The sequence below is a fragment of the Thermoactinospora rubra genome, from assembly GCF_002093975.1.
GTDB lineage: Bacteria > Actinomycetota > Actinomycetes > Streptosporangiales > Streptosporangiaceae > Nonomuraea > Nonomuraea rubra_A.
In genome coordinates, this window is sequence record NZ_KZ084336.1 from 57,436 (window position 1) to 103,397 (window position 45,962).

General features: G+C 71.1%; 42 protein-coding genes. 18 read left to right on the plus strand and 24 right to left on the minus strand.

The genetic code is table 11. The features are described 5' to 3' along the window. Positions 1-105 precede the first annotated feature (105 nt). From recA to rny, 4 genes are all read left to right on the plus strand, one after another. Positions 106-1,203, plus strand: coding sequence for a recombinase RecA (gene recA / locus BSB02_RS15310; RefSeq protein WP_084959467.1), 1,098 nt, complete (start codon positions 106-108; stop codon positions 1,201-1,203). A gap of 1,267 nt (positions 1,204-2,470) precedes the next feature. After that, a complete protein-coding gene (gene recX / locus BSB02_RS15320; RefSeq protein ID WP_084959469.1) occupies positions 2,471-3,220 on the plus strand; it encodes a recombination regulator RecX in 750 nt (249 codons plus the stop codon). Between the two features lie 319 nt (positions 3,221-3,539). Then, positions 3,540-4,403: a CPBP family intramembrane glutamic endopeptidase gene (locus BSB02_RS15325; RefSeq protein ID WP_084959470.1), complete on the plus strand. Its 864-nt coding sequence runs from the start codon at positions 3,540-3,542 to the stop codon at positions 4,401-4,403. Between the two features lie 378 nt (positions 4,404-4,781). Beyond that, complete coding sequence (gene rny, locus BSB02_RS15330) at positions 4,782-6,392, plus strand: ribonuclease Y (protein WP_084959471.1); 1,611 nt, start codon at positions 4,782-4,784, stop codon at positions 6,390-6,392. 40 nt (positions 6,393-6,432) lie between these two features. On the opposite strand, the gene BSB02_RS15335 is transcribed toward rny, so the two are convergent. The 5 genes from BSB02_RS15335 to BSB02_RS15355 form a co-directional block, all read right to left on the minus strand. Next, on the minus strand, positions 6,433-8,319 hold the full coding sequence (locus tag BSB02_RS15335) for a S9 family peptidase (protein ID WP_084959472.1): 1,887 nt from the start codon (positions 8,317-8,319) through the stop codon (positions 6,433-6,435). A 121-nt stretch (positions 8,320-8,440) separates the two neighbouring features. Then, complete coding sequence (locus tag BSB02_RS15340) at positions 8,441-9,349, minus strand: amino acid ABC transporter permease (RefSeq protein WP_084959473.1); 909 nt, start codon at positions 9,347-9,349, stop codon at positions 8,441-8,443. Next, positions 9,346-10,014 carry an amino acid ABC transporter permease gene (locus BSB02_RS15345; protein ID WP_084959474.1) on the minus strand — a complete coding sequence of 223 codons (669 nt, stop codon included), beginning with the start codon at positions 10,012-10,014 and terminating at the stop codon, positions 9,346-9,348. Before BSB02_RS15345 ends, BSB02_RS15340 begins: the two co-directional genes overlap by 4 nt. Positions 10,015-10,074: 60 nt before the next feature. Then, on the minus strand, positions 10,075-10,944 hold the full coding sequence (locus tag BSB02_RS15350) for a glutamate ABC transporter substrate-binding protein (protein ID WP_084959475.1): 870 nt from the start codon (positions 10,942-10,944) through the stop codon (positions 10,075-10,077). A 20-nt stretch (positions 10,945-10,964) separates the two neighbouring features. Next, positions 10,965-11,720 carry an amino acid ABC transporter ATP-binding protein gene (locus tag BSB02_RS15355; protein ID WP_084959476.1) on the minus strand — a complete coding sequence of 252 codons (756 nt, stop codon included), beginning with the start codon at positions 11,718-11,720 and terminating at the stop codon, positions 10,965-10,967. Between the two features lie 214 nt (positions 11,721-11,934). On the opposite strand from BSB02_RS15355, the gene miaB reads away from it, so the two are divergent. Then, positions 11,935-13,407 (plus strand): tRNA (N6-isopentenyl adenosine(37)-C2)-methylthiotransferase MiaB, encoded by a 1,473-nt coding sequence (gene miaB, locus BSB02_RS15360; protein ID WP_084959477.1) that lies wholly within the window; start codon positions 11,935-11,937, stop codon positions 13,405-13,407. Between the two features lie 83 nt (positions 13,408-13,490). Here miaB and BSB02_RS15365 read toward each other — a convergent pair whose 3' ends face one another. Then, positions 13,491-14,996: an AAA family ATPase gene (locus tag BSB02_RS15365; protein WP_084959478.1), complete on the minus strand. Its 1,506-nt coding sequence runs from the start codon at positions 14,994-14,996 to the stop codon at positions 13,491-13,493. 138 nt (positions 14,997-15,134) lie between these two features. Here BSB02_RS15365 and BSB02_RS15370 point away from each other — a divergent pair, with 138 nt between their 5' ends. Beyond that, the gene (locus BSB02_RS15370; RefSeq protein ID WP_084959479.1) at positions 15,135-15,917 is read left to right on the plus strand and encodes a UTRA domain-containing protein; all 783 of its coding nucleotides are present in this window, start codon (positions 15,135-15,137) and stop codon (positions 15,915-15,917) included. 154 nt (positions 15,918-16,071) lie between these two features. On the opposite strand, the gene BSB02_RS40575 is transcribed toward BSB02_RS15370, so the two are convergent. Further along, positions 16,072-16,215 carry a hypothetical protein gene (locus BSB02_RS40575; RefSeq protein WP_158088634.1) on the minus strand — a complete coding sequence of 48 codons (144 nt, stop codon included), beginning with the start codon at positions 16,213-16,215 and terminating at the stop codon, positions 16,072-16,074. Positions 16,216-16,716: 501 nt separating this feature from the next. Between BSB02_RS40575 and BSB02_RS15380 the strand changes: the two genes are divergently transcribed. From BSB02_RS15380 to BSB02_RS41455, 3 genes are all read left to right on the plus strand, one after another. Next, positions 16,717-17,244 carry a hypothetical protein gene (locus tag BSB02_RS15380; RefSeq protein WP_084959481.1) on the plus strand — a complete coding sequence of 176 codons (528 nt, stop codon included), beginning with the start codon at positions 16,717-16,719 and terminating at the stop codon, positions 17,242-17,244. A gap of 107 nt (positions 17,245-17,351) precedes the next feature. Continuing rightward, positions 17,352-18,098: an isocitrate lyase/PEP mutase family protein gene (locus BSB02_RS15385; protein ID WP_084959482.1), complete on the plus strand. Its 747-nt coding sequence runs from the start codon at positions 17,352-17,354 to the stop codon at positions 18,096-18,098. Positions 18,099-18,266: 168 nt separating this feature from the next. Further along, positions 18,267-19,148 carry a class III extradiol ring-cleavage dioxygenase family protein gene (locus BSB02_RS41455; RefSeq protein WP_206184704.1) on the plus strand — a complete coding sequence of 294 codons (882 nt, stop codon included), beginning with the start codon at positions 18,267-18,269 and terminating at the stop codon, positions 19,146-19,148. Here BSB02_RS41455 and BSB02_RS15395 read toward each other — a convergent pair. The 3 genes from BSB02_RS15395 to BSB02_RS15400 all read right to left on the minus strand — a co-directional run bounded on the left by BSB02_RS15395 (position 19,097) and on the right by BSB02_RS15400 (position 21,102). Then, the gene (locus BSB02_RS15395; RefSeq protein ID WP_240506442.1) at positions 19,097-19,927 is read right to left on the minus strand and encodes a ribonuclease Z; all 831 of its coding nucleotides are present in this window, start codon (positions 19,925-19,927) and stop codon (positions 19,097-19,099) included. The genes BSB02_RS41455 and BSB02_RS15395 overlap by 52 nt on opposite strands. A gap of 732 nt (positions 19,928-20,659) precedes the next feature. Then, complete coding sequence (locus BSB02_RS40580; protein ID WP_158088635.1) at positions 20,660-20,830, minus strand: hypothetical protein; 171 nt, start codon at positions 20,828-20,830, stop codon at positions 20,660-20,662. Continuing rightward, positions 20,830-21,102, minus strand: a complete 273-nt coding sequence (locus BSB02_RS15400) for a hypothetical protein (protein ID WP_143590702.1) — start codon at positions 21,100-21,102, stop codon at positions 20,830-20,832. The genes BSB02_RS40580 and BSB02_RS15400 overlap by 1 nt, the downstream gene beginning before the upstream one ends. 264 nt (positions 21,103-21,366) lie before the next feature. Here BSB02_RS15400 and BSB02_RS15405 point away from each other — a divergent pair, with 264 nt between their 5' ends. Both BSB02_RS15405 and BSB02_RS15410 read left to right on the plus strand, forming a co-directional pair. Continuing rightward, a complete protein-coding gene (locus BSB02_RS15405) occupies positions 21,367-22,599 on the plus strand; it encodes a helix-turn-helix domain-containing protein (RefSeq protein ID WP_158088636.1) in 1,233 nt (410 codons plus the stop codon). 2 nt (positions 22,600-22,601) lie between these two features. Next, entirely contained in the window at positions 22,602-22,793 is a 192-nt protein-coding gene (locus BSB02_RS15410) for a hypothetical protein (RefSeq protein ID WP_084959485.1), read from the plus strand. Here BSB02_RS15410 and BSB02_RS15415 read toward each other — a convergent pair. Next, positions 22,760-24,172, minus strand: a complete 1,413-nt coding sequence (locus tag BSB02_RS15415) for a replication initiator (protein ID WP_084959486.1) — start codon at positions 24,170-24,172, stop codon at positions 22,760-22,762. The two genes, BSB02_RS15410 and BSB02_RS15415, sit on opposite strands and share 34 nt — an antisense overlap. Before the next feature lie 520 nt (positions 24,173-24,692). Continuing rightward, positions 24,693-26,210 carry a recombinase family protein gene (locus tag BSB02_RS15420; protein WP_084959487.1) on the minus strand — a complete coding sequence of 506 codons (1,518 nt, stop codon included), beginning with the start codon at positions 26,208-26,210 and terminating at the stop codon, positions 24,693-24,695. Positions 26,211-26,324: 114 nt separating this feature from the next. Here BSB02_RS15420 and BSB02_RS15425 point away from each other — a divergent pair, with 114 nt between their 5' ends. Continuing rightward, a complete protein-coding gene (locus BSB02_RS15425) occupies positions 26,325-26,813 on the plus strand; it encodes a methylated-DNA--[protein]-cysteine S-methyltransferase (protein ID WP_276206331.1) in 489 nt (162 codons plus the stop codon). On the opposite strand, the gene BSB02_RS15430 is transcribed toward BSB02_RS15425, so the two are convergent. After that, on the minus strand, positions 26,810-27,025 hold the full coding sequence (locus BSB02_RS15430) for an antitoxin (protein ID WP_084959489.1): 216 nt from the start codon (positions 27,023-27,025) through the stop codon (positions 26,810-26,812). The two genes, BSB02_RS15425 and BSB02_RS15430, sit on opposite strands and share 4 nt — an antisense overlap. 82 nt (positions 27,026-27,107) lie before the next feature. Here BSB02_RS15430 and miaA point away from each other — a divergent pair, with 82 nt between their 5' ends. The 5 genes from miaA (at position 27,108) to BSB02_RS15460 (ending at position 33,510) form a co-directional block, all read left to right on the plus strand. Continuing rightward, on the plus strand, positions 27,108-28,010 hold the full coding sequence (miaA, locus tag BSB02_RS15435; protein WP_240506437.1) for a tRNA (adenosine(37)-N6)-dimethylallyltransferase MiaA: 903 nt from the start codon (positions 27,108-27,110) through the stop codon (positions 28,008-28,010). Next, a complete protein-coding gene (dapF, locus tag BSB02_RS15440; protein ID WP_084959491.1) occupies positions 27,982-28,788 on the plus strand; it encodes a diaminopimelate epimerase in 807 nt (268 codons plus the stop codon). Before miaA ends, dapF begins: the two co-directional genes overlap by 29 nt. Before the next feature lie 63 nt (positions 28,789-28,851). Further along, on the plus strand, positions 28,852-29,607 hold the full coding sequence (locus BSB02_RS15445; RefSeq protein ID WP_240506438.1) for an SCO6745 family protein: 756 nt from the start codon (positions 28,852-28,854) through the stop codon (positions 29,605-29,607). A 2,357-nt stretch (positions 29,608-31,964) separates the two neighbouring features. Then, on the plus strand, positions 31,965-32,723 hold the full coding sequence (locus tag BSB02_RS15455) for an SDR family NAD(P)-dependent oxidoreductase (protein ID WP_084959493.1): 759 nt from the start codon (positions 31,965-31,967) through the stop codon (positions 32,721-32,723). Positions 32,724-32,820: 97 nt separating this feature from the next. Next, the gene (locus BSB02_RS15460) at positions 32,821-33,510 is read left to right on the plus strand and encodes an HNH endonuclease family protein (RefSeq protein WP_240506439.1); all 690 of its coding nucleotides are present in this window, start codon (positions 32,821-32,823) and stop codon (positions 33,508-33,510) included. 38 nt (positions 33,511-33,548) lie between these two features. Here BSB02_RS15460 and BSB02_RS15465 read toward each other — a convergent pair whose 3' ends face one another. The 6 genes from BSB02_RS15465 to BSB02_RS15490 form a co-directional block, all read right to left on the minus strand. Then, the gene (locus tag BSB02_RS15465; protein ID WP_084959494.1) at positions 33,549-34,607 is read right to left on the minus strand and encodes a CU044_5270 family protein; all 1,059 of its coding nucleotides are present in this window, start codon (positions 34,605-34,607) and stop codon (positions 33,549-33,551) included. Beyond that, positions 34,604-35,173, minus strand: a complete 570-nt coding sequence (locus BSB02_RS15470) for an RNA polymerase sigma factor (protein WP_240506440.1) — start codon at positions 35,171-35,173, stop codon at positions 34,604-34,606. The genes BSB02_RS15465 and BSB02_RS15470 overlap by 4 nt, the downstream gene beginning before the upstream one ends. 151 nt (positions 35,174-35,324) lie before the next feature. Beyond that, positions 35,325-35,654 carry a MerR family transcriptional regulator gene (locus BSB02_RS15475; RefSeq protein ID WP_143590706.1) on the minus strand — a complete coding sequence of 110 codons (330 nt, stop codon included), beginning with the start codon at positions 35,652-35,654 and terminating at the stop codon, positions 35,325-35,327. A 67-nt stretch (positions 35,655-35,721) separates the two neighbouring features. Further along, entirely contained in the window at positions 35,722-36,153 is a 432-nt protein-coding gene (locus BSB02_RS15480) for an Hsp20/alpha crystallin family protein (protein ID WP_084959497.1), read from the minus strand. Between the two features lie 95 nt (positions 36,154-36,248). Next, positions 36,249-38,159 carry a hypothetical protein gene (locus tag BSB02_RS15485; RefSeq protein WP_143590708.1) on the minus strand — a complete coding sequence of 637 codons (1,911 nt, stop codon included), beginning with the start codon at positions 38,157-38,159 and terminating at the stop codon, positions 36,249-36,251. A 49-nt stretch (positions 38,160-38,208) separates the two neighbouring features. Beyond that, positions 38,209-38,421: a DUF2277 domain-containing protein gene (locus BSB02_RS15490; protein ID WP_084959499.1), complete on the minus strand. Its 213-nt coding sequence runs from the start codon at positions 38,419-38,421 to the stop codon at positions 38,209-38,211. A gap of 29 nt (positions 38,422-38,450) precedes the next feature. On the opposite strand from BSB02_RS15490, the gene BSB02_RS15495 reads away from it, so the two are divergent. Then, positions 38,451-39,389: an SPFH domain-containing protein gene (locus BSB02_RS15495; RefSeq protein ID WP_084959500.1), complete on the plus strand. Its 939-nt coding sequence runs from the start codon at positions 38,451-38,453 to the stop codon at positions 39,387-39,389. Here the strand turns inward: BSB02_RS15495 and BSB02_RS15500 are convergent. The 5 genes from BSB02_RS15500 to aceB form a co-directional block, all read right to left on the minus strand. Further along, a complete protein-coding gene (locus BSB02_RS15500) occupies positions 39,367-40,101 on the minus strand; it encodes an IclR family transcriptional regulator (RefSeq protein WP_420855858.1) in 735 nt (244 codons plus the stop codon). The two genes, BSB02_RS15495 and BSB02_RS15500, sit on opposite strands and share 23 nt — an antisense overlap. A gap of 158 nt (positions 40,102-40,259) precedes the next feature. Next, a complete protein-coding gene (locus tag BSB02_RS15505; RefSeq protein WP_084959502.1) occupies positions 40,260-41,483 on the minus strand; it encodes a (Fe-S)-binding protein in 1,224 nt (407 codons plus the stop codon). Between the two features lies 1 nt (position 41,484). Then, entirely contained in the window at positions 41,485-42,768 is a 1,284-nt protein-coding gene (locus BSB02_RS15510; RefSeq protein WP_084959503.1) for an FAD-binding oxidoreductase, read from the minus strand. Continuing rightward, on the minus strand, positions 42,768-44,210 hold the full coding sequence (locus tag BSB02_RS15515) for an FAD-binding oxidoreductase (RefSeq protein ID WP_084959504.1): 1,443 nt from the start codon (positions 44,208-44,210) through the stop codon (positions 42,768-42,770). The genes BSB02_RS15510 and BSB02_RS15515 overlap by 1 nt, the downstream gene beginning before the upstream one ends. A gap of 9 nt (positions 44,211-44,219) precedes the next feature. After that, positions 44,220-45,797 (minus strand): malate synthase A, encoded by a 1,578-nt coding sequence (gene aceB, locus BSB02_RS15520; protein WP_084959505.1) that lies wholly within the window; start codon positions 45,795-45,797, stop codon positions 44,220-44,222. Between the last annotated feature and the right edge of the window lie 165 nt (positions 45,798-45,962).

Consider the following 45,962-nt stretch of genomic DNA (forward strand, 5'->3'; position numbering starts at 1 on the left):
ACGATGGAGGGAAGCCGGACCGTGGTTCGGCGGGAAATTGTCGGTCGCAGGCCGTAGCTTTCTCACGACTGACTCGACCACGACGATCCTCCAAGGGGAGATCCCATGGCTATCAACGACCGCGAGAAGGCCCTTGAGACTGCCCTCGCACAGATCGAGCGCCAGTTCGGCAAGGGCTCCGTCATGCGCCTGGGCGACGACGCCAGGGCCCCCATCGAGGTGATCCCGACGGGATCCATCGCCCTGGATGTGGCGCTGGGCATCGGCGGCTTCCCCCGGGGCAGGATCGTCGAGGTCTACGGTCCGGAGTCCTCCGGCAAGACCACGGTGGCGCTCCACGCGGTGGCCAACGCCCAGCGGGCCGGCGGCATCGCCGCGTTCATCGACGCCGAGCACGCGCTCGACCCGGAGTATGCCAAGAAGCTCGGCGTCGACACCGACGCCCTCCTTGTCTCCCAGCCCGACACCGGCGAGCAGGCCCTCGAGATCGCCGACATGCTGATCCGGTCCGGCGCCGTCGACATCATCGTCATCGACTCCGTCGCGGCCCTGGTGCCCAAGGCCGAGATCGAGGGCGAGATGGGCGACAGCCACGTCGGCCTCCAGGCCCGCCTGATGTCGCAGGCGCTGCGCAAGATCGCGGGCGCCCTCAGCAGCACCGGCACCACCGCCATCTTCATCAACCAGCTCCGCGAGAAGATCGGCGTCATGTTCGGCTCGCCCGAGACCACGACCGGCGGCAAGGCGCTGAAGTTCTACGCCTCGGTCCGGCTCGACATCCGCCGCATCGAGACGCTGAAGGACGGCACCGAGGCGGTCGGCAACCGCACCAGGGTCAAGGTCGTCAAGAACAAGATGGCCCCGCCCTTCCGCCAGGCCGACTTCGACATCCTGTACGGCGTGGGCATCTCCCGCGAGGGCGGCCTCATCGACATGGGCGTCGAGCACGGCTTCGTCCGCAAGGCCGGCGCCTGGTACACCTACGAGGGCGAGCAGCTCGGCCAGGGCAAGGAAAACGCGCGCAACTTCCTCAAGAACCACCCCGACGTGGCCAACGAGATCGAGAAGAAGATCAAGGAGAAGCTGGGCGTCGGGCCTCGCCTCGACGCTCCGGCCGAGCCGGCCGCCGACGCCGCCGTCGCGGCGCCCGCCCCGGCGCGTGGCGCCAAGGCTCCCGCCGCCCCCAAGCCCGGCGACGTCTGACCGGTCGCGGTCTCGCGCGGGTCGCCCGGCTCCCGACGAGTGCGGAGCCGGGCCCCGGAAGCGGCGGTCCCCGCTTGGCCTGGCACGGGGCCGGTCCGGCTGGAGGATGAGGAGGTGACCTGGGATGGACGCGGATGCGCCTCGCGATCCTGCAGGCCAGGGGGAATCCGCTGCCGAGGCGTCCTCCGGCGCGGCGCCGGGTGGGCATGAGCCCTCGCTGATCCAGCCCGCGCATCCTCGCGACTGGGGAGCCTGGCCGGAGCCGCCGGGGCGGCGTGCCTCGACGCCGCAGGAGCCGAGGCAGGAAGAGCGTCGGCATCCTTTCTTCGAGTCCGGCTCGGAGGAGGACGACGGTGGTGGCCATCCGTTCTTCGGGCTGTCCTCCGGGGACGACGGGAGCGGGCCGCTGGCCGGCCTTGCTTCCGGGGACGATGGAAGCGGGCCGCTGATCGGGCTCGCATCCGGGGACGACGGGTCCCGGCCGGCCAGGCGTGGGCGCGGCCGCGGCCGTGGCCGCCGCAGGCGTGCCGAGCAGACGGCCGAGGGGCATGGCGGGCGTTCCGGAGGGCCTGGGGCGGATGCGCCGGGCTCGCCGGGCTGGTGGCCGGAGCCGGGTCGATCGGGTGCGCGCCGGCGCGGGGGCGAATCGGGTGGTTGGCCCGAGCAGGAGGCGTTCTGGCGCTCTCGTGCTGATCAAGGGACTGCGTGGCGGCAGGGTGAGGGTGGCGGACCAGGGGAGCGTGGCGATTTCGAGCATGCTCCTGCTGGGGACGGCGCCTCCGCGCCCGTGGATCGCGAGCACGGCGATCGCGAGCGCCGAGCTTGGGGCGGAGACGGCGGGCCCGGTGACGCGGCCGAGGCCGTAGCGGATCGCCGGACGGGCGACGGTTCCGGCAGGGCAGCGTCTCCGCCTGCGGGACCTGGGGAAGGGACCGGTGGGGAGGCGTCTCCAGGGGCTGTATCCGGGGCGCAGGTCTCCGGAACAGAGCCGTCCACTGTGGGTTCCGTGGAGGGTGTCGGCGGGGAAGAGACTCCGGCGGCAGCATCCGAGACGCCGGTTGGCGGGAGAGCGTCGCCAGCGGCGGGACCCGAGGAGGAGACCGGCGAGGACACGCCCCCCGTGGCAGGACCCCGTGAAGCGAGGAGTGAGGAGGGGGAACACCAGGTCAAGGGCCGGGGCCGGGGATACCGGCAGCGGTGGGGGCGCGGATCGGGGAGCCGCGCGCCGGACGGGCGTACGTCGGCTGGCCAGGCGTCGGACGAAGGCATGTCGGACGGCCGTCCATCGGGTGGTCGTGCGCCGGGTGTCCGAGTGTCCGACGGTCGTACGTCGGGTGGCGGAGTGTTCGACGATCGTACGTCGGCTGACCTTACGTCGGACGGAGGCATGTCCGATGGCCGTGCGCCGGGTGGGAGTGCCTCGGGTAGGCGTGGGTCGAGTGGGCGTGGGTCGAGTGGGCGCGGGCGGGGGAGTCGTCTGCCGGACGGGCCGGACGAGGGGTCCCTCGCCAGCCAGGGGCCGGACGCCGACCCCGAGACGGTGGCGCGCAACATCTGCCTGCGCCTGCTGTCGATGGCGCCCAAGACCAGGGCCCAACTCGCCGAGGCGATGCGTAAGCGCAACGTGCCCGACGGCGTGGCCCAGGCGGTTCTGGATCGCTTCACGGAGCTCGGATTCATCAACGACGAGGCGTTCGCCGAAGCGTGGGTGGAGTCGCGGCACCACGGCCGGGGGCTGGCGAGGCGCGCGCTCGCCGCCGAGCTCCGGCACCGAGGCGTGGACCAGGACACGGTGCGGGACGCCGTCGAGCGTCTAGACCCCGAGCAAGAGCTGGAGACCGCCAGGCGGCTCGTGGAGCGCAAGCTGCCGTCCACGCGAGGGCTGGAGGCCCAGGCGCGGATCAGGCGGCTGGCGGGGATGCTCGCCAGGAAGGGCTATTCGCCGGGGCTGGCGTACCGGGTCGTGCGGGAGGCGCTGGAGCAGGAGGGCGTCGAGGTGGAGGACGACTTCTGCTGACGCTCCGCACCGTCGGACCTCCCACGGTCTGCCACGACAGCCTCGTCCACCCTCCCTCGTCCCGACGCGACAGTCCCGTCCGACCTTTCGCGTCCCAACGCGACAGTCCCGTCCGGCCTCCCACGTTCTGACGCGACAGCCCTGTCCAACCTTCCTCATCTCGGCGAGACAGCCCCGCCCACCCTCCATCGTCCGACGCATCGCCCCTTCACCCACCCGCATGGACGGCGCGTGGCGAGCCTGTGTACAACCATCGGCCGATATCCACAGTCAGCCCTCAGAGGGAAGCCGGCCCCGACCGCCGTGAAATGATCAAGGCATGCCATCGACCCCCGTTCTCAGCACGTCGGCGGCGCGGGTCCTGACCGGTGCGGGCCTGGCCGCGTACGGGCTCGCCTACGCCTGGCTCCTGCTCACCGGCCACACCCGGATCAGCCCCTCTCTCGATCCCAGCGCGCCGGGCCTGCCGCTGTGGGGCGCGATCCTGCCGCCGCTCGCCGCCATCGTGCTGGCCAGGCTCGTGCCGCCCCGCAGGGACGTGCCGGTACCGCTGACCGGCCTCCCGCCAGACCGGCTGCGCAAGGAAGCCTGGACACTCGCCGGGCTCGCCCTGCTGGTGGCCGCCGTGGTGCCGTTCGCCGAGGGCCTGCTGTATCCCCTGGTGAAGGTGCTGCTGCTCCTCGTCGTCCCACTCGTCGTCCTCAGGGTGACGAGAGGCGACGGCCCCCGGGCGGCCGCGATCCCGGCCCCGGTCACGTGGGTGGCGCCGCTGCCCGCCGTGGCGGCGTGGTTCCTGCTCTCCCAGGTGGGCCCGTTCGCCATGCCGTTGCCCGAGCAGCTGCCCGATCCCGTCACGCTCGTCGTCGGGTCGCTGATCACGCTGCTGACCGCGAGCGTGCTGGAGGAGATCTTCTACCGCTGCTGGCTGCAGACCAGGCTGGAGGCCCTGTACGGCAGGTGGCCCGCGATCATGGTCTCCTCGCTGCTCTTCGCCCTGATGCACACCACCCGCATCTCTCCCGACGCCGTGGTCCTGGGATTTGCCACGATCGTGGCCTTCCAGGGCGTGTTCGGGCTGATGGTGGGCTACCTGTGGTCGCGGTACCGCAACGTCTGGGTGATCCTCTTCATCCACATCACGGTGAACCTGGTGTTCGTCCCGATGCTGATCGCCAGACTGTAGTCCGGAACATCCCACAGAGGTTAAATGGTGATATATCGGTAGGAGTCGATATATCGGGTAAAACATCGCAGTGTATGTGCTCGGACACGCTAGCAAAGTCAGCTTTGCTTGCTCGTTACCTCTTCGACGCATAACCTCGACGGCAGTGAGGAGTTACTCCGCGATGTGCGGATCGCCATACGGTGAACTACCAACCAGCGAGTTTGACTGACCGAGACGCGGACGGTGCCGGCTCACCGGGTCGGTGCCTGCTTCGTCTTGGCTTGATGACGGTCGCCTTGCTATCGGTCCTGGTGGCGACGCCGATCGGGCCGTCCGCGCCGCGCTTGTGACCCCTCCCGTTTTCAGGCCGCGAGAGAGCAGGAGGGCGGGGCACCCATGGGGACGCTGGTCGTGGTGCTGACAGTGGTGGTGCTCCTGCTTGCCCTCGTGACGATCGCCACGCTGATCCTGGTCATCCGCCGTACGGCGACGCCGCGCGGGACCAAGCCGACCCCCGAGCAGCTGGCGGAGGCGCACGACGAGATCACGCGGGCCAAGCTGGAGGCCGGCAAGATCCGCGACAAGGCCGAGTCCGACGCCGAGGAGATCCTGCGCCGCTCCGAGGCCGCCGCCGAAAGCGCCCTGCAGATGCGCCGGGAGGTCGAGGAGGAGAGCCGGATCCTCCGGGACGAGCTCAAGGAGCTCCGCGCCGACCTCGAACGCCGGGAGAAGCGGCTCGCCGAGCGCGAGCGGCGGCTCGATGAGGAGGCCAAGCGCCAGGGGGAGCGCGAGCGCAAGCTCGCCGAGACCGAGACGGAGCTGGCGGATCGGCGCGAGGAGCTGCTGCAGCTGGAGGACGAGCGCCGAGCCGTACTCGAAAGGGTGGCCGGGCTCACGGCCGACCAGGCCAAGGCGGAGCTGATCAAGGAGATCGAGAACCAGGCCAAGCGCGAGGCGGCGCTGATCGTCCGGGAGATCGAGAGCGAGGCGCGCAAGGAGGGCGAGAAGCGCGCCACGAAGATCGTGACGCTGGCCGTCCAGCGGATCGCCGCCGAGCAGACGGCGGAGTCGGTCGTCAGCGTGCTGCACCTGCCCGGGGAGGAGATGAAGGGCCGCATCATCGGCCGGGAGGGGCGCAACATCCGGGCGTTCGAGTCGACCACCGGGGTGAACCTGATCATCGACGACACGCCGGAGGCGGTGCTGCTGTCCTGCTTCGACCCGGTGCGGCGGGAGACGGGACGGCTCACGCTGGAGAAGCTCATCCTCGACGGGCGCATCCACCCGCAGCGCATCGAGGAGGCCTACGAGCGCAGCAAGGCCGAGGTGCGCGACCTGTGTGCCAGGGCGGGCGAGGACGCGCTGGTGGAGCTGGGGATCACCGACATGCACCCGGAGCTGACGCTGCTGCTCGGGCAGTTGCGCTATCGCACCTCCTACGGGCAGAACGTCCTCAAGCACCTCATCGAGTCCGCGCACATCGCCGGGATCATGGCGGCCGAGCTCAAGCTGGACCGGGCGCTGCTGAAGCGCTGCGCGTTGCTGCACGACATCGGCAAGGCGCTGACGCACGAGGTCGAAGGGTCGCACGCGCTGATCGGGGCGGAGATCGCCCGGCGCTACGGCGAGTCGGAGGACGTCGTCCACGCGATCGAGGCGCACCACAACGAGGTGGAGGTGCGGACGGTCGAAGCGGTGCTGACCCAGGCGGCCGACGCGATCAGCGGGAGCCGTCCGGGTGCCCGGCGGGAGTCGCTGGAGGCGTACGTCAAGCGGCTGGAACGGCTGGAGCAGATCGCGGCGTCGTTCGAGGGCGTGGAGAAGGTCTTCGCCATGCAGGCGGGCCGGGAGATCCGCATCATGGTGAAGCCGGACTCCGTGGACGACATCCAGGCGCAGGTCATCGCCCGCGACATGGCCAAGCAGGTCGAGGAGGAGCTGACCTACCCCGGGCAGATCCGGATCACCGTGGTGCGGGAGTCCCGGGCGACCGAGTTCGCGCGGTGACGGCGACCGGCGCGGGCACGCGGACGAGCACGCCGGACGGTCAGCCGAAGATCTGCTGGTAGAAGGCCAGCTCGGCGGCGAGGGCGGCCGAGCGGGTCTCGGCGCGGCGGAAGCCGTGCGACTCGCCCTCGAAGGTCAGGTACGTGCACGGCACCCCACGCTCGGCCAGCGCGTCCGCGAAGGCGCTGGACTGCTCCGGAGGCACCACCGGATCGTCGAGCCCCTGGAGCAGCAGCATCGGGCACCGGACCCCGTCGACCAGGGCGAGCGGTTCCCTCGTCGCGTAGAGCGCCGGGTCGTCCGGTCCCACCAGCCACTCGACGTACCGCGACTCGAAGTCGTGCGTGTGCTCGTTCAACGGCCCCAGGGCGCTGACCCCGTAGTAGGACACCCCTCCGGCGAAGACGTCGGACCGGCAGCACGCCGCCATGACGGTCCAGCCGCCCGCGCTGCCCCCGCGGATCGCGATGCGCCGCGGATCCGCCCGCCCGGAGGAGACGAGCCATTCGGCCGCCGCGACGGCGTCCTCGACGTCGACCACGCCCCACTGGCCGCGCAGCCGTTCCCGGTAGGCTCTGCCGTACCCGGTGGACCCGCTGAAGTTCACGTCGATCACGCCGATGCCGCGCGAGGTGAAGAACGCCTTCTCCAGGTCCAGGGCGGTCACCGCGTGCCCGGTGGGCCCGCCGTGGACGGAGACGACGTACGGCGGTGCTTCCCCGGCTTCCCCGGCTTCCCCGGCCCCCTCAGGCTGCTCCTCGGGCGACATGTCGGGATTCGTCGGCGGGTAGACGATGGCGTGCACCCGCCGCCCGAACCGCCCGGTGAACTCCACCTTCTCCGGCTTGGGCAGATACGCCACGTCGGGCAGCTCCTCGACGGCCCGCCGCAGCCCCTCCACCCGCCCGGTGGCCAGGTCCACGCGCACGATCGAGGTGGGCACCGCCGGGCCGTACCCCACCCCGACCAGCGTCCCGCCGTCGGCGGCCAGCGCCGGGAGCCACCCCGAGTAGGGCACCTCCAGGTCGGTCAGCGTCCCGGAGTCGGGGTCGAGTAGCCCGAGCCGCATGTCGCCCTGCCCGTGCAGGACGGCGAGGCGCCCGTCGCCGAGGATCGCGTACGGCTGGCCGCCCAGGTTCCACAGCGGCCAGGCGAACTCCTCCTCGGCCGGGAACAGCGCCTGGGAGGAGGTGCCGTAGATGCCGATCCGGTAGAGGTTCCACCAGCCCGACCAGTCCGAGATCAGGCAAAGGTGCGAGTCGTCGAGGAACTGGGGGGCGAGCACCGACTCGCTGGTCCCGCCCTTGACGGTCCACGAGCTGCCGTCCGCCAGCCGGGTCAGCCGCAGCTCGGTGCCGTTCCACGGCATGCGCGGATGGTTCCAGCAGATGTAGGCCAGCAGCTCCCCGTCGGGGGACAGGGTGGGCGAGGCGTAGAAGTCGTTCCCGGTGACGCGCTCGACCGGCTCGCCGGAGTCGAGCGGGATCGACACGATCGCCCGGACCACCTTGCCGTCGTCGTCATGCCGTTCCTGCACGGCCCAGATCTGGCCGTCACGCACCGACATGTCGGCGTACCGGCAGCCGTCGTCCGGCGTCAGCGCCCGCGGCCCGTCGTCCTCGACGACGTACAGCCGCTGGTCCTCGAGGTTGGCGAAGACCACGCGGCCGTCGTCGGTCACCGTGTAGGGCCGCCCGCCGTACTCGTGCACGCGCGTCCGGGCGTTCCACGGCGCGGGCAGCAGCTCCGTGCGGACGCCGTCGGCGGCCCGGCGCATGATCGTCGTCCGCCCGCCCTCCTCGGGCCGGTCCTCGGCCCACCACACCTGCTCACCGCGTACGGCGGGCCAGCCGAGGCCCCGGCCGGAGCGGGCGACGTCGGAGGTGGCGATGGGTGAGGGCCATGGGATGTACGGCACGGCGGGCATAGCGGAATCCTGCCCGAAAAACCTCGGCCCTCGCCTCCCGTTTGCGGGCGTTCGAGAACGGCTCTTCGAGGCTTCGAGAAGCGCGCTTTCCGCGCGCTGCTCGAAGCCTCGCGCGCTCCTGTTACTCCATTCCCTCCAGAGCTGTCCTGCCCGGCGTGGCCGGGCCCATGGGCACCGCGGCGGGGCCGGGCGGGGCCACGGGCGGCGCCGCCGTCTTGCGGCTGCGGCGGCTGCGCTTCTCCAGCCAGGTCGCGAAGGCGCTGAGCGCCATGTTGAGCGCCACGTAGATGACGCCGATGACGATCGCGGCGGGGATCAGCGAGCCGAAGAACGCCGCCGGCAGGATCTTGAACCCGGTGTTGAGCAGGTCCACGTAGGCGATGATGTAGCCCAGCGCCGTGTCCTTCAGCAGCACCACCAGCTGGCTGACGATCGCGGGCATCATCGCCGTGACGGCCTGCGGAAGCAGGACCAGGCGCATGACCTGGTTCTTGCGCATGCCGACCGCGTAGGCCGCCTCCGACTGCCCCTTGGGCACAGACAGCACGCCGGCCCTGACCACCTCGGCGAGCACCGACCCGTTGTACAGCGTCAGGCCCAGGACCACCGCGATGAAGGCGTAGTCGCCGCCGCCCATCACGGTCGGGAGCAGGTAGAAGATGAAGAAGATCAGCAGCAGCAGGGGGATGGCGCGGAAGACCTCGACCACCAGCCCGGCGGGGACGCGGATCCAGGCGTGGTCCGACAGCCGGGCCAGGCCGAAGACCGCGCCGAACACCAGGGCCAGCACGGCGGCCACGGCCGCCGCCCGCAGGGTGCCGATCAAGCCGGGGATGATGTAGACGTCCCAGGTCTCCCACCGGATGAACGGCTCCCAGATCCGGCCTTCCCACTGCCCCTTGGCGTCGAAGCCGCGGTAGATCCCGTACAGCACCGCGCCCACGGCGATGATGCTGACGACCGTGAGCAGGCCGTTGCGCACCCGCGCACGCGGGCCGGGCGCGTCGAACAGGACGGAGGTGGTGCTCATCGGACCACCGCCAGCCGCCGGGCCAGCCAGCCGGTGAAGTAGCCGACGGGCAGGGTCACCGCCATGAACGCCAGGACGATCCCGAGGAAGATCGGGATCGAGGCGCCCGTGGTGTCGAAGACCTCCTTCATGTTGGCCGCCGCGTCGGCCAGGTAGCCGCCGGCGGTGGCCACCGTGGTGTTCTTGATCATCGCGATCATGACGCTGCCCAGGGGCGCGATGACCGAGCGGAACGCCTGCGGCAGGATGATCAGCGTCAGCGATTGCATGAAGGTCAGGCCGATCGAGCGGGCCGCCTCCGCCTGCCCCAGCGGCACCGTGTTGATGCCCGAGCGCAGCGCCTCGCAGACGAAGGCCGAGGTGTAGGCGGCCAGGCCCAGACCCACGACCCAGAAGGAGTTGACCCGCGGCACGGTGGAGAAGGTCAACCCGAGCGTGTCGCTGAGGCCGAGCGCCGAGAAGGCCAGCACGAGCGTCAGCGGCGTGTTGCGCACGACGTTGACGTAGATCGTGCCCGCCGCGCGCAGCACCGGCGTGGGGGAGACCCGCATCGAGACGAGGACCGTCCCGAAGATCAGGGAGATGACCCCGGCGACCAGAGCGAGCTTGATGTTCTCCAGGAAGCCCTCGGCGAGGAAGGGGCCGTATTGAATGAGTTCGTCCATCGTGCTCCACTGCAGGGGACGGCGGCGGCCGGACGGCCCGGCCGCCGCGTCACATGCCGGCTACGCGCAGCCCTCGGCGGGAGGCGCGGACTCGGTCAGCTTCAGGCCCTGGATGCCGCCGAACCACTTCTCCTGAAGCTGCTTCATGGTGCCGTTGTCCCACAGCTTCTTGATCGCGGCGTTGACGGCCTCGCAGGTCTTGGTGTCGCCCTTCTTCAGGCCGACGCCGTACTTCTCGTCGGTGAACGGCTGGCCCAGGACCTTGAACTGGCCGCCCGACGCCGCGGCCTGCTTGGCGAAGCCCGCCAGAATCAGGTCGTCGGTGGTGACGGCGTCCAGGTTGTTGCCCTGGAGCTTCTGCACGCACTCGGAGTAGTTCGCGGCGTCGACCAGCTGGGCGTCCAGGTCGAGCTGGCCGTCCGGCGGCGGGTCGGTGATGCGCTTGTAGGAGTTGGATCCGGCGGCCTTGCAGATCCGCTTGCCCTTGAGGTCCTGCGGCGTGCTGATGCTCGTGTCGTTCCCGCGGACCATCACGTCCTGGTGGGCGACGACGTACGGCCCGCCGAAGGTGACCTTCTGCTTGCGCGCCTCGGTGATGGAGTAGGTGGCGAAGATGATGTCCACGGTGCCGTTCTGGAGGAAGGGCTCACGGTTGGAGGAGGCCGACTCCTTCCACGTGATCTGGACGTCCTTCCCGCCGTTCATCTCCTTGAGGACGGCCTTGGCGACGTCCACGTCGAAGCCCTCGGGCTCGGCGCCCTTCTTCAGGCCCAGGCTGGGCTGGTCCCACTTGGTCCCGACCACGACGGTGCCGCCGTCCTGCACCTTCTCCAGCACGGTCGCATACGTTTTGTCTCCGCCGCAGGCCGCCAGGCCCGCTACCAGCAGGCCCGCGGCGCCGACGGCGGCGCTGAGTCGACGGAAGCGCATTAGGGGATACCTCGGCTTTCTCAATGCGTAAGGATCTTCGACAGGAAGTCTTTGGCCCGGTCGGTCTTGGGGTTGGTGAAGAACTCGTCGGGCGTCGTCTCCTCCACGATCTGACCGTCGGCCATGAACACCACCCGGTTGGCGGCCCGGCGTGCGAACCCCATCTCGTGGGTCACGACGACCATGGTCATGCCGTCGCGCGCCAGCCCGATCATGACATCGAGCACCTCCTGGACCATCTCCGGGTCCAGAGCCGAGGTCGGCTCGTCGAACAGGACCATCTTCGGGTCCATGGCGAGCGCCCGCGCGATCGCCGCGCGCTGCTGCTGGCCGCCGGACAGCTGGGCGGGGTACTTGTCCGCCTGGTTGGCGATGCCCACCCGCTCCAGCAGCTCCATGGCCCGCTTGTCGGCCTGCTCCTTGGGGGTCTTGCGCACCTTGGTCGGCCCGAGCGTCACGTTCTCCCGGATCGTCTTGTGCGCGAAGAGGTTGAACTGCTGGAAGACCATGCCGACCTCGGAGCGCAGCGCGGCCAGCGCCCTGCCCTCGGCCGGCAGTTCCCGCCCGTCGAAGATGATCTTCCCGCTGTCGATGGTCTCCAGCCGGTTCATCGTCCGGCACAGCGTCGACTTGCCGCCGCCGGACGGACCGATCACCACGAGCACCTCGCCACGGGAGACGGTCAGGTTGATGTCCTTCAGAACATGGAGCGTCCCGAAGTATTTGTTGACGTTCTCCAACTCGATCAGCGGAGCGCCGTCACCGTTGTCCGTCATGGGTCACAACGTAGAGGCAGTAAAGACGCTGGTCACTAACCGACTGGTACCGATCCGATCACGGCAGGTCAAACGACCGTCAAGCGTGCCGCTGCGGACGGCGATCTGGATGCTCGCACCAAAGCGTCATACCTGCCGACCTCAAAGGCACATAGGTGCTCGTCCCAAAGGTCCGTACGGCAAGGCCCCGGGAACGCCTACCCTTGATAGTGCGATGAGGACCTACGAGGTGCGCACCTACGGGTGCCAGATGAACGTGCACGACTCCGAGCGCCTGTCGGGCCTGCTGGAGGAGGCCGGTTACGTCCCCGTGCCCGAAGGCGAGACGGCCGACGTCGTGGTGTTCAACACCTGCGCCGTGCGCGAGAACGCCGACAACCGGCTCTACGGCAACCTCGGCCACCTGCGCCCGGCCAAGCAGAGGAACCCCGGCATGCAGATCGCCGTGGGCGGCTGCCTGGCGCAGAAGGACCAGGGCGAGATCGTACGGCGGGCGCCCTGGGTCGACGTGGTCTTCGGCACCCACAACATCGGCTCGCTGCCGGCGTTGCTGGAGCGCGCCCGCATCGCGGGCGAGGCGCAGGTGGAGCTGAAGGAGTCGCTGGAGGTCTTCCCCTCGACGCTGCCCACCAAGCGCGAGTCCGCCTACGCCGCCTGGGTGGCGATCTCGGTGGGTTGCAACAACACGTGCACGTTCTGCATCGTCCCGTCGCTGCGCGGCAAGGAGAAGGACCGCCGCCCCGGCGACATCCTGGCCGAGATCGAGGCGCTGGTCGCCCAGGGCGTGCTGGAGGTCACGCTGCTGGGCCAGAACGTCAACACCTACGGCGTGGAGTTCGGCGACCGGCTGGCGTTCGGCAAGCTGCTGCGCGCCTGCGGCGGCGTGGAGGGCCTGGAGCGCGTCCGCTTCACCTCGCCGCACCCGGCGGCCTTCACCGACGACGTGATCGCCGCCATGGCCGAGACGCCCAACGTGATGCACCAGCTCCACATGCCGCTGCAGTCGGGCTCCGACCGGATCCTCAAGGCCATGCGCCGCTCCTACCGGGCCGAGCGCTACCTGGGCATCATCGAGCGGGTGCGCGCCGCCATGCCCGACGCGGCCATCTCCACCGACATCATCGTGGGCTTCCCCGGCGAGACCGAGGAGGACTTCCAGGCGACCTTGGACGTCGTACGGCACAGCCGCTTCGCCCAGGCCTTCACCTTCCAGTACTCCATCCGCCCCGGCACCCCGGCGGCCACCATGGACGGCCAGGTCCCCAAGGAGGTCGTCCAGGAGCGCTACGAGCGGCTGGTGGCGCTGCAGGAGGAGATCTCCTGGGAGGAGAACAAGAAGCAGGTGGGCCGCGTGCTGGAGGTCCTGGTCGCCGAGGGGGAGGGGCGCAAGGACGAGGCCACGCGCCGCATGTCGGGCCGCGCCCCCGACAACCGGCTGGTGCACTTCGCCGTGGGCGAGGGCGAGCGGCCCCGGCCCGGCGACATGGTCACGGTCGAGGTCACCTACGCCGCGCCGCACCACCTCGTGGCCGACGGCGCGATCAGGTCGCTGCGCCGTACCAGAGCGGGCGACGCCTGGGAGGCGCGCCAGGGCGGGTCGCCGGGGCCGAAGGGCGTCATGCTCGGCATGCCGTCGATCGGCCGCCCTGCTCCGTTGCCGGCCACCACCGGCTGCGCCGCACGATAGGGCCGGTTAAGGCGAGAGGGCCGGTCAAGCCCTTCGACATCCCCCTGCCCCGCCCGCCTGCCCCCGGTCCACCTCGGAACGTCCTAGGACCTGGGAAACATCTCCTCCAGGCTCACCAGCACCAGATCGCCTCGGTTGCGCATGGCCATGAGGTCCGGGTGGAATCCGGTGCGGCTAAAGAGAGCCAGATGGGCATTCTGGGCGCGCGGGCCGAGGAGGTCACGGATGTGTTCCAGGCGTGCCACGTCGCGCGGGTCGCGCGGACGGTTGGTGCACTTCGCCTCGCCCAAGAGCACGATGCGGGCGGAGCCGGTGCGCGGCATGTCGCCGAGGGCGAGGCTGACGACGTCGATCTCATGGCTGACGGAGTGTTCGCGGCAGGCGACGGAGGTGGTTCCGGTCCATCCGATCTCCAGGCCTGTCCGATCGGCGAGCGAAGTTATCGTCCACTCCCGTGCCAGATGCTCGAAATGCGGGCCGAGGATCTGGGCGGTGAACGTCCGCTGGGCCTGGGCCCATGCCCGTGCGGCCTGGCCGCGGCGCTGGAAGAACTGCAGCCTGGGCAGCGTGATGGTGTGGTGGAAGCGCATGATCGGGTCAGCGATGGCGATCACAGGCTTGCGGTGGTGGAGGAGATCCTCGTCGTAGAAGATGAATCCGGAGCGTTTGAGCACGTTGAGCGGATAGGACATCGTTCGTGCGTCGCGTTCCAGCCGGGAGGCGATTCTCGCCGGAGTCGACTCGCCGTTGGCGATCGCCGTGAGGATGGCGTAGTACATCGCCCGGTCGCGGACGCCCGGCTCCTGGCTGAAGAGGAGGTCAACCTCGTCGAACATGGCGTGGGCCGGGTTGAACACGGTGTGGATCAGCCACTCGTCCAGCTCGTGGACGGACCGTGGGCTCGGCAGCGCGGCCGTCAGCGCGCGGTAGCCCGGAACGCCGCCGATGATCGAGTGGAGCCTGAAGGCGGTTTCCGGGTCGTCGATCTTCCAGAATTCCGCGGTGGTGACGTGGTCGAAGGCGTCGAGGCAGATGCTGAGCATTGCTCTGCCGTACAGGGCCTTGCTCTCGCTGAGCAGGTCCGACATGACGGACAGGGCGGAGCCGCAGAGGATGAGCCGGACGGGTGGTCGTCCGCCGCCGCGCATGGGCCCGTAGGCGTCATAAAGCCACTGCAGGACGCCGGGCAGTTCAGGAGAATGGGTCATCAGGAACGGCAGCTCGTCGATGACGATGAGCTGAGGGCTGCCTGACCGGCGCGCCTTGTCGCCGGCGATGGTGACGGCTGTCTCCAGGGCGCCTTCCCAACTGGTGAAGCCGAGTCCGGTGGGCAGTCCCGCCCAGGCGGCCAGCTCGTCGGCGAACCGCTGCAGGGCCATCGGCCTGGCATGCTGTTCCAAGGCGAGGGTGTAGAGGCCGCCCGTAGCGTCGCAGAGTTGCTGAAGGATCTCCGACTTGCCCTGGCGGCGGCGGCCGTAGACGACGCCCAGCCGGAGGCTGTCGGGGCCGCCCGGCGCCATGAAGGTCGTCAGCTCCCCCCATTCGGCCGCGCGGTCGAACAGATCGGACGGCTTCGGGAGATAGGGCATACGTACTCCATTACGTTGTAATGTATTACGTCTATCTTAGGGCGAGGAAGGGTCCGTCGAGCACTTGGGACGTGAGCGGCTCGCCTGGTTTAGGGGACCTACAATCGCTTGAGGCCCTGTCGAGGAGGCGCCGCCGGGATGGATCTGAAGACGCTGAGGGAGGTCGCGGAGATCGGCGACCCCCTGGAGCGAGCCCGCGTCCTCAGCCGGCTCATGGCCGAGCAGCAGGGCCTGGCCACCGAGGCGGCCAGGATGCGCCGCCAGGCCATCGCCGAGGCCCGCGAGGCCGGGATGAGCCTGGAGGAGATCGCCCGGCGGCTCGGCGTCTCACCCGGGCGCGTCTCCCAGATGCGGGAGGGGCCGGCCGCGCCGGCGCCCCGGGTCCTGGTGCGGCGGGCCCTGCCCACCGAACCCGCCGTCCGGGGCTCCAAGTCACTGTTCCTGGCCGAGGCGGAGCGCCAGGGGCTCAGGGCCGGCCGCCGGATGCTCTACGTCGGGCCGGAGCCCGCCAGTGATCACGTGGCGGCCTGCCTGCGGGTGGACCCCGGGACCGAGGTCATCGCCCGGCGGAAGACGATGACCGCGAACGACGTGCCCGTGCGCATCGCGACCAGCTACTTGCGCGCCGACCTGTTCGGCGGCACCCGGCTGGCCGAACCGGGGTTCGTGCGCCCCTCGCTCCAATCGGCGCTGACCGCCCTGGGGTACGCCTTCGGCCACGCGGAGGAGACCCTGACCGCCCGTCCGCCCACCGCCTTCGAGCGCGAGACGCTGGAGCTGGATCCGGGGGAGTGGGTGGTCCAGGTGCTGCGGGCGAGCTACTCGACAGAGGGCACGCCGGTCCATGTGCTGGAGACGATCTGCGCCGCCACCAGGCATGTCTTCACCATCGGGCAGGTCTCCGGGCACGACGAGTTCTGAGCGACCACCCAGGTGGCCGCCTGGATGGCACTGCCCCATGCCGGGTTCGGGCGGATTGCCGACCGCCGGGCGAACCGGCGGCCGGTCGAGGACCTGCCGCCGGGGTCGAGCGCGCCTGCGAGTCGGCTGCCGTCGGCCGTACCGCCCGGCTGCGCTATCGGGGTCGGGTGAGCCGGCCGAGCAGTTGATGGCAGTAGTCGCGGCGGAAGTCGCGGAAGGTGGCGCAGGGGTCGGGGACCAGCGGGCGTGCCGCCGTGTCGGCTGCGTCGTCCGAGCGGGCGTCCGGGCGGGTGTCCATATCCGGTGCCATATCCGGTGCCGTGTCCGGTGCCGTGTCCGGTGCCGTGCCGGGTGTCGTGCCCGCCCTCATGGTCGCCTCCGTGCCGGGCCTGCGGGAGGATGTTCCGTCCGTGCCGGCGGGGTCCGTCACGCCGGGTACGGCGATGCGCGGGGCGGGAGCGGGGACGCGCCGGACCCATCTCCGGGGAGGCGCGGCGACCGGCTCGGCCCACAGGATGACGGTCGGCGAGGGAGAAGGCGGCCGGAAACGATCATTGATAGCACCGCTTTCCCGATCAAGAATGGCGAACGGGATTCCCAGGCCCGCCCCTGCGACCGCTGAGATCGTTCCAATGATCGCCGCCGTCCTGGGCCGCCGAGCTGGTGATATGTCGTTTATGAGCGACAAGTCGTGATTCCTTTGTGATTGCAGCGCGAGCATTGCATCAATGCGGCTAGTGTGGACCCTCACCCTCGAAAGCCGATGCGCTTTCCCGAATCGAGTGCAGGAGCTGTTCACATGGAAGGGCAGGTGCCCGAGCGCCTGGAGGTCCTGACGGGCCCGGCCGAGGACCGCAGGCCGGACAGGCGCAAGAAGAATGCCAAAACGATCGTGATCGCCGCGTCCGCCCTGGTGGCGGTGCTTGCGGCGGGTGGCGTGGGGTTCGCCTTGTCCCGAGCGGGCGACACCCCGGCGGCGGGATCGACGACCCAGGAGGCGGGCCGGCCGCAACAGGCCGAGCCGCGGGATCCCGACGCCGTCGAGGAGCCGCAGGACGCCGCTCCCGCCGAGGAGTCCCAGGACGGTGGCCAGGCCGACGGCGGCGACACCCCGCAGGACGCGGCGCCGTACAACCCGGCTCCCCAGGACGGGTCCCAAGGCAAGCCCGCGGCGCGGAACGACCAGGACGGCGACCGCGGGTCCGCGGGCAGCAAGCCGACCACCAAGCCGACCACCAAGCCGTCGGGCGCGCCCGCCGAGGACAGCCCGGCCGACGGCCCGGCGGGCCTGGTCTCCGGCCAGTGCGCCAAGAGCGGCTGCGGCTGACCTGTCCCGGCCGGATTGCGATCCGGCCGGGCTCCGGCCGAGTGGCTTGCCGGTTTCCCCGGCCATTGGATCTCGGACAAGTCCACTCGCCTTCGTAAGGTCGCGGCATGACGACAGAGCATGCCGCGACCCTTCGTTCTCTCCACGTGCCGGGAACCCCGCTGATCCTGCCCAACGTCTGGGACGCCGCCTCGGCCCGGGCGGTCCAGGACGCCGGGTTCGCGGCGATCGCCACCGGCAGCGCGGCGGTGGCCCAGGTGCTGGGGTACGAGGACGGCGAGCACACCCCGCCCGCCGAGATGTTCGCCGCCGTCGCGCGGATCGCCCGGGTGGCGCGCGTGCCGGTGACGGCGGACGTCGAGCGGGGCTACGGGCTCAAGCCGCGCGAGCTGGCCGAGGCGCTGGCCGCCGCCGGAGCCGTCGGCTGCAACCTGGAAGACTCCGACCCGCGCACCGAGACCATGGTCGATCCCGGCGCGCAGGCGGCCTTCCTCGCGGAGGTGCGCGCCGCCGACCCCAACCTGGTGATCAACGCACGGGTCGACACCTACCTGTACGGCTCCCGCACCCGGCAGGAGGCCGTGCAGCGCGCCCGCGCCTACCTGGAGGCGGGCGCCGACTGCGTGTACCCCATCGGCCTGGCCGACGCCGAGGAGATCCGGGCGTTCGTCGCCGAGGTGGGCGGCCCGGTGAACATCCTCTTCCGGCCCGGCGCGCCCTCCCTGGCCGACCTGGCGGGGCTCGGCGTGGCCAGGATCAGCTACGGCCACGGCCTCCACCGGGCCGTCCACGCCTACACGGTGAAGCTGATCGGCGCCGTGCGCGAGGGCCGCGACCCGTATCGGGAAGGCTGAGGCTGTAGCGGGCCGCCTCGGGTCGGGATCACTTCCGGCCGGGACTGCCTCGGACCGGTCGGGGCCGTGCGGGAGGAGGTCCTCGCGCCCTGACCGCAAAGGAGCGCGAGGTCCTGCACGGGCTGCTCCGCCGCCTCCATGCCGGGCTCGGCCGGTAACCTGGCGTCCGTGCTTGTCGCCGCGGCCGTCTGTCCCCACCCTCCGCTGCTCGTCCCGGAGCTGGCCGGCGCCGCCGCGCCCGAGCTCGACGGGCTCCGCGCCGCGTGCCTGGCCGCCGTCGAGGCGCTCTGGAGCGCCGGCCCCGAGGTGCTGCTGGTGGTGGGCGCGGGCCCGCGGACCGAGTCGTACGGCCGGCATGCGGCGGGGTCGCTGAAGCCCTGGGGCGTGGACGTCAGGGTGGGCGAGGGCGATCCGGTGCTTCCGCTGTCGCTGACCATCGGCCGCTGGCTGCTCCACCAGGCCGCAGACCGCCGCCAGGACCCCGCACACCGCCCCGGCAGAGCTGCCGAGGATCACGCCGGCAGGGTCGCCGAGGGCGGTCCTAGCAGGGCTGTCGAAGGCCACGTCGGCAGGGCCGCCGAGGGCGGCGAAGACGGTCCCGGCGCCCTGACCGGCAGCCTCCTGGCCCGCCGCACCGCGCCCGCCGCGGACGGCTTCCAGGCCGTCGCCGCCGACGCGCCCCGCGGCGAGTGCCTGGCCCTGGGCGCGCGCCTGGCCGCGGGCGAACGCCGGGTGGGCCTGCTCGTGATGGCCGACGGCTCGGCCCGCCTGACCGAGAAGGCGCCCGGCTACCTCGACCCGGCGGCCCAGCCGTACAACGAGCTCATCGTGCGCGCGCTGGCTGGCGCGGAACCGGCCGCGCTCGCCCGGCTCGACCCCGCCGAGGCCGCCCGGCTGTGGGTCGGGGGCCGCCCGGCGCTCCAGGTCCTGGCGGGGGCGGCGGGCGATGACGGGTTCGAGGGCCGTCTGCTCGCCGACGAGGCCCCCTACGGCGTGGGCTACTTCGCGGCCTTCTGGCGGCGCGGCACCGGGACGCGCATCAGGTCCTGAGCCAGGATCACCTCGCCGTCGTAGGCGCGCCGCACCTCCTCCAGGAACAGCGGCTCCTCCGCCGCGCCGTACCGCTCGGAGAAGTGCGTCAGCACCAGCCGCCGCACCCCGCACCGCGCGGCCACCAGGCCAGCCTCCAGCGCGGTCAGGTGCCCGTACTCCCGCGCCAGCGCCGCCTCCGCCGACAGGAACGTCGACTCGATCACCAGCAGGTCTGCCCCGTCGGCCAGCGCGAACACCGCGTCGCACAGCCGGGTGTCCATGACGAAGGCCATGCTCTGGCCGGGGCGAGGCGCGCTGCACTGCTCCAGGCGCACACCCCGCACCGAGCCGGTGCGTTGCAGCTCGCCGATCTCCGGGCCGCGGATGCCGTACTCCTCCAGCTTGTCCGGCAGCATGCGGCGGCCGGAGGGCTCCTGGAGGCGGTAGCCGTAGGACTCGACGGGATGGGACAGGCGCATCGCGGTCACGGGCGGGATCTGGGCCACCTCGCCCGAGATGGGGTATTCGACCAGCACGTCGGTGTCGGCGAAGGCGCTGGCGTGGCGCAGCCGCCGCCAGTAGTGCTCGCCGGAGGCGGGGAAGACCGCGTGCACCGGGTGGGGGACGCCGTCGCGGGCGATGCGCTGGATGACGCCGGGCAGGCCCAGGCAGTGGTCGCCGTGGAAGTGCGTGACGAAGATCCAGTCGATGTCGTGCGCGCTGACCCCCGCCAGGGACATCTGCCGCTGGGTGCCCTCGCCCGGGTCGAACAGGACGCCCTGGCCGTCCCATCGCAGAAGGTAGCCTTAGTTGTTGTCTAAATGCAAGATGTGCGCGCGGATTTGTTGGGGTCCCCGGATAGCTACCTTGTACGGCTGACCTCGTCTTTCAGGGCATGGGACGCTCATGCGCTGGTGTGCCGATGCATGATCGGCGAGAAGTTTCTCTACAGGGTCAAGGGCTCGCTTCGCTCGCCGCAGGCCGCTCGCCCGCGCAGCGGCCAGGCGGGCTTGCGCATGCGGCCCTGGGGGGCCGTACGCGCCCGCCGCCGCACGCGGGCGACGGCCCCGCGAGCAGCACCCGCCCAGAGGAAACACGCGATCAACGGACACCGGCGATGATCTTGCCCTGAGAGCGTGTCAGCGTGCGGGTTGCTGTCCGTACCCCGCCCCCGCGCGCCCATTGTTCGTGTCCCTCGGTCGGCGTCAACTCCGGCTGTGCGGCTCGGGGGTGTGGCCGCGTGGAAGCCGGACGGGGGACCGGCGTCGGAAGCCGGAGTTGACCCCTCGGTCGGGACACACAATCGGGCGGCTGTGCGGGGGCGGGGGAGGAGTGGGCCGTGGGATGATCCGGCCCACGCATGGGGGTACGGCAGCGCGGGATGCGGCGTTGGTCCAGCCACCCGGAAGGCTGGACGATCCCCGCGCTGCCGTCCCGCTGCGGGCGCGACGGGACGGGGACGGGGCATCCTCACGACCGCGCCGACCCGAGGATGTGCCGTCCCATCGCGCCCCGTATCGCGCCCCGTCTCAGGGGTCGAGGTCGTCAGGCGGGGCCAGGTAGCGGGCGATCACCGCGCGGCCGTCCGGACTGGCCACGGCGTTCTCCCAGGAGCCGAAGAAGGCGATCAGGCAGTCACGGACGTACTCCGGGCTCGGAGAGCCGCCGGAGTGCGGGAGGCGCATCGGAACCGAGTACATCAGCGCTCCCCTCCGTTCGCCGCGTGCGGCCGGGGCTGATCGGCGCGCAGGGTGCGATAGCGGAGGGCGATACGGTGAGCGGCCCGCTCCGGCTCGCAGGCGGGGTGCCAGGCGTAGACCGTCCGCTGACGCCGGTCATCCCAGCCCGACCGCCACCAGAACCGTTCACCGTCGCACCACACAACCAGGCCCACCCAGACGGACACCAGCGCGAGCCCGTACCCGTCGTGAACGTCGGCGCGGATGTGGTGCTTCTCAAGCGCCAGCCGCAACAGCTCCGCCGACGCACACGGACCAACGGCGACCAACGCGGGAGCGCCCGGCATCTCTACCCTCCGATCAGTCCTCTTCTGATCGGTCGCGAGAGTGCCCAGCCCCTCTCGTGCGCGCCCGGCACCCCTCAGCCACCGAACCGCGCTATACGGGAGTCACCCCCGCGACCTGGTAATTAGCATTGGCGTTGGTAACTCTGGGGTCACCGTTGCGGAGTTGCCGCAACGTAAGTGCGGCAACCTCACCGGGAAGGACACGAGCACGTGACGACCGGCCAGGATCTACGGGCACTCAGGGAGGCCCGGGGAGTCAGTCTTGACGATCTCGCCCGGGAGACGCGCATGTCGAAGGGGCATCTGAGCCGGGTCGAGCGAGGCCAGCGGCCCGTGACCCCGGCCTTGGTGCGCGCTTACGAAATCACTCTGGGCGTGCCCGTTGCCGCAACGTCAGCTACTAACAGTGACGACCCCGATGCCGATACCTTCGAGGATGTGAAGCGGAGGAGTCTGCTCAGCTCCATCGCGGCGGCATCGGTTGGAGCCGCAGCTCTGGAGCCGCTTGCCCGTCTGTTCGACGGGTTCACCGAGAGCCCACCGGCCTACGTGGGGCTGACCGAGGTCGAAGCCGTCGAGAGGGCCACCGATCTTTATATGAGCGTCGACTTGGCCCGGCACGGGGCGATGGCAGCAGCGATGGCACGCGGTGCGCTCCGTTGGGCCGTGAGCCTCACCGAGCGTCGCATGGCCCCGGATCTCCGCGAGCGCCTGTTCTCAGCGACGGGGCTTCTTGCCGACCGGCTCGGATGGGCGACATTCGACGCAGGCACCCCACCGAGGGCCATGCAGCTCTTGACGTTCGCCCTGGACAGCGCCGCACGCGGCCCAGACCGTGACCTGAGAGCGCACATCATGCTCGATCTGTCTACGGTGCTCACCGACATGGGCAGACCCTCAGACGGCGTCGAGATCCTTCGCATGGCTCTGGGCGACGAGCGGATCAGTTCCGCCGAGCAAGCCAACCTCCATGCCGTAGCCGCTCGACACTGCGCCGCCGCCGGCGACCGTGCGGCCGGGCTACGCCACGTCGAGCGAGCCGAGGCCGCGCTGTCACGGGGAACACCAGCGCTCGCCCCGGCATGGGCACGTCACATCACCGTCTCACCAGGCCACCACGACAGCGCCCTGGGGCTTGCCCTCTTCGCCCTGGGCGAGGACGACCGTGCCCGTGAACGCCTGACCGCAGCCATGAGCACACTCGACCCGGAACGGACCCGTACCGGGCTCCGATGCCTCACCCGTCTGGCCATCCTGGACATCCGTGCTGGCAACTACGACGAAGGCGAGGCGAAGGCGCGACGGGCAGCCGCCGAGGCGTCCGGCGTCACGTCGGCACGTATCTCCGCTGATCTTCGCATGCTCGTCCGCACCGCCGAGCAGTACGGCAAGCATGATCTTGCAGCCGAGTTGACCTCAGCGTCGAGTGCCAGCAGGGTTTGAGCATGCGCTACACACTGCAACAGGTCGCCGAGGAGATCGGCGTGTCCGTCGAAGACGTGACGGTGGTCGCGCAGATCGAGCTTGGCGGTCCACCGCTGTACGAACCCGGCGTCGAGGATGACTTGGTTTCCGAAGAAGGACGCCGCCGCCTCCTGGTCCACTACAGCGGTGGATCCGACCCGGACGCTTCCTGACTGCTCTCGCGTCCGATCCTGCGAGCCGTCACGATGCGTTGCCGAACGGTCTCGGCCCAGAACTGTTCGCCGTCGAGCAGGCCGCTACCCGCATAGCGCCACTCGGAGAGGGTGAGGGTTTCCCGATCATCGAACTCGGGAAGTCCCGAGATCGCGCGGGTCCGTGCGGCGCGGTGTTCCGCACGGGCCAGGCGCAGCGCCCCCAGGGTCGTTGAGTAGTGACGGCTCTTGGTGGAGAAGTGGCCGCGATACCCGAGCATGTGCGCCCACTGCCGCAAGGGTATGTCCCGGTAGGCAGGCAGCCGACTCAGCGCGAAGCAGGTATAGATCATGCGCCGCGCGTGCTCGGTGACCTGAAGCGAGGAGACATCCCCCGCGCTCTTGACGGGCCGGTCCACCGTGCCAGCCGACTCCGCGCCCTTGGTGGCGTACTTGGCCACGTAGGCAGCCACACGCTGATCACTCACGCCGTCGAGATCGGCCGCGACGTAGACGGGCAGCACCTTCACCTGATCACCCCAACGCAGCGCCCCGCACGACTCGGGAACCGGAATGGCGATCTGCCGAGTGGCGGCATGGATGGCTTGATCAAGGACAGTCACAGTCGCCCAGGGCGGGGGATCATCGGTCGGCCCGCCCGGTCCGTCCAGGCGGATCACGGCGTGAAAGTGGATCAGTCCGCGCGCTTGGTACTCGGCGACCTTGGCATAGGAGACGCGCAGCACCCGGCGCAGGTCGGCCCGGCTCATGCCCACGAGTTCGGCGAGGACGGCGGGAAGGCGTTGGGCGAAGCGCCGCCACAGCTCGCCAGCATGGGCGTTCCACAGCACCGCGCCCCGGTAGTCATAGCAGTCGGCGCACAGCGGTTGCCCGAGCTGTGGGTCGTCTTCGGCGTGCCGTACGCCGCAGCTCTCCGGGCGGCCGTGCGGGCACAGCGGATGATCGCGCCGGGGACGGCAGGGGCGGACCTTCCCGCCCTCTTCACGACGGGCATGCACCGCACCGAAGGACGGAGCGGTGAGGGTGGCGAATACGCGCGGATGCGCGCTGACTCCCTCGGGCACACCTTTGCCACCGCGCAGGCCGGAGATGATCAGATGGAAGGTGTCGTCTTTGTAGGTGGCCGAGCAGGCGGGACAGCGGGAGGCCCGGCGGTTGCCGCAGGCGGTGAGCAGGAAACCGGTCGGCTCGTCGGCAGTGCGGTACATGTCGAGGATTTCGCCCGTCCGGGCGTCGAGGGTGATCCGTTCGCCCCGGAGCCGGATGGGCTGCGCACAGCCACCCGTCGCGTAGACCATGCGCAGCCAGCGGGCGAAGTCGGGCGCGGATGCGCGCTGGAGTGCGGCCCTCATGTCCTCGGGAAGATCGGGGAGCGTCATGCGGCCCGTCCCTCATCCTCCGCTGGGAGATCACCGCTGATCTCGATGCCCAGGATGAGCCCGATGCGCCGCCACTTCTCGTCAGACCATCGGGGCCGCTGTGCAGCGATCTTCTTGCCCCATGCGCGGGCTTCCGCGCTCGGTTCATTGCCCAAACTCCACTCCTTCCTCTCGGCGGAAGGAGGCACGCCAGTGGTACGACAACGGGAGAGCGTCAGACCGCTGGATCAGCCGCCTGAGGCTCGGACGAGTCGTCTTCGAGAGTTTTGGAGTTTGAGCTATCTGTTTCGGCTATCTTGCGGGAACCCCGCTGGCGCCACCCGTGCCGGGAGCTCACCCCGGCTCACTTTTGTTGTTTTATGAGGCTTTCAGTGTCAGCTGTTCCCGAGCCCTCTGGCTCGATGGGCGCTACCCGTGGCCGGGAGCCTACCCCGACCGCACGACTCGTGGTGCCCGTAGTCTCTTGCGTGTCTCCGTGTGATCTATAACTACCCGACACCACTGACAGTTCCCGCTTGAGTCAATCTTCCCGCCAGATCGGTTCCAGAAGATCGGGGTCAAAGTCGCGCCGACCGCGTACGGCGGGGCGAACGATGATCGCGTGGAATGCCTCTCGCAGGTATGCGCGCTTGGTGGAGATCGGCAGCCCGCCCTCTTCCTCGGGGATGTACCAGCGACGCCGCAGGTCTTCCACGTCCAGAGCAGCCCGGACGCGCGCCCGCTCGATCGACGCCTGATGCTTGTCCCGTTCGGCGCGCAGCCGGGCGATCTTCTTTTCGAGCTGGGGAGCCAGCTTGAAGAACAGCTCATTGCTGATCTTGTCTTCGTCCCACTGCGCGGACAGTTCGTCCAGGCGCTTCTTCGCTGCGTTCAGTTCCTTTTCTCCTGCCCACGCGGCAGGCCGCTCCTTCCGCCGCCGGAGTTCCTTCTCTTCCAGACTCGCCAGCAGCGCTTCCGAGATGAACTCGTCGATCTTGTCGCCGCGCCGGGAGATGCCGCCGCATCCGCCGTCCGACTTCCCAGGACAGAGGTAGACGTGCGGCCCGACGCCGCTCTTGCCCGGACGGCAGCGAAGAGGCTTGTTGCAGATCCCGCCCTCCGGCTTGGGCTTGCCACAGCGCAGGATGCCCGACAGCAGGTAGCGATGTTCCCGCTGATCAGTCGGTATCGGCGACCCCACCGAGCCGTCTCTGTTCACCCAGTGACCCTTGCGGGCGTTCATGACCGCCATGACCGCCTGCCACTCCTCGGGAGTCAAGATCGGTTCCCACTGGCCGACGATCGGCTCTCCCTTGGCGTCGCGCACCAGCTCGCCGCCGATCGCACGCCAGCCGCACAGGCGGGGATTGGCCAGCGCCGACCGCAGCGTCATCCGAATCCACGGGTTCCCGCGCGAGGTCAGGACGCCGTGCCGACGCCACTCCTTGACGATGGAATCCAGGGAGCGCCCGCCCGCGAAGTCGAGAGCGGCTTTGCGGAGCAGCGGAGCCTCCTCGGGATGGAGCGTCAAGCGGTCCGGAAGCCAGCCGAACGGGCGAGGACCGCCCACGGGTTTGCCCTGCTCAGCACGAGCCTGATGGGAACGGCGCATCCGGCGCTGCATCTTCCGCACCTCCATCTTGGAGATCACCGCACCGAACAGGCCCATGCTCTCGGTGTCCTCGCTGTAGAGGTCCTTCGACCCCCGAGCGTCGGCGTAGACCCGGCCATCCTTGTAGGTGATCGCTTCCACGAACCGCTCATAGTCGCCGGGGCGGCGCGCGAGCCGATCCTCCGCCACGATGACCACGCCCTGAACCGGCCTGCCATCGGGCAGCTTCCCGGCCTTGAGGACCTTCAGCATGGCCTCGAAGTCGTCGCGGTAGACGTCCGCCTTGGCGGCCGACTTGTCGTTGTCGGTGAACTCCGCCACCACGGTCCAGCCCAGCCGGGCGGCCGTCTCCCGGTTGACCTTGTGCTGGTCCCTGACCCCGTGCTCGTCGCCACGGTTGTCCGCCGAAATGCGCGCATACGATACGACTGGGATGCCCGACTCCATCGGGGAGACCTCCTTGAGATACCACTCTTAGGAAGGTTCTACCCGTTGTGGTTACGGTTCCTAGTAGGGACGGCGCTGGCGGTGCCCAGAATGATCAGCTCACGGGAGGACATGATGGTAACGGTCGCATACGCGAGGGTGCCGACGCCCGTGGGGACCTTCACGCTCGCCGTCACCGAGCAGGGCGTGGTGGCCACGGGCTGGGGCGCGGTGAGCGTGGGCCTGCCGGAGGCGCGCGACCCGGACCGTACGGCCGCCGCGGAGGCCGAGCTGCGCCGCTACTTCGACGGCGAGCTGACCGAGTTCGCCGTGCCCGTGGACTGGCGGCTCACCTCGGGCAGCAGGCGCCGGGTGCTCCAGGCGCTGCACCGCGTCCCCTACGGCAAGGTCGTGACGTACGGCGAGCTGGCCGAGCTCAGCGGCACCGGGGTGCCCGCCCGCGGCGTCGGGGCCATCATGGCGTCCAACCCGCTCCCGATCATCGTCCCGTGCCACCGCGTGGTCGCCGGCGACGGGCTCGGCGGCTTCAGCGGCGGCACGGGTGTGGAGACCAAGCGCTGGCTGCTGACCCACGAGGGCTATCTGCAGCCGTCGATCTTCTAGCCCTCCTGGCCGTCGATCTTGTCGGCGGCGTCCCTGGCCCTCTCGGTGCCCTGGTCGATCTGCTCGTCGAACTTGCCGCCCGTGGCCTGGCCCGCCGAGTCGGCGGCCTGGTCGACGCCCTGCGTGGCGGCGTCCTCGGCCTTCTCCCGCAGCTCGTCGGCCTTGTCCTGATGGCCGCTGAACATGCCCTTCATCTTGTCGAACACCGACATTTCGGACCTCCCCCGATCCGTCCGAATGGCGGCCCCCTGCCGCCGTCCCCGTCATACCCCCAGCGCCTGCACACTTATCGGTGTGCGTACGCAGCCTGTCATCGCCGTCGTGGGGCCGACCGCGGCCGGAAAGTCCGATTTCGCCGTGGACCTCGCGCTACGGCTGGGCGGCGAATGCATCAACGCCGACTCCATGCAGCTTTACCGAGGAATGGACATCGGCACGGCGAAGCTTGACCTGGCCGAACGGCGTGGCGTGCCCCACCACCTGCTGGACGTGTGGGACGTGACGGTCACCGCCAGCGTGGCGGAGTACCAGAAGCTCGTGCGGCCCCTGATCGAGTCGATCGACGTGCCGATCCTGGTCGGCGGCAGCGGCCTGTACGTCCGGGCGGCGCTGGACGACCTGCGCTTCCCCGGCACCGACCCGGCCGTCAGGGCCAAGCTGGAGGCCGAGCTGGCCGAGCGGGGGCCGCAGGCCATGCACGAGCGGCTGCGCGGGCTGGACCCCAAGGCGGCCGAGGCGATCCTGCCCGGCAACGGGCGGCGGATCGTGCGCGCGCTGGAGGTCATCGAGCTGTCGGGCCGGCCGTTCTCGGCCACCATGCCGTCCTACCGGGCCGTCTACCCGAGCGTGCAGCTGGGGCTGGAGGTGCCCAGGCCGGAGCTGGACGAGCGCATCGAGCTGCGCGTGGCGCGGATGTGGGAGGCGGGCCTGGTGGAGGAGGTGCGGCGGCTGCTGGACCAGGGCTTGGCGCAGGGGCTGACCGCGAGCAGGGCGCTGGGGTACGCGCAGGTCATCCGCTACCTGGAGGGCGAGTGGACCGAGGAGCAGGCCTTCGCCGAGACCGTCCGGGCCACCAGGCGCTTCGCCCGGCGGCAGGAGTCGTGGTTCCGCCGTGACCCCAGGGTGGTGTGGCTGCCGTACGACTCGCCCGACCTCCTAGGCTTGGCGCATGAGGTTCTTGAAGGGGCACGGCACTGAGAACGACTTCGTCATCCTGCCCGATCCCGAAGGCGTCCTGGAGCTGACGGCCGCCCGGGTGGCCGCGATCTGCGACCGCCGGTCCGGGATCGGCGCCGACGGGGTGCTCCGCGTCGTGCCCGCCAAGGCCTCGCCCGAGGTGTCCCACCTCGCCGACCGGGCGGAGTGGTTCATGGACTACCGCAACGCCGACGGCGGCCTGGCCGAGATGTGCGGCAACGGCGCCCGGGTGTTCGCGCGCTACCTGGTCGACGCGGGCCTGGCCGCCCCCGGGGAGTTCGCCGTGGCGACCCGCGGGGGCCTGCGCCGGGTACGGCTCGCGGACAGCGGCGACGTGACCGTCGACATGGGCCGGCCGGCCGTGCTGGGGGAGAGCGCCGCCACCGTGGCCGGGCGGGAGTATCCCGGCCTGTGCGTCGACATGGGCAACCCGCACCTGGCCTGCGTCGTCGCCGACCCGGTCGCGGGGCTGGACCTGACGCGCCCGCCCGGCTTCGACCCCGCCGTGTTCCCCAAGGGCGTGAACGTCGAGCTGCTCAACGTGGCCGGGCCGGACCGCGTGGTCATGCGGGTCCACGAGCGCGGCTCGGGCGAGACGCGCTCGTGCGGCACCGGCGCCGTGGCCACCGCCGTGGCCGCCGCCCGCCAGGCGGGACGGGCCACGGGCGTCTGGACCGTCGAGGTCCCCGGCGGCACGCTCACCGTGACGCTCACGGAGGAGACCAGCTACCTGTCCGGCCCCGCCGTCATCGTCGCCTCCGGCGATTTGTGGATCTAATCTTGCAGAACCTTGTTCTGCTGAGGGATGCTGGGTTCGTTCCCTGAACCGAGGAGGTACGGCATGGCGGACCCACGCACCACGGCGGCGGCGGTCAAAGGACCGATCGGCGTGCTCGGCGGCGGCTTCATGATCTCCAGGGAGGCCAAGGCCCTGTGCGAGAAGTACGGACTCGGCCCGCGCGAGCTGTACTTCCGCGGCCGATGCGGCGTCCTCGGCGAGGTCCACCCCGACGTGGTCACCTCCGTCGCGGTCTTCTTCCCGGCCGGCCACGTCACCGAGAGCTGGGAGGGCGGGCGCAAGCTGCCCGTGGAGGAGGCGGTCGCCGCCTACGCCGGGGCCTGCCAGGACTGGGGGCGGCGCAAGCTGGGCGGCTTCGACGGCTGCGCCAGGATCGCCGAGCTGCTGGAGAAGGTCGTGCGCGAGGCCTCCGTGCTGGGCGCCCCGCTGTTCGCCGGGTGGCGAGCCGTACCCCTGCCGGACGACCCGCCCGCCCGGGCGGCCCAGCTCATGCACCTCGTCCGCGAGCTGCGCGGCGGCCTGCACGCGGCGGCCGTGCTCGCGGCCGGGCTGCACCCGCTGGAGGCCACGCTGGCCGCCGAGCACTCCGGCACGCCCTTCGGCCAGGCCACCGGCGAGATGATCGCCAGGTTCTTCCAGTGGCCCGAGCCGTACCCCGTGCCGAGCCCCGAGGTGGTCGAGCGCAGGCGCCAGGTGGAGGAGCGGACCGACGACCTCATGGCGCCCTTCTTCGCCGTGCTGACGGACGCGGAACGCGAGGAGCTCGCCGAGCTCGTGCGTTTGGGGCACGCCCCGTGACCTGGCAGACTTTCTGCCCATGGACGTGGACATCTGGTCGTGGGTAGGAGACACCCAGCAGCAGCTCTCCGAGGCGGGTCAGGCAGGGCTCGCCATGGCGCTGGGAGATCTTCCCGCGCAGGCATACCAGGGGCGATACTCCCAGCTCGACGTGATGGCGCCGGCCATCGCGCAGCAGGCGGACGCCCTCGGCATGCCCTGGCTGGAGTTCTACGCCCGCTACTGGCACCTCATGGGCCGCATCGGCGACCGGGCCCAGGGCGCGGTCGCCCTCGGCGACGCCGAGGCGCTGGTCGAGTTCGCCCAGCGCGAAGAGATCCGTGAGTGCCCCTCCGTCCCGGCCGCCGTCGAGGCGCTGGCGATCGCGTGGGCCAACACCGACGGCCCCGGCTACGCCGCCGACCGGCTCGCCAGGCTCGGCCCGGCCATCGACGGCGTCGGCCCCGACAGCCCCGCCTACTGCGGCCTGGTCACGCAGTACGTCTCGGCGCTGGTCGACTCCGGGCAGGCCGACGAGGCCGTCGCCTACGCCGAGGCGGCCGTCGAGCGGCTGCACGGCGCGGGGCGCGAGGCCAGCTGGGAGCTGGGCGCCGAATCCGCGCGTGCGCTGCTCGCCGCCGGCCGCGCCGAGGCCGCGCTGACCGCCCTGCAGGCCGCCACCGACTTCCAGGCCGACGACCCGGTGGCCAAGCCCCACCGCGACGGCGTGCGCCGCGCGCTGATCCTCGCCGAGCTGGGCCGCCTCCAGGAGGCCGTCGACGCGCTGCCCGACCTCGACGTGGTCGGCGACCACCCGCGCGTGTTCGTGGAGTGGGCGCGCGCCATCCGGCTGCTGGCGCCCTCCGGCCAGATCTCCAACTCCTGGCAGCTCGGCCGCGTGCTGCGCCAGTGGATCGACTACTTCAGCACCATGGGCGCCTACCGCGCCCGGGTGGAGCTCGCCCTCGTCGCGGGCGACCTCGCCGTGGCCCGGCAGGGCGTCTGGCAGGCCAGGCTGCTGGCCGAGCTGGCCGAGTCCTTCACCGGGGAGCTGCGCTCGCCGGAGGGCGTGGCCGAGCGCGTCGCCGAGCTGCGCCGCGCCGCCGAGGCCGCCGCCGAGCCCGAGCCGCCGGGACCGCTGGAGGAGCGGGTCGGCCAGTTCGACGCCGCCGACGGCTTCAACGCCGACCCCGAGCGGTGGGTCGGCTGGCTGGCGCCGCTGTCCGGCACCGACCTGGAGGCCACCCGCCGCCACACCACGACGATGGGCTTCCTCGGCTACCCGGCCCAGGGCGCCGACATCTACTGGCGCTACCTGGTCGACGGCGGCAGGACCGGCTCGGCCGCCGACGACGACGTCGCCTACCTGGCCACCCTGCTCATCGAGGCGCGCCAGGACGAGCGGCTGGAGCAGCTGGCCGCCATGCTGCCCGACGCGCAGCGCCACCTGACCCTCGCCCGCCTGCACAGCGCCCGCGAGCGCTGGAACGACGCCGTCGCCGAAGCCGAGCAGGCCCTCGCGGCGGGCGGNGGCGCGCTGCAGCAGCTCGGCGACAACGCCAAGGCGGCCAAGACCCTCCTGGAGGTGCTCGACGCCGAGGACACCACGGACGAGGACGTCTGGCGCATGATCGTCATGGCGACCGCCGCCGAGGACTGGGACACCGTCCGCAAGGGCGCCGCCAAGATCGGCATGCCGATCAAGTCCACCGAGGGGCCGATCGAGGAGGAGATGGGCCTGGTGCGCATCATCCTGCCGGCCCCGGACGGCACGCAGCGCCAGGTGCTGTCGATCCGCACGGGCCCGGCCACGGCCCGGCTCGCGCTGCCGCAGCCGCGCGGCATGGAGTACAACGCGGGCGACCTGGTCGTCTTCGACCCGCAGCTGCTGGAGCCGGTGCCCGACGACCCCAAGGAGCGGGAGAACTTCGTGCCGCCCTTCGCGGCGGTGAGCATCCTGCGCCCGGGCGGCTACACCAGCTACTTCTTCGACGGCGCGGCGCCCTCGGAGGCGGACTGGGCGGAGTTCACCGAGGTCATGGCCGAGCGCGGCTGGCCGATGTGGGTCTACAGCGACGAGAACTACACGGTGACGCACCCGAGCACGGGCGAGCGGCTGCCCGGCGTCTACGGGTGGGTGGCCGTGCCCCCGGGGGTGACCCCGCAGGAGGTCGACGCGGTGCTCGACGACGTGACCGAGCGGTGGTCGCACCCGCTGGCGTGGCTGGACCTGGCGCGCGAGGTCGGCGTCGAGGTGGAGCGCCACGAGCGCATCGTGAAGGAGTACGGGCTGTAGGGGTGCCATGAGCCCGCCTCGAGGCGAGCCGAGGGCCGCGGAGTAACGTTCGAGCCCTGGTCACTCGCCTTGAGGAGGGTTCATGCTCGACAGGTTCCGGCTCGACGGCAAGGTGGCGATCGTCACCGGGGCGTCCTCCGGTCTCGGGGTCGCCTTCGCCCGGGGACTGGCCGAGGCGGGAGCCGACATCGCCGTCGGCGCCAGGCGCGAGGACCGGCTCGGCGACACCGCGAGGCTGGTCGAGCAGGCCGGGCGGCGCTGCGTCGCGGTCCGGACGGACGTCGCCGACCCCGAGGACTGCCGGCGGCTCGTGGCCGCCGCGATGGACGCCTACGGCCACGTCGACGTGCTGATCAACAACGCCGGCGTCGGCACCGCCGTACCCGCCCTGCGCGAGACCCCCGACGAGTTCCGCCGCGTCATCGACGTCAACCTCAACGGCGCCTACTGGATGGCCCAGGCGTGCGCCCGGGTGATGCGGCCCGGCTCGTCCATCGTCAACATCGGCAGCGTGCTGGGCGAGACGACCGCCGGGCTGCCGCAGGCGGCCTACAGCGCCTCCAAGGCGGGCGTGGCCGGCCTCACCCGCGACCTGGCCCAGCAGTGGACCGGGCGGCGCGGCATCCGGGTGAACTGCCTGGAGCCCGGCTTCTTCGCCTCGGAGATGACCGAACAGTACAAGCCCGGCTACCTGGAGCGCATGATCGAGATCCGGGTGCCGATGGGCCGCGCGGGCGACCCGGCCGAGCTGGTGGCCGCCGCCGTGTTCCTCGCCTCCGACGCCGCCTCCTACATCACGGGCGTCACGCTGCCGGTCGACGGCGGGGTCCTCATCACGTGAGCGTGGACGCCGTTGTGGCTTGTTGATGCACTAAATGCGGTAAATCGGGTTAGAGGGGTTCGCGATACGGTGACCTCGGCAACCTAAGGGGGTCGTGGTGCGGAAACAGGCCGCGAAGCTGCTCGTCTCGGTGTCCTTGCTGGGGGCGCTCGCCGGGTGCGGCGATCTGCCGGCGACGGGGAGGGACGGGCAGGGCAATCCCGGCAGGGCGGACAGCACGAGTCCCGTCGAGGTCAAGGAGGCACGGGAGAAGCTGGAGCGGCTGCCCGTCAAGGGCCGGGCGCCCCGCACCGGCTTCGACCGCGACGAGTTCGGCCCGGCCTGGGCGGACGTCGACCACAACGGCTGCGACACGCGCAACGACATCCTCAAGCGGGACCTGGAGGAGGAGACCTTCAAGAAGGGCACCCACGACTGCGTCGTGCTCACCGGCGTGCTGGAGGACCCCTACAGCGGCAAGACCATCCACTTTCGGCGCGGCAACGAGACCAGCATGGAGGTGCAGATCGACCACGTCGTGCCGCTGGCCGACGCCTGGCAGAAGGGCGCCCAGAGGTGGTCGGAGGACAAGCGCAAGCAGTTCGCCAACGACCCGCTGAACCTGCTGGCGGTCGACGGCCCGCTCAACAACCAGAAGAGCGACTCCGACGCCGCCAGCTGGCTGCCGCCGCGCCGGGCCTACCGGTGCGAGTACGTCGCCCGCCAGATCGAGGTGAAGGCCAAGTACGAGCTGTGGGTGACGGCCGCGGAGAAGGCGGCGATGGAGCGGGTCCTCGCCGCCTGCTGACCTGCTGGCCTGCTGACCGCTGACCTTGCCGGTTCTTGCTAGTTCTTGCGGCAGCCGTCCTCGGCGGCCGGCGCCGTGTCGGCGACCGAGACCTCCAGCTGGGCCGTCGAGGCGAGGAGGCTGCCCTCCGGCGCCTTGGCCTTGCCCGCGTCCACGACCACCTCGCGCTCGCCGAGCAGCTCGAACGTGGCCGGGTCGAAGATCAGGTCCTGCCTGACCCCGTCGTACACCTCCATGCCGACGCCGATCCCGGCGCGTCCGGCCGCATCGGTGACGTCGCCGGCGACGCTCACCCCCGGCAGGGTCGCCAGCGCCTCATACAGCGCCCTGCGCTGCGCGGGTGGCAGGTAGGTCTCGCGCAGCAGGTCGCCCGCCCGGCCGAAGGCGGCCCGGTCGCGGAAGTCGCTCTTGCTGTCCTTCGAGGCGGCGTACAGGTGCTCGCGCATGCCCGCGGCGTCGGCCGGGAGCCTCTTCAACGCCGCGTAGTCGGTGCGCAGGTGCTCGGGCATCGTGCCGCCGTCGCAGTTCACCAGCGGCAGCGTCTCGCTCTTGCCCACGCCCTCGTGGGCCTCCTCGGGGATGGGCCAGCCCGGGTACTCCTTCGGCTCCAGGTTCTCGACGGTCAGCACGCCGTACGGCTCCCGCAGATCCGTGGAGGCCTTGGCCTTGAGCCAGATCGTGCGGTTGGTGCGGTAGAGGTAGCGCGACTCCTTCCCGCTTCCCATCTGGAAGGCCGGGTACATCGTCTGGGACTTGACCACGATGTACTGGTCGTCACGCGGGGCCGGCTCCTCCGCCACGGCCCCCGCGGCGCGGTGGAGCACCTCGGCGGCCGACATGAGCCTGGCCTGCGTCACGGTGGCCGCGGGCGGCCGCCGGGCGGTCTCGGCGGGCAGGACCCCGGCCGCCACGAAGGCGCCCGCCAGGGCGAGCGCGCCCGCCGTGGCGAGGGTCAGGGGCCTGCGCCAGGCGGGCCTGGCCCCGGCCTGACCGGCACGGGCCGCCGCGACCAGCCGATCCCGGGCCATGGCCTTGGCGCCCGGGTCGTAGGGGGCCGGGTCCGGACGCTCGTTGGTGAACAGCTCGATCTCGTTCATCGGGGTGCCTCCAGGACACGGCGGATCTTGGCACGGGTACGGGACAGGCGGGAGCGCACGGTTCCCATCGGGATGTCCAGCGCCTCGGCGGCCTGCTCATAGGACAGCTCGGCCCAGGCCACCAGCAGGAACAGCTCCCGCTCGGCGCAGCTGAGCGCCGCCAGGGCGGCCGCCAGGCGGGGCCTGAGCCGGCGGGCCTCGACACGGTCGAGGCTGGTCTGCTCGAAGGGCTGCTCCCCGCCCTCCGGGAGGTCCCCGGTGAGCCTGGCCAGTGCCCGGAGCCTGCGGACCTCGGCGCGGCGGTGTCTGGCGATGAGGTTGGCGGCGATGCCGTACAGCCAGGGCCTGGCGTCGGGCCGGGACAGGTCGTAGCGGGCACGCTTGCGGAAGGCCGTGAGGAAGGTCTCGGCCGTCACGTCGTCGGCCGCGGCGACGTCGGCCAGGCGGCGGCCGGCGTAGCGGTGGATCTCCTCGGCGTAGCGGTCGAACAGCCCGGCGAACCGCTCGGGGTCGGCCAGCGACGCCTGGATGAGGGCCGCGTCGTCGGCCGCTGTCGCGGTCACCACGGGGTGGGTCGTTTCATGGAGGGAATCTCCTTTCACCCGTACTCCCCCGCACCCCGCGGCCGTGTTCCCGGAAGGCATGAAAACCGGAAGGCATGAAATTCCCGGCGGGCATGAAGAAGGCGACGGGCCGCTCCTGACCCGCCGCCTCGGCTCAGGCGGACCCGTCGGGCTCCCCGAGCTCGGCCAGCCGCGCCCTGGCCGCCTCGAGTTCCGTGCGCAGCCGCGCGACCTCGCGCTCGAGCTCGAGGATGCGTTTGATGGAGTTCAGCGTCATCCCCTCCGACGTCATGCGCGTGACGTGCTGCACGACCATGATGTCCTTGCGCGAGTAGCGCCGCTGGCCGCCGGGGGAGCGGCCGGGGGTGACGACGTCGTGCTGGTCGAGCCGGCGCAGGTAGGCCTGCTGCACCTGGAGCATCTCGGCGACCTGCCCGAGGGAGTACAGCGGGGCGTGATCGTCGTCGAAGGGCAGCTGCGGCATCAAGGCCTCCTGAAAACCACTGGGACGGGTCCGGTCGAACCCGGGCCCGTCCCATTGTCCGACTTGCTCAGGCCTTGATGGCCTTGGTGTCTCCGCGCTGGATCTCGACCTTGCGCGGCTTGGCCCGCTCGAGGACGGGGATGCGGACCGCCAGGACGCCGTTGTTGTAGGCGGCGTCGATGCGGTCGCTGTCCAGGTGCTCGGACAGGTAGACGCGCCTGGTGAAGGTGCCCATCGGCCGCTCGCGGACGAACACCCTCTCGTTCTCGCCGAGCTCCTCCTCACGGCGCGCGCTGACGCTCAGGACGCCGCGGTCGACGGTGACTTCGATGGAGTCGGGGTCGACGCCGGGCAGGTCGAAGCGCAGCACGACGTCGTCGTCACGGCGCAGGCCGTCCATGGGCATGACAGCGGCTGAACCCTCGAACGTCTGCCGGGCCAGCCGGTTGAACTGGCGCTCGAACTCCTGGATGAACGGGTCGATCGAGGTCAGCAGCATCTCGGAACCTCCTCACAGAAGCCGCTTCCACTCTTGTTATACCCCAAGCGGCTAGAAAGTTGCAACTTCAGTTAGAGGTTTCTTGCCAAAAGGATTCACGCCTCCGCCTGCAGAGCGGTCTTGGTGAGCTCCGCCTGCTGCCTGATCTGGCCCAGGACCACGGGATTGAGCCGCTTGGCCTCGAAGATCGACACCATGTCGTCGAGCACGGCGTAGGCGCGGTCGAGATCGCCCTGCCGCGCCTCGGCACGCGCCAGGCGGCGCATCACCATGTTGAGCGTGATGTTGTCGACGGCGTCCTCGCGGACGACCGCGCTGAGCTGCTCGATGCTCTCCTTGGGGTCCGGCGGCCGGACGCGCAGCCGCCTGTCGTGGCCGATCCGCTTGAACTCCCGCTCGGCGTTGAGCCCCTTGACCATGCGGGCGTAGACGGCCAGCGGGTGGGTGCCGTGCCGGTCGATGACCTCCTCCAGCGCCTCGTTGCCCGACCGCAGGGCGGGGGAGTCGCTGCCCAGCAGCGTGAACAGCTTGCCCTGGTCCTCGCCCAGCATCAGCTCGGCCACCTTGTGGTCGGCCGCGGTGGCCGGGAAGCGCACCTTGATCACCAGGTCGGGCGAGACGATGCGCGAGCCGTCGGCCGCGACGTACTGGGCCCTGACGTGGTACTCGCCGGGCTGCTGGAAGTAGTGGCCGTCGCGGCCGTGGCCGATGTAGGCGCCGCGGTACATGGCCGGGTTGCCCGCGTCCAGCAGGACCTCCCGCGACCGGTCGACGCAGTGGCGCATCATCGGCCGGTACAGCACCGTGCGGCCGGACGGCTGGGTGATGGAGACCTGCGTGAACTCGGTGTCGGGGTGCAGGTGGTTGTGCGTGGTGCGCGGCTCGCCCCTGGTGGACAGCTTCAGCTCCACCACGACCGGCTCGCCCAGGCTGAACCACTCCTTGGCCCGCAGCTCCAGCCGCAGCCCCGACAGGTCCTCGACGGGCTGCTCGAACGGCTGGACCTCCGCCGCGCCGATGCCGAAGGCGCCGGCGCCCATCGCCACGTCGCGGTAGAAGCCGTGCCGGATGTGGATCAGCTCGGCGTCGGTGAACTGGAACGGGAAGGCCGCCCAGTACGCCGGCTCGCCGCCTGGCTGGTAGTGCTGCACGTAGTTCATCCACGACAGGTCGCCGAAGCCACCGTGCGGGCCGAGCGGCTGCGGCGGGGTGGCCAGGTTCTTCTGCCAGGAGTGCAGCAGGTTGAAGGCATGCCCGAGCTCGTGCACGTAGGTGCGCAGCTGGGCGCGCTGGGCCTGCGGGGTCTCGCCCTTGACGGCGTCGTAGAAGACCGCCGCGCCCTGGCGCTGGAAGGCGTCGTTGTAGTCGAACATGATCCCGCGGTAGCCGCCCACGTGCCTGCTCGCCACCAGCAGCCACACCCGCCAGGCGGCGGCCTCGCCGTACTGGCTGAACTGCTGGGTCATCGCGTGGTGCAGCTCGGCGTCGTCCCAGGCCAGGTCGGCGCCGGAGCCGTCGACCGGGATGACGCCCGGCTCGGCCAGGCGCAGCTCCACGCCCGCGTCGGCCCAGGCCTCCACGACGCTCAGCGTCCTGGGCCGGGCCAGGGGGCTCGGCAGGGCGCCGGTGTCGTAGGAGACGAACGGGACCGTTCCCACCACCGAGTCCTGCTCCAGCAGGACGCTGCGGAAGTACGGCGAGGCGTGCGGCAGCCGGTAGGTCCGCCCGTCGATCACGGCCGTGGCCACGCCGTCCTCGACCCGCACGCTGACCTGCTCGGTCACGACGGGGAAGGTGAAGACGCCCCGGCCGTCGATCCGCGTGCCCTCCGGCTCGACGTCGAGCTTCGGCGCGTGGACCGCGAACGAGCCGACGTAGGTGGTCGTGGCCCCGGCGACGGTGAACAGGTCGCCGCTCACCCGGCCCGCAGGCCTGGGCCCGTCCACGTCGACGCGCAGCTCCACCCGCGAGTCCCCGTCCTGGCCCCGATATAACCCGCTGATCATACTGGGGACGATCCTCCCAGGTGGAGGAGGTGTCAACCGGTTCTCGCGGTCAGCGCGCGCCCCGGACCCGCAGCGCGTCCAGCAGCTCCTCCGACGCCTGGGTGATCTGGTCGACGGCGCGCTGGAAGGCCTCGGCGTTGTGCTTGGCCGGGGCGCGGAACCCCGAGATCTTCCTGACGAACTGCAGGGCCGCGGCGCGGATGTCCTCCTCCGTCACGTCCTCGGTGTACGGCGGGCGCAGTGTCTTGATGCTTCGGCACATGCCTTCCACGGTAGTTAGGATCTCGCCGCATGAGTCAGGTCAAGAACAGCAAAAACGGCAAGAGCCGATCGGTGTTGTGGAAGGCCCTCTGGCTGGCGGTCGGGGGCGTGGTGGTGCTGGGCTTCGTGGCCACCGGCTGCTCCCGGGTCAGCACCCAGCCCGACGAGGTGGTGCTGCACTACGCCGGCGGGCCCTTCGAGCCGATCGAGTTCGAAAAGTGCGTCAACCCCTCCAGCGGGCTGACGCTGCTCGGTCCGGGCGACACCGGCTACCACTACCCCTTCGGCCAGCGCACGTTCGACTTCTCCGGCGCGAGGGGAGCGGAGTCGGGGCCGATCTCGGTGGTGTCGAAGGACAACGTGCAGATGACCGTCGCGGGGTCGGCGACGTTCACGCTCAACACCGACTGCAAGGTGCTGCAGCAGTTCCACGAGCGTATCGGGCGCAAGTACCGGGCCTACTTCGAGGACGGGGAGTCCGAGGGCTGGACGAAGATGCTCAACTTCTACTTCAAGCAGCCGCTCGACCGGGCCATGGACGCCGCCTCGCAGGAGTTCGAGTGGAAGAAGCTGTTCAACGACCCCAACGTCAAGCAGCAGTGGGAGGTCCGGGTCGGCCAGCTGGCCAGGGAGTACATCCGGGAGGCGGCCGGGGCGGAGTACTTCTGCCAGCCGCTCTACGCGGGCACGGGTGACTGCGGCGACGTGGTGCTGACCATCCAGAAGCCGCAGCCGCCGGACTCGCTGATCGACGCGCTGGCCGCCGAGCAGGCCGCCAAGCAGCAGAACCTCGCCCAGCAGCAGATCAACGCCAAGGTGAAGACGGAGCTGGAGTCGATCCAGGACCTGGTCAGGGTGCTCGGCCCCAACGGCGCGATCCTGTGGAAGGCCATCCAGGACGGCAAGGTCGACGTGGTGCCCGTGCCGCAGAACGGGGCGATCAACATCACCCCGCGGCGCGCGGACTGAGCTCCCGGCCGAAGGCGTGCGCGATCCTCCGCATGCCCTCGGCGAGCTCCCGGCGGTCCAGCGCGTCGATCCGCTCGGCCGGGCCGGAGACCGACATGGCGGCCACGACGCGCTCGCCGTCGTGCACCGGCACGGCCAGGCAGTGCACGCCCAGCTCCTCCTCGCCGAGGTCCAGGGCGTACCCGTCGGCCCTGACCCGGTGCAGCTCGGCGAGCATGGCCTGCGGCTCGGTGATGGTGTTCGCGGTCTTCCTCGGCAGCCCCGTCCGCTCGAACAGCGCCAGCGCCTCGGCGTCGGTCCGGTCGGCGAGCAGCACCTTGCCCACGGCCGTGCTGTGCGGTAGCAGCCTGCGCCCCACCTCGGCGAACATCCGCAGCCGCCGGGGCGAGCTGGCCTGGGCGACGTAGACGACGAAGTCGCCCTCCAGCACCGCCAGGTTGGCCGTCTCGCCCGACAGCTCCACGAGCTTGGCCAGGTACGGCTGGGCCCACTCGCCCACCATCCGCTCGGCCACCCCGCCCAGGCGCACCAGGGCGCCGCCCAGCGCGTACCGCCGGTCGGACTCCTGGCGGACGTAGCCCCGGGCGAGCAGGGTGCGCAGCAGCCGGTGGATCGTCCCGTACGGCAGGCCGGTGCGCGCGGCGATCTCCGACAGGCTCGCGTCACCCCCGCACGCGGCCAGCGCCTCCAGCACGTCGAAGGCCCTCTCCACGCTCTGCACTGTGCTTATTTGTCGCGCCTCCGGCGCTCCGTGCGAGGGGCGCTGTTCAGGCCCGCTCTTCCCTCGTCGCGGCTCGGGCGCTGGGCGCCCTCCCCGCTCCTCAGTCCAGAGCGGGCCGCGCCCCTCGCGGGTCACGGGGTTCTCGCCGGTCATAGCGTGACCCCGCGCAGGGAGGCGTCCAGCACCTCGGCGGTGTGGGCCACACGGATGGGGTGGTCCCGGCGCCGCATGGCGGCCGCGATCTGCATCGTGCATCCCGGGTTGGCCGACACCAGCAGGTCCGCCCCCACCGACGCCACGTGGGCCGCCTTGCGGTCGCCCAGGTCCCTGGCCGCCTCCGGCTGGAAGATGTTGTACGTCCCCGCCGACCCGCAGCAGATCTCCGACTCCGGGATCTCCCGCAGGCTCAGCCCCGGGATGTCGGCCAGCAGCTCGCGCGGCTGCCGCCGGATCCCCTGGGCGTGGGCCAGGTGGCAGGCGTCGTGGTAGGCGACGGTGAGCGGCAGCGGATGCCGCTTGGCGGCCGGGCCCAGCTCGGCCAGCCACTCCGCCAGGTCCACCACCCGCAGCGCCGCCGCCCGGGCCGCCCACCCCGGCTCGCCGGCCAGCAGGTCGGCGTACTCCTTCATCGACGACCCGCACCCGGCCGCGTTGACCACGACGGTCGACACCCCCGCCCGCTCGAACGTGCGGATCGTCCGCTTCGCCAGCCGCCGCGCCTGGTCCTCGCGCCCCGAGTGCACGCTCAGCGCCCCGCAGCACCCCTGCGAGGGCGGGATCACCACGTCGCAGCCCTCCAGCGCCAGCACGCGGGCGGTCGCGGCGTTGACCTGCGGGAAGAACTCCCGCTGGACGCACCCGGCCAGCATCCCGACCACGGCCCTGCGCGGCCCGCGCGCCCGCACCAGGCGGGGCAGCCGCTGGCGCCGCTCCACCTTGGGCGCCAGCGCCGCCATCGCCCCGAGGCTCGGGTGGACCCGCTCCAGGAACGGCCGCATCCGCTCCGACAGCCGCATCGGCAGCCGCAGCAGCCTGAGCCGCCGCGGGTAGGGGAACAGCCCGAAGACGATGCCCCGCACCGCCCGCTCCTGCGGGTCGCGGACGTGCTCGCGCTCCACCACGGCGCGCGTCTGCTCGATCAGCCGGTTGTACCGCACGCCCGACGGGCACGCGGTCACGCACGCCATGCAGCCCAGGCAGGCGTCGAAGTGCCCGGCCATCTCGGGGGTGATCGGGGTGCCCTCGACGTGCTGCGCCATCAGGTGGATGCGGCCGCGCGGGGAGTCCATCTCCTCGCCCCACAACACGTAGGTGGGACAGGTCGGCAGGCAGAAGCCGCAGTGGACGCAGTCCTTGATCAGCTCGGGGTCCATCTCAGATCCCTCCCACGAAGCGGCCGGGGGACATCCTGCGCCCGGGGTCGAACTGCTCCTTGACCCGCCGCATCAGCGACAGCCCGCCGACCGGCCCCCACCGGTCCACGCGCCGCGCGGCCTCCTCGGGGGCGGCCAGGATCCGGACCGTCGCCCGCGGCTCGCCCGAGTCGACGGCGGCGCGCAGGGAGGAGACGAACGCCGCCACGGCCGCCGGGCCGGCGTCGCCGGGCAGGGCGACGTGCGTCACCAGATGGTCGGCCAGCCACATCCGGGCCTTCGCGGGCAGCTCGGTGACGTGGGCGGCGTCGCGGACGGCCGTCATGACCATGTCGGCCCACGTGGCCAGGGTCCTGATCTCGATCAGCAGCTCATCCCCGGGCAGCCGCGCCCAGCCGTCCGGGGCCTCGGCGCCGGCCACCGGCTTGGTGGGCCACTCGCCCCCGCCGAGCCGCCCGCCCTCCTCGGCCAGGACGGCACGCAGCTCCTCGGCCCGCTCCGCCGCCGCGGCGCCCTCGACGAGCGCGCAGACGGTGAACGGGGCTTGCATGTCCGGCCAGTCCAGCGTGATCGCGCTCGGCTCGGCCTGGCTCGCGGCCAGCGCGCGCAGCAGCGGGACCGGGCTCAGCGGCAGCTCGGAGGAGGAGTCGCCGATCACCGCCGCGGGCAGGGACGTGCTCACCCAGCGCCGGTCGGCGGGCAGCGGGTGCAGCCGGAAGGTGGCCTCGGCGATGACGCCCAGCGTGCCGTAGGAGCCGGTGAACAGCTTGCCCAGGTCGTAGCCCGCGACGTTCTTGACGACTTTGCCGCCCGACCTGGCGACGGTGCCGTCCGCCAGCACGACGGTGACGCCGATGAGCAGGTCGCGCGGCGTGCCGTACCGGAAGGAGCGGGGTCCGGCGGTCGCGGTGGCCAGCGTGCCGCCGACGGTGGCGCCCTCCAGCGGCACGTCGAGCGCGAGCTCCTGGCCCTTGGCGGCGAGCGTCGCGGCGAGCGCCTCCATCGTGGCCCCGGCCTGGACCCGCACGACGAGGTCGCCCGCGGCGTGCTCGACGACCTCGTTCAGGCAGCACAGGTCGAGCAGCACGTCGCAGCGGTCGGGGCGGCGCCCCCAGTGCAGCTTGGTGCCGCCGCCCACCGGCACCACGGCCAGGTCCCGCTCGGCGCACGCGCGCATGACGGCGGCGATCTCCTCGACCGACTCGGGCAACGCCACCCACTTGGGCTGGACGCCCGCCACCGCGTCGTCGGGGCCCGCCTGCCGTACGGTGACCCCCTCGATCATCAGAACTGCTCCGCCTTTCCCGCCTCGACCAGCGGGTGCACGCCCCTGCGCACGCCCGGCACCTCGCCGCACAGCCTCGGCGTGGGGAAGACCTTGCCGGGGTTGGACAGGCCGCGCGGGTCGAAGGCGCAGCGGACGAGCTGCATGGTGTCGAGGTCGTCGTCGGAGAACATCTTCGGCATGTAGCGGGATTTGTCCACCCCGACGCCATGCTCCCCGGTGATCGACCCGCCGTGCTCGATGCACAGGTCCAGGATGGCCCCGGAGACGATCTCGGCCCGCTCGCCCGCGCCCGGCTCGGCGTCGTCGAACAGCACCAGCGGGTGCAGGTTGCCGTCCCCGGCGTGGAAGACGTTGGCCACCCTGATGCCGTGCTCGGCCGACAGGCGGTCGATCGAGGCCAGCACCTGCGGCAGGCTCGTGCGCGGCACCACCCCGTCCTGCACGATGTAGGCGGGGCTGATGCGGCCCACGGCGGCGAAGGCCGACTTGCGTCCCCGCCAGATCGCCGCCCGCTCGATCGCGTCGGCCGCCACCCGCAGCTCGAACGCGCCCGAGCAGATCTCCTTCAGCTGCGCGAACTGCCGGTCGACCTCCGCGCGCGGCCCGTCGAGCTCGACGATCAGCACGGCCCCGGCGTTGTCCGGGTAGCGGCAGGCGACCGCGGCCTCGGCCGCCTCGATCGCCAGCGCGTCCATCATCTCGATCGCCGCCGGGACGATGCCCGCGCCGATGATCGCCGAGACCGCCTTGCCGCCCTCCTCGATGCTGTCGTAGGCGGCCAGGACCGTGATCACGCTCTCGGGGGTACGGCTCAGCCGTACCGTGATCTTGGTGGCGATGCCGAGCGTGCCCTCCGAGCCGACGAAGGCGCCCAGCAGGTCGTAGCCGGCGTCCACGCGGTCGAGCCGGACGATCTCGCCGTCGGGCGTGACGATCTCGCAGGCCTGGACGTGGTTGACGGTGAAGCCGTACTTCAGGCAGTGGGCGCCGCCGGAGTTCTCCGCCACGTTGCCGCCGATCGAGCAGACCTGCTGGCTGGAGGGGTCGGGCGCGTAGTAGTAGCCCTGCGCCCTGACCGCCTCGGTGATCGCCAGGTTCGTCACGCCCGGCTCGACGACGGCCCTGCGGTTGGGGATGTCGATCTCCAGGATGCGGCGCATCCGGGAGGTGACGACGAGGACGCCGTCGGTGCGCGGCAGGGCACCGCCCGACAGGCCCGTGCCCGAGCCGCGCGCCACGAACGGCGTGCCGTGCTCGTTGCACAGCCTGACGATCGCGGCGATCTGCTCGGCGGTCTCGGGCAGCACGACCACGCCGGGGGTCGCCCGGTGGTAGGTCAGGCCGTCGCACTCGTAGGTGCGCAGCCGTACCGGATCGGTGATCACCGCGTCCGGCTCCAGCAGCTCCCGGAGCCGGGGGGTCAGGGCAGCAAGGGTCACGTCCCCTTCCTAGGGCATGCGTTCGTAGGCGGGCAAGGTCAGGAACTCGGCGAAGTCGTCGTCGAGCGCGACCTCCTTGAACAGCGCCTCGGCCTGGGCGTACAGGTCCTTGTCGTAGCCCGGCTCGGCGGCGACCTTGGCCAGCTCCTCGGCGATGATCCGCTCGACCAGCTCCTTGGTGACGGTCTGGCCGGTGTCGTCGAGGGTGATGCCGTTGTGCACCCACTGCCAGATCTGCGAGCGGGAGATCTCGGCGGTGGCGGCGTCCTCCATGAGGTTGTGGATGGCCACCGCGCCCAGCCCGCCCATCCAGGCGGCCAGGTACCGCAGGGCCACGTCGACGTTGTTGCGCAGCCCGGCCTCGGTGATCTGGCCGGGGGTGGCCGAGACGTTGAGCAGGTCCTTGGCGGTGACCTGGACGTCCTCACGCAGGCGGTCGAGCTGGTTGGGGCGCTCGCCCAGGACGCCGTCGAAGACCTCGCGGCAGACGGGCACCAGGTCGGGGTGGGCGACCCAGGAGCCGTCGAAGCCGTCGCCCGCCTCGCGGGTCTTGTCGGCGCGGACCTTCTCCAGGGCGACCTTGTTGACCTCGGGGTCCTTGCGGCTGGGGATGAAGGCGGCCATGCCGCCGATGGCGTGCGCGCCGCGCTTGTGGCAGGTGCGGACCAGCAGCTCGGTGTAGGCGCGCATGAACGGCGCGGTCATCGTGACGGCGTTGCGCTCGGGCAGCAGGAACTCCCGGCCCCGGGTGCGGAACTTCTTGATCACGCTGAACAGGTAGTCCCAGCGGCCCGCGTTGAGCCCGGCGGAGTGCTCGCGCAGCTCGTAGAGGATCTCCTCCATCTCGAAGGCGGCCGGGTAGGTCTCGATGAGCACGGTCGCCCGGATCGTCCCCCGCGGGATGCCCAGGAGGTCCTGGGCCCGGTTGAACACGTCGTTCCAGAGGCGGGCCTCCAGGTGGGACTCCATCTTCGGCAGGTAGAAGTACGGGCCCTTGCCCTTGTCGAGCTGCCTGCGGGCGCAGTGGAAGAAGTACAGGCCGAAGTCGAACAGGCTGGCCGAGACCGGCCGCCCGTCGACCAGCGCGTGCTTCTCCGGCAGGTGCCAGCCGCGCGGCCGCACCACGATCGTGGCCAGCTCCTCGTCGGGCCTGAGCGCGTACCGCTTGCCGCCGGTCTCGAAGTCGATCGTGCGGTCCAGCGCGTCGCGCAGGTTGAGCTGGCCGCCCACGCAGTTCTCCCACAGCGGGGAGTTGGCGTCCTCGAAGTCGGCCAGCCACACCTTCGCGCCCGAGTTGAGCGCGTTGATGGTCATCTTGCGGTCGACCGGGCCGGTGATCTCCACGCGCCGGTCCTCCAGGCCGGGAGCGGGCGGCGCGACCCGCCAGTCGCCGGTGCGGACGTGCTCGGTCTCCGGCAGGAAGTCCAGCGTGCCCCCGGCCGACAGCTCGGCCTGCCGGGCCTGGCGCGCCTCCAGCAGCTCACGGCGTCGCGCGCCGAACTCGCGCTCGAGCGTCTCCACGAACTCGAGCGCCTGCGGCGTGAGGATCTCGTCGAACCTGTCCTGCATCGGGCCGGTGATGTCCATGTTTTCCGCCTTGTGGAAACTATATTCTGGATTACGGAAGTGAAGCTACTTCATGGGTACTCGCCGGTCAAAGGCGGGGCCGGCTCTTGTCGTGTGGGGTTCTGGGGGTCGGCCCTGGGGCAATGTCAGGAACTTAAGAATGAGCGGAAAGCACGAAGCTCCTGC

Excerpts from the sequence above, each read along its gene's own strand:
- BSB02_RS15480 (WP_084959497.1), bottom strand. The coding sequence starts at position 36,153 with ATGCTGCTGACCTCGATCGACCCGTTCATCCAGGAGTTCGAGCGCCAG.
- aceB (WP_084959505.1), bottom strand. The coding sequence starts at position 45,797 with ATGGACATCACCGGCCCGATGCAGGACAGGTTCGACGAGATCCTCACG.
- BSB02_RS15430 (WP_084959489.1), bottom strand. The coding sequence starts at position 27,025 with ATGTCGGTGTTCGACAAGATGAAGGGCATGTTCAGCGGCCATCAGGAC.
- BSB02_RS15365 (WP_084959478.1), bottom strand. The coding sequence starts at position 14,996 with ATGCCCTATCTCCCGAAGCCGTCCGATCTGTTCGACCGCGCGGCCGAA.
- BSB02_RS15455 (WP_084959493.1), top strand. The coding sequence starts at position 31,965 with ATGCTCGACAGGTTCCGGCTCGACGGCAAGGTGGCGATCGTCACCGGG.
- rny (WP_084959471.1), top strand. The coding sequence starts at position 4,782 with ATGGGGACGCTGGTCGTGGTGCTGACAGTGGTGGTGCTCCTGCTTGCC.
- BSB02_RS15420 (WP_084959487.1), bottom strand. The coding sequence starts at position 26,210 with ATGGAGTCGGGCATCCCAGTCGTATCGTATGCGCGCATTTCGGCGGAC.
- BSB02_RS15415 (WP_084959486.1), bottom strand. The coding sequence starts at position 24,172 with ATGACGCTCCCCGATCTTCCCGAGGACATGAGGGCCGCACTCCAGCGC.
- BSB02_RS15425 (WP_276206331.1), top strand. The coding sequence starts at position 26,325 with ATGGTAACGGTCGCATACGCGAGGGTGCCGACGCCCGTGGGGACCTTC.
- BSB02_RS15350 (WP_084959475.1), bottom strand. The coding sequence starts at position 10,944 with ATGCGCTTCCGTCGACTCAGCGCCGCCGTCGGCGCCGCGGGCCTGCTG.
- BSB02_RS40575 (WP_158088634.1), bottom strand. The coding sequence starts at position 16,215 with ATGGACACCCGCCCGGACGCCCGCTCGGACGACGCAGCCGACACGGCG.
- BSB02_RS15370 (WP_084959479.1), top strand. The coding sequence starts at position 15,135 with ATGGATCTGAAGACGCTGAGGGAGGTCGCGGAGATCGGCGACCCCCTG.
- BSB02_RS15345 (WP_084959474.1), bottom strand. The coding sequence starts at position 10,014 with ATGGACGAACTCATTCAATACGGCCCCTTCCTCGCCGAGGGCTTCCTG.
- BSB02_RS15335 (WP_084959472.1), bottom strand. The coding sequence starts at position 8,319 with ATGCCCGCCGTGCCGTACATCCCATGGCCCTCACCCATCGCCACCTCC.
- BSB02_RS40580 (WP_158088635.1), bottom strand. The coding sequence starts at position 20,830 with ATGTACTCGGTTCCGATGCGCCTCCCGCACTCCGGCGGCTCTCCGAGC.
- BSB02_RS15355 (WP_084959476.1), bottom strand. The coding sequence starts at position 11,720 with ATGACGGACAACGGTGACGGCGCTCCGCTGATCGAGTTGGAGAACGTC.
- BSB02_RS15340 (WP_084959473.1), bottom strand. The coding sequence starts at position 9,349 with ATGAGCACCACCTCCGTCCTGTTCGACGCGCCCGGCCCGCGTGCGCGG.
- miaB (WP_084959477.1), top strand. The coding sequence starts at position 11,935 with ATGAGGACCTACGAGGTGCGCACCTACGGGTGCCAGATGAACGTGCAC.
- BSB02_RS15465 (WP_084959494.1), bottom strand. The coding sequence starts at position 34,607 with ATGAACGAGATCGAGCTGTTCACCAACGAGCGTCCGGACCCGGCCCCC.
- BSB02_RS15505 (WP_084959502.1), bottom strand. The coding sequence starts at position 41,483 with ATGGACCCCGAGCTGATCAAGGACTGCGTCCACTGCGGCTTCTGCCTG.
- BSB02_RS15495 (WP_084959500.1), top strand. The coding sequence starts at position 38,451 with ATGAGTCAGGTCAAGAACAGCAAAAACGGCAAGAGCCGATCGGTGTTG.
- BSB02_RS15490 (WP_084959499.1), bottom strand. The coding sequence starts at position 38,421 with ATGTGCCGAAGCATCAAGACACTGCGCCCGCCGTACACCGAGGACGTG.
- BSB02_RS15510 (WP_084959503.1), bottom strand. The coding sequence starts at position 42,768 with ATGATCGAGGGGGTCACCGTACGGCAGGCGGGCCCCGACGACGCGGTG.
- dapF (WP_084959491.1), top strand. The coding sequence starts at position 27,982 with ATGAGGTTCTTGAAGGGGCACGGCACTGAGAACGACTTCGTCATCCTG.
- BSB02_RS15475 (WP_143590706.1), bottom strand. The coding sequence starts at position 35,654 with ATGCCGCAGCTGCCCTTCGACGACGATCACGCCCCGCTGTACTCCCTC.
- BSB02_RS15445 (WP_240506438.1), top strand. The coding sequence starts at position 28,852 with ATGGCGGACCCACGCACCACGGCGGCGGCGGTCAAAGGACCGATCGGC.
- BSB02_RS15410 (WP_084959485.1), top strand. The coding sequence starts at position 22,602 with ATGCGCTACACACTGCAACAGGTCGCCGAGGAGATCGGCGTGTCCGTC.
- recA (WP_084959467.1), top strand. The coding sequence starts at position 106 with ATGGCTATCAACGACCGCGAGAAGGCCCTTGAGACTGCCCTCGCACAG.
- BSB02_RS15380 (WP_084959481.1), top strand. The coding sequence starts at position 16,717 with ATGGAAGGGCAGGTGCCCGAGCGCCTGGAGGTCCTGACGGGCCCGGCC.
- BSB02_RS15325 (WP_084959470.1), top strand. The coding sequence starts at position 3,540 with ATGCCATCGACCCCCGTTCTCAGCACGTCGGCGGCGCGGGTCCTGACC.
- recX (WP_084959469.1), top strand. The coding sequence starts at position 2,471 with ATGTCGGACGGCCGTCCATCGGGTGGTCGTGCGCCGGGTGTCCGAGTG.
- BSB02_RS15485 (WP_143590708.1), bottom strand. The coding sequence starts at position 38,159 with ATGATCAGCGGGTTATATCGGGGCCAGGACGGGGACTCGCGGGTGGAG.
- BSB02_RS15385 (WP_084959482.1), top strand. The coding sequence starts at position 17,352 with ATGACGACAGAGCATGCCGCGACCCTTCGTTCTCTCCACGTGCCGGGA.